Here is a 55802-nt window from a genome sequence, read left to right as displayed (position 1 = left end):
CGCTCATCGGCATTACCCATGTATTCGTCCCTCAGGATTTGGCTTTTTTATGTGCCACTCCTGAACTTTTAGCAGCCTATAATGACCGCCTGATTCCTTTGATCGCCCACGATCGGGCCGGATTTGGCGGCGCCCTGTTTTCTGTGGGAATCGCTGTGCTTTTGATCAGCCTCTGGGGATTTCGCCAGGGGGAGGCTTGGGTCTGGTGGGCATTGTTTCTCGGGGGGTTGCCCGGCTTCACTTCGGGAATCGGCATTCATTTCGCTGTGGGGTATACCGACTTTCTTCATTTGCTGCCCGCATATGTAGGCGCGTTGCTTTTTTTACTCGCCCTTGCGCTCACCTATCCGTATTTTTGTCTACCGAAGCTACGCCGGGACACTGATGTACGGTAAGAAAAAAGCAGGCATTCGGGAATGTCCCGTTTGCCTGCTTTTCTTATCACTTATATGCTCGGATCACAATTTGGTCGACAGGAGATTGCTCGATCAAATCGAAAAGCAGATCTGTATCGTTCAGTCCTGTCATAAAGAGAATGCTTTTCTCTTTGCTAGTGCCTGTGTTAAATACAAAGTACAGTTTGGACAGATCATAGCGAACGATTTCGTCGATAAAATCATCATCCTGCAAGGCAGCCATCAATTTATAATCTCTGTAATCGCCAGGCTGTACCCCGCCGTTGTCATCATCATCGTCATCATCGTCATAACGCGGTCTGTCGAATTCGCTGGTGTAGACAGCCGGTGTGGAATTTCGGTTATCAATCCAAACCAGTCGGTTTCCGCCAATACGAGGTTGATCCACCTTGGCTTTCTCAGACCACAACTCGTCCAAATAGGAATCGCTGTCCATGTCATAGAGTTCGTAATAGTAATCTGTCGATTTGTTGGACATGCGATTGTCCTTAAAGAAAATCACATTTCGGGATGCTTGCGGTTCGATCTGATCTTTATCGTTATAACGGAGGACCAGATTGGTGCGCTGACGATCGATGTCATAATAGAACAGATCGTAAGAGCGGGTCGAGTTGGAGTATTCGCTCCACACCACAAAATCGTCTCCCAGACTTGCGCCTTCGATTTCGATATTTCTACGAACTTCTTCTTCGCGACCGCGGTCGAAATCATAGAGGATGACCGTTGCGTCACGAGAACCGCCATGTACCCACAGCGCGTAGTTTTCGTTGAGGTCAAGACTGAGCGGTTCATCCCGGAGTGAATCCAGATTTGTTGTCCTGCCAGTAGATAAATCGGTCAGCATAATATCGTAACGACGGCCGTAGTCGACCCAGAGCAGTTTATTTCCTGCAAGCTCATACATTTTGTAGTCCGGAGATGCATTACGGTCTACAGCTCTCTCCAGCTTGCCCGTACGAATGTTGTATGACATCAGCGTCTCATCGTCTTCATCATACCAGACGACATAGGGGCTGCTAACCAGCGGACGGCTCGCCTGCGTGTTGGCCTTGCTGATCACCTTGCTTTTCTTGTTCTTCAGATCGTGGAGAACGACACTCGCCTCTCTGCGAGCCTCGTTTATGTAGACAACATAGCGATCATCACCGGCTGGCTGCGTCGGCTCACCCGCCATTCCGCCGATTTGAACGAGATCGTCTTCATCCGTATCATACAGATAGACCATCATATTTTGGTCATCGTCTCTTTTGATAAAAATGATATAATCTTCAGCCATACGCGGTGCGACTCTGTGATAGACATCCTTGACGATCACTTTGGCATCTGCTCGGCTGACTTTCCCGAAATACAATTTGTTATTGTTTGTGTACATGTAGGTATTGCTGTAAATCTGCGGCTGCAAGTTATCTCCGGAGTCATCCGACAGTCGTTTGTCTCTGGTGCTGCCAATCTCGTGAAGATAGATATTGACCTCGCTGCCTTTGTGGTTCTCATAGACGATCTCATCCAGGTAAATGGATGGGTTGGTCTGATCCCCCGATTCAACAACTGCCGGTAATTCTTTGTTTCTGCTGATATCGTAATAATAGATATCTGCGTTTCTATCACGTCTGTCTTCCCACGCTACATAGGAGCCGGATACTGTCGGATTAGTGGCACGGCCGCTGGAGGATACTCGTTTTTCAGTACCGTTCTTGATATCGTAGAGATAGATGTTGCCATCACGTTTATCTGACCAGACAAGCATGTTTTCCGCTAAATCAAGTCGTTCCGCGCTAACCTTTCCGGTTGTCACCCTTGTCTCTTTTTTCCGATCGATATCATAAAGATAGACATCCCCATCACCGTGGCGGTCATCAATCCAAGCCACGTATTTTCCGTCTACTCTGGGTTCTTTCTTCCCGGAAGATTTGTCCCCGATTTTGCTCTCGGATCGATTGTGAATGTCATACAGGGTAATCGTTTTTTCTCCCGATACGATCCAAACCGCATAATCATGGGAAACGTCAATTCCTGCACTGGATACAGACGGTTGAGCCGCATCGACTCGAATTTCACTTGCGGCGAAAGCCGATGTTCCGCCCCACAGGGAAGTTACCAGCAATACTGCTGCCATCAATCCCCGGATGCGTCCTCGCTTCATGAAAATATTCCCCCTCGTTCAACAATTTTCATTCTTATCTATTATCCTCTATCCGGAAAGCATTGTCAAAAAAAAACAGACACTTTCGACAAGCGTCTGTGGTCTAACGATTCATTCTATTTTTTCTCTGATTTGCTTTTGTGCCGGCAATCAGTTTGGCATACACCATAAAGTGTCTTCACCTGATTGCTCTCAAAATGCGCGATAATCTGCCCACAGCCTTGACATACGATCGTCCCCATTTTGCGCAATCCCCCTGACATTGATTCTGCAGATCGTTACGCTGTCACCCTCTGTTGCTTGCCACACAGATGGTTTCGCTTTCATCATCTTATTTCAAATAATAATACGTCATATTGTGGGTGTCAACAGAAAATGGTGTATATTTTTAATTCTATTAGTATGTCACATTTACAATCCATGCTCTCTCATCCAATGTATGATCCATGCCATAATTTCTTCTTTCTCCGGTTCATTCAGCAGTTCATGCCGCAATCCGGGATATCTGCGAAACGCGACTTCACCCGGTAATCCAGCAACAAAGCGCTCGACCGCATCCGCATCGACCAACTCATCATCACCTGCTTGCATGATGAGTGCAGGCAGGGTCAACTGCTTCTGATTCTGCCACGCTTCCTCCATCGCCCGATGCAATTCCTGATACCAGCGCACACTTACCTTCGGGTATTGCCAGGGATCGACTTCATATGATTTTTGTACCTGCGGATCCCGGGTGACCATTTCAGGCGTGATCCCGCTGGCCATTCGCAGTGTCGGCCAGCTTTTGTCAAGCCATCCGGCCAAACGTGCCTTCCAGGGGGCAACAGGTATTTTCAGGCGAAGACAAGGAGAGCTGAGAATCACGCCGGCGAGCTGCCCGTTTCGGTCAAAACTCTGAAGATAACGGACTGCGACCAGTCCTCCCATACTGTGGCCCAGCAGAAAAACCGGACGTCCTCCTGCTGCCTGTTCAAGCGTTCGTGCAACCCACTCTTCTACGGCAGCGAGATACTGCGAAAATTGCTCAATATGCCCTTTCCTGCCAGGGGAACGGCCCCATCCCGGAAGGTCGCCGCTAATCACTTCCACACCATTTTCCCTCAGCGCTTCTGCCACGTGGGTGTATCTGCCATGATGCTCTCCTGCTCCATGAATCAAGACGACAGACGCACGCGGCTGCTCAACCGGCCATTTATGTGAATACCAGTCCATCGGATCTCCCTCCTTTTTTTGCAGGATACCACGAATCGTGGCCAGATGTCAGATACTTGTTTTTCTCCACAAAAAATGAGCAGAAGCGTACTTCTGCTCATCCGTTAGTATTGATTTTCTTCAAAGGGCAAGGACGGTAAACAATCCTGGAAAAAGTTCGCCAACATTTCTGCTTCTTCCGTGCAATCCAAGCGGAAAATCTTCTTTAGATACTCGGGGTTTACCGCGTCATCGGAAGCGAGAAGGGTAGATTGCCCAGTCTGCATACAGATGACCAATGGCTTTCCATAAAACTTGTTCGTGTAAACGATTCCGAAATCATGTCGGGTCCGTTCCGTGACGAAACCGAAAAAACGTACATTGGCATTCTCGGCGACGTCATACAAGTGGTCATAGCGTTCCATCAGCAATCCCTCCTCTGGATATGATGATCCGAGATATTACGAATATTCGGATACTTTATCATTATAACATAACTCCGAGGAGGTTTCCAGTTTTCATTTTTACATACAGAAATTGGATGGTGCTCAAATAATCATGGAATGCCGCTCCGGAACACGGTCTTCGCCTTCCTGAATCCAGCGCACTTTTTCCGCTCCGTGTAGAGATTGGGCAACAAATGACAGGCATTCAAAGAACAGTTCTACAACGGCTGGACTGTACCTTTCCTCCAGCTTCTCCAGTGCATATGTGAGACGAAAGATCGAAGGGACTCTCTGTCTGCTGATCTCAATCACTTCTCTTCCTTTTCGGGTCGGGTATACGTGGACCACGCGGCCGTCTGATTCCGATTTTTCGATCATCACCATGTTTTTTTCCACCAGTTTTTTGATGTGGATCACGATCGAGGAAGGATGCCAAAATGTCCATTCGGCGATTTGAGTAACCCTGACTCCTTCGTAACAGTATATGATCCAGAGAATATTCAGTTGTACGGACGAATCCAGTTCGGCTTCTTTCGCCGCCTTCTCCCAGTCCTCTTTATTCACAACATCTATCGCACGCATGGTATTTAGTGTTTCATAGATATTTCGAATCGAAACCTCCTGCATGTTGCTCTCCCCTCCACTACCATTTGTCGTCCTCTAAAGCTGTACCGCGCTACAAAATCGTAAATACATTTTACACTTTTCTGAAAAAACTCGCAATTGTTTTCCCTCTTGATTGATACATTGCCAAAGAGTGGCAGGAATGCTACACTAAATCGAAGGAGATTCCGGGACTAGGAGTGAATGCAAACGTGAATCTGCAGTCAGCATACATATATTTAGTCGATGGTTCCACTGCCAGCGAAACCTCTCTGGATGATGTCAAGGCAAAATTGCAGCACTATGTCGACATGACCAAGAAAACGGGCCAACAGCTCGGCTGGACTTATGCCGATGCCGCTTTCCCTTATACCATCGAAGAACGACCCGAGGGCAAAGATGCTTGGGTGCTGCTTCGCGGGAAAGATCCCAGTACCTACAAAGCCATTATTGTCGGAGTAGGCAAAGGTGAGAAAAACGGCAAAGAGCATTCGTATATCCAAGTATCTCTGCCGGAATCGGCTACTCATGGCGACAAAAACAAGGCAAATGAGTTTTGCCGCTATCTGGCACGCACTTATAAAGCAGAGCTGCATTTGTTCAACAATCGCGTTCAATACTTCCAACCACGCAAACCATAACCTTCATCTCTCACTTGCAAACAACAGTCGGCGTACAGCCGGCTGTTTTTATTCTCTGAATTATCGCCCTTTCGCAATGCAAGCACATCAATGGATTCCCCCTGCAGTTTGGTTTTACATAAAAATATCCGTCTGGGCGGTACTGGCGGTCGCACTGCGCTTACTCGACAAGCAACGGAACATGCCTTGAAAGAATGCAAAAAAAGGCTCTCCTGCTGGAGAGCCTTGCTTCATGCGTACGTCGATCAAATCAATTGAGATCGAGACAGCGAATAAAATCTTCCATCAACCATCCGGATTCCCAAATCTACGCAATACTGCAATCCTTGGGTGACTCCGTACAAAATCCATTCAGAGGATCGATGGTTAATGTCAAAATCTGTATAAAGATCAGTGCCGTCATTACGAATCTCGTTGCGGTCCGTCAGATCAAAGAGGCGGAGTACGAATGGCAATTCAGCAAATGGAATGGCGTATTTGCGCTCCATTTCCTGCTCAAACTCTTTTGTCATATGCCATTTTGCCAGAATAGACTGCTCATCTTTCCAGGCGATTTGAATACTCGGGCCGTCAATGTCCGTGGATGACCGCGGGGGATTTGTCTCCATTCGCTCCCATCGTTCCTTTCTCTCGTGTACTTGCTTACAGCTGCTTCAATGAAATGATAAGGATTTGCACCCATTATATCATGCTTGGCGGAATTATGGAAACGCATCCAAGCCCGATAATTTATCTCCCGACAATAAAGCTGTTTTCTCCAACCGTTATGAACTGATCAAAATTCTCTGTTTTCATTTGAACTTGTACTTTATAAGTGCCATACTGCTCTAGCTTTGTCGAAATAAATGGGACATTAAAGTAAAAGCTGTTGTAGTTTACTGTGGAATGCTTCAAGGTCTCACTTTTATCCACTTCTTTTCCATCTGGACCGATCAGTACTACTTGCATTCGCAGATCCTTGGCTACAGGGGCTTCATCTACCTCGAAAAAAACGTTAAAGGTACGAGGAACATCTTTGTCACTGTATCCCTTGATTGGGTTGCTAAACACCACGTTGTTGTTTCGGCTTTTCTGTACGCCCTCCAAAATCAGAACGTTCACATTGGGCTTGATAATTTCCATTTTTCCCGATCGTTTATCGTACTGAACAAATCCACCCATGTGATTAATCAATTCTTCCATCGAAGCTGATGTGGATTCTGGCAATTCACTCACAATCCGTTCTCCGCCCAGGAATATTCGCAACGCACCTTCACCCAAGGCCGTGCTACTCCCCACACCTGCAACTGCCAGCACCAGAAGGGCAGACAACCACGTTTTTTTCATGACTCAAACCTCCAATATGTTTGCGCCTATGCGCTTGTTTGCTTCCGTTTTTCATCCCATAAATTTATACGCCTAAGGGGTCAAATAGTTGTGGTAAACGGAGAAGTTTTTTCAACACTATCCACAATATCCACAAAATCCACAGTAGCCCTTTTCTGGATTTTCCTGCCTCCTTGTGGATAATGGTCTGCAGCAGCAAGGAGGTGAGTTTTACACAAAAAACGACCGCAAACGGGTCGTTTTTCTTCTTGGCAAATGGGGAATTTATTCCGAACACACAAGCTGCATTTTTTGATTGGACAGCCACGAAAAATAGCTTGTAACAACGTCTATTGCTACCTGAATGGCCTCTTCATCTGGCTCGATTTTGCTGTGGTGAAGACCATATGGCGTATCTGCCCCCAACCAGAACATGAAGCCGGGGATTTCTCCCAAAAGGAAGCCAAAATCTTCTCCCGTCATCGCTTCCGAGCAGTGGACAAGAGTGTAATCCGGCTGCTTTTCACGCATCCAGTCCATAAATGCAAGCGTCAGCTTCTCATCATTGTACACCTGTGCATAACCGCAGCCATAGTCAATCTGGGCTTCGCACTCAAATCCGGCCTCCAGCCCTTTGACCAGTGCTTCGATGCGTCTTTTTACCCGCTGCATCGAATCCATGGAAAACGTGCGAATCGTCCCTTCCAGGCGGGCTCGCTCCGCGATGATGTTCTGTCTTGTCCCGCCCTCAATTTTGCCAATCGTAATCACTGCAGAATCGAGTGGATCAATATTTCGCGAGATGACGGACTGCAGCTGTGTCACCAAATGACTGGCGGCTACGACCATGTCGTTGGCTTTGTGCGGAAAAGCTGCATGTCCCCCTTTTCCGACCAGATCGATCATCAGCTCTGAGGTATTCGCAAATAAAATGCCCGGCTTGGTGGCAATATGGCCGACCGGATACTCCGGAGCGATATGCAGGGCGAAGATGTAATCAGGCCGCCACTCGCGAAACTCCTCGCTTTCCATCAATGGTTTAGCACCGCCTGGTCCTTCCTCTGCCGGCTGAAATACAAACAAAAGATCATCGGCGATCGGGTTCTGGACAAAATGTGTCAAAATCCCCAGGCCAATCGCCATATGCATATCATGTCCGCATGCGTGCATGAACCCTTCATGGGTGGAACGAAAGTCGTAGGAGGTTTCCTCCGTGATCGGCAGTCCATCCATATCCGCACGCCAAGCAATCAGCTTTTTCGGATTCAAGCCCGCCACCTTGACGAGGATTCCTGTTTTCCAAGTCTTGATCTGTATACGCTCGGCAGGGAGCTGCTCCAGATAGTCCAAAAGATAGCGCTGTGTTTTAAACTCGGCAAATCCAGGCTCGGGAATCTGGTGTAAATCTCTGCGAATTCGGGCAAACGTCGATAATGTCACTTTTCTACGCCTCCCTTCCCGCTGGCAGCTTTTCTATTTCACTGGTAAACACCTGTAGAAAACGGTCGACATCCTCCCGCTTCAGTGTCAGCGGAGGCAGCAGGCGGACAATGGTTTTCTGTGTTACATCTACCAAAATCCCCTGCCCAAGCAGATTTTGTTGCAGACGGCTGGTATCTTCCGGCGAGACGCTGAGCGGAATTCCCACCATCATGCCTTTTCCGCGGAGTGACTGAAGCTGCTGTGGAAATCTCGTCCGAAGCTCTTCAAGACCATTCCAGAGATAGGCAATCACCTCGCGCAGATGCTCGTCAAATGCAGGGTCCAAAAGCTCGTCCAATACCGCGTTTCCAAGTGCAGCAGAGAGCGGTGAAGGGGCAAATGTTGTACCGTGATCACCTGGTTTGAACAAATCCTGCAGCTTGCTGCCCGCAATCACGCCGCCCAACGGGAGACCTCCCCCCGCCCCTTTTGCAAATAAAATGAGGTCGGGTATAACATCGGCTTGTTGGTAAGCAAACAGGGTACCGGTCCGCCCCATACCGGTCTGAATCTCGTCAATCGCAAGCAGGGTGCCGGTTTCCCTGCAAATTTCTGCTGCGCCTTTCAGATACGCCTCCGAGAGAGGGACAACACCGCCTGAGCCCAAAACCGGTTCCATCAAGACGGCAGCCGGCTTCTGCTCCCTGCACACAACGCGCAGCTGCTCCAAATCCTCTGCATCCATTTCGTACACAGGAAAGGCAGGCTGCGGAAAATCCTGATACACATGCGGCTGTCTGGTGAGTCGCAGGGCACCCAAGGTCCGGCCGTGAAAGCTGTTTTTCATAACTGCGACTCCTGCTCTGCCCGTTCCCTCGGACACCGTCCATTTATGAATCAGCTTAATCGCTGCCTCTGTCGCTTCGGCACCGGAGTTGGTAAAGAAGACTTTTCCCGGAATGGTTCGTTCAATCAGTCTTTGCGCCAGCTTGATCGCCGGCGGATTGAGAAATACGTTGGAAATATGGAGAAAACTCTCGCCTTGTTCCCGCAGTGCCCGGAGGATGCGGGGATGCGAATGGCCCAGGATGTTAACAGCAAGTCCGGTGAAAAGGTCCAGGTATCCCTTTCCATCGGTGTCATAAAGATAATTGCCTTCCCCTTTGGCGATCGCGATCGGCAGTCTTTTATATGTGGAGACGATGTAATGTTCATCAAGAGAACGCCAGTCCATGCCTATCTCTCCCTTAGAGTTGTCGCAGCTCCAGCTTGATCTCTGTCTTGGAGCGTGTCTTTTCATCGATCTGTTTAATAATGCGGGCTGGTGTGCCAGCAACCACGACGTTCGGCGGTACATCCTCGATAACGATGGCTCCTGCTGCTACCACAGAACCTTTTCCGACGCGAATGCCTTCCAAAATGACAGCATTGGCCCCGACGACCACATCGTCTTCGATGACCACAGGCAGAGCGGATGGCGGTTCGATTACACCTGCGATGACCGCACCCGCTCCAATATGGCAGTTTTTACCAATCGTGCCGCGACCGCCAACGACGACGTTCATGTCGATCATGGTGCCTTCACCGATGACGGCTCCGATATTAATCGATGCCCCCATCATAATAACCGCATTGTTTCCGATACTTACCTGCTCCCGGATAATCGCGCCCGGCTCGATTCTCGCCTGGATGTTCTTCGTATCCAGCAGAGGGATGGCCGAGTTGCGACGGTCGTTTTCCACCACGTAATCCGCAATTTTGTCTGCGTGCTGTTCCAATACGGGCTGGATTTCCTTCCATTCTCCGAAGACGACACCCGTTCCGCCGCTGATAAACGCCTTGGAGCTGGGACCGAAATCAATGCTGTCCACTTCCCCCTTGATATAGACCTTCACCGGTGTCTTTTTCTCGCTCTTCTGGATATACGAGATAATTTCGTTTGCATTCATCATGTCCATAGCAGTTCTCCTCCACAGTTGAAAATGAATGTAAAAAAGCAATGAGTGCAGACGCTATACTCATTGCTTTTGATACCAGGCAAGCAATCGTAAATAGCGCTCCACGAAAGAGTATACTTCCGTGACAGGATGACCATTGTTCACGGGCATCCCAGTTCTGCCGCCGACGGGAATGCGGTCAGAACTTCGGCGCTTTGGCCTTTCCTTCTTTTCCGTTTCCCCAACGTTGATGAAAAGAAATACTGATCCGCAGCGCTCCTCTATTTAGAAGACAATATGAAGTTATTTCCCTTTTACTTTTTGTACTGTAACAGATTCCAAACCTCGTGACAACTGTTGATTCATTCCGAATTACAGTTTTCTTAATTCCTCGCTCCCATGCCGAGAAACCTTTCCCTATTTCCTCTTTCCAAGTGCCTTCATACATGATAAACTGTCCATCCTGTCCATTTTTCCATACGAGGAGGTCCTCCGTGATGTATGAAGCATCCTCTTTTACCATGCGACCCTTACGCATCAGCGATGCACCTGCCATGCTTGCGCTCCGCCTGAGAAACCAGCACTTTTTACAGCCATTTGAGCCAATTCGGCCCGCTTCCTTTTTCACACTGGAAGAACAGGCCCGCCAATTGGAAGAGGCAGAGCGGTGCTTTCTTCATGGTACCGGGTATTCCTTTGGCATCTTTGCAAAAGAAAGCGGCATCCTGATCGGGCGGGTAAACCTCTCCAATGTGTCTCGCGGTGCTTGGCAAAACGCCACACTGGGCTATTTGCTTGATCAAAGCTACAACGGCCAAGGGATTATGACGGAAGCAGTCGGTCAGGTCGTTCGGTTTGCCTTTACGGAAGGCCAGCTTCATCGGGTACAGGCTGCTGTCATGCCTCATAACCTGGGCTCGATCAAGGTCTTGTTGAAAAACGGCTTCAGACAGGAAGGGCTCTCCCTTCGATACCTGCAAATCAACGGAGTGTGGGAGGATCACCTGATTTTTGCACGAACGGCCGAGGAGTAAGAGGCACAGACGATCTCTGCTTCTCGCATGGGCGGTCCAGAATGCCACGTGATCTGTCCCACCTCAAGTCCGTTTCGGTGATTTTTTCTGGAGAAAGTACTGTGTTCGCAGACACTCCTTGGCATACGCTTCCAGTGCAGCTAGACACGTGTATAGGTAAAAACTATTGATTTTATATTCTTTATAGATTTGACTAATTCCCTTGGTGCTGGTAAAAACAAACCAAGGAGGGATTTTGATGAGCGACAAGAATCCATGGAATTCTCAGCTTTACGACAGAAAGATGAGTTTTGTTTCGATCTTGGGAAAAGGAATTTTGGACCTGCTTGACGCAAAGCCCGGGGAAAGAATTCTCGATGTAGGCTGCGGGACCGGCGACCTGTCCCAGGAAATCGCAATTGCAGGTGCTCTGCCGATGGGTATTGATTTTTCTGAGGAAATGATTTCAGCTGCTCGTCAAAAATATCCCCATCTGCCCTTTTCCGTAGCTGATGCTCACGATTTTCGTACATCCGAATCATTTGACGCTGTTTTTTCTAACGCGGCTTTGCATTGGATGAAGCAACCGGAGAAGGTGGCCGAAAGCATTTGGCTCGCTCTTCGGCCCGGCGGACGCTTTGTTGCAGAATTCGGAGGTGCTGGAAATGTAGCGCAGGTGATAATGGCACTGAAACGTGTATTGGCTGCCATCGGTGTGGATGCAGAGGAGCGAATGCCGTGGTATTTTCCCAGTATCGGCAGCTATACTGCTTTGTTGGAGCAGCATGGGTTTACGGTCACATTTGCCCAGTTGTTTGACCGGCCCACGCCACTGCCCGATGGGGAAGGCGGTATCGCACACTGGCTCAATGCTTTTTGTGCCCCTTTTTTTGTCTCGATGCAAGATCATGAAAAAGCGGAGGTTTATCGGGAGATTGCTACTCAGCTCCGTCCGTATTTGTATCAGAACGGCACCTGGGTCATTGACTATAAACGGATCAGAGTCGCCGCGATCAAACCGGCCAATCCATAGCGCTTTTGCTTGTAAAAGAACGCCCGGCTGCTGCGATGAACAGCAAACCGGGCGTTCTTGAGTGTTTCTATCTATCAACCGCCGAAGGTCAACAAGACCTCGTCGCCGGCAGCCAATCCACTAATAATTTCAACATACTCGGACCCCTCGATGCCGATTTCCACCTCTTTTGGTGTCGGCTCACCGCTATTGGGGTCTTTCACCATGACCGTACCCTTGCCCTCTTCCAAAACCTCTACGGCTTGCAGAGGAAGTCTGACTACATTTTCTTTCTTATCCACGTAGATATCGCAGTCCCCTGTCATTCCGTGTTTCAGATCGCTGGTATCGGACAGCTCGATTTTCACGGCGAAGCGAACAGTCTTGTCTTCCTTGGTCCCTTCTTTCGGCACCTCTACCACTTTTCCGACGAACGGTTTGTTGCCAAATGCGGTGACATACACCTCGGCATTCTGTCCCAGCTTGATCGATGGAATATCCATCTCATCTACCGCTGCGACAAAGTATACCGCACTGGTATCCATGATCACGACTGCTGGTTTGCTGCCATCCGGTGTTTCCCCAGCAGATACATTCAGCTTGGTAACGACCCCGCTGATAGGTGCCGTCACTTGTTTTTTGGCAATATCCCGACGTTTTTGCTCCAATGTCAGCTGTGACTCTTTTAATGCCAGTTCCTTTTCCTTCATCTCCAGATCGAGAGAGGTCATATCCATCTTGGCAATGAGTTGACCGGTTTTGATTTCATCGCCAGCCTCAATCTCCACCTTGCCGATCTTTCCATGTGTTCCCGACAACAGGTCGATATCATCCGGATTCTCAAATGGAGTCGGGATTTGGCTGGCGAACAGAACACCTTTGGCATTCGTGTATTGCACCTCTCCGTAATCCCCTACGTAAATAGCACCCGGCTTCTTGACCAAAACCTCTACATCATGGACACCACCGACGCCTTTTTCCTTGGCGCCCGTCAAGTCAATCTTGGTAATCGTTCCGTCGACGTAGGAGAGGGAGGCCACGAGAAATACTTTTACTGGTAGACCTACCCTTAACTGCTCGGCTTCATAAGCGGAAAATTTCCCTTTGATCTTCAGGAAATCGGTGTTCACCATTTTGGCGACAATGGTATCCGGTGTTACCTGATCGCCTTCTTTAATCAGCACCTCTTTGATCTTCCCGGTTTTATCCGAGAGAATCTTATCCTTTTTGTTCTTGATCTCCGTCAGATCCTTTTGCGCTCTGATGATATTCAGCTCTTGTTTCTGCAGCTCCAGCGCCGCATCTGTGCCGTCTACGGAGAAAAGCGGAGCTCCTTTGGTTACTTGCTGCCCTTCTTCCACAAAAACGCGTTCAACCTTTCCGCTCATCTCCGGCTTCACTTCTTCACGCGCTTTTGCTTCTACCGTACCAGCGGAGAAAATCGTTTTGCTGACTTCCCCCATCTCAGCGGCAACGGATGGGAAAGAAGGCGCCTCCTCATGTATTTGCTCCCCGGCTGTATCATTGCTTTTCAGTTTGGTATAACCAAATACGCTTCCTCCACCCAACAGCACCACAACAGCTGATATGATGATCCATTTTTTCTTTTTACTCATCTTCTGTAACCCCACATTTCGTTATTCAGATCGTATCGCTTGCAAAGCACTCAATCGGGATGCGCGGAAAGCAGGGAAAATACCTGCCAACAAGCCAATAATGAACGCAAAACCGATTGCAAACAGGGCGAGCCATGTCGGGATAACGGCTAGCGTACCCATTTCATCTCCGCCGCCGGGTGGACCAAAGAAACCATCCATCATACCCCCTGATGCGCCGAAGTAGTTGACCAGCTCCACAGCTCCCCAGGCAATCCCCAGGCCCATTAAACCGCCAATCAGCCCGATGAAACCAGACTCCATCAAGAACAGCCAGCGAATATTGTAGACGGTAGCCCCGATCACCTTCATAATACCGATCTCTTTTGTCCTCTCCAGAATGGACATGATCATCGTATTGACGATCCCGATCGACGCAACCAGCAGCGAGATCGCAGCAATTCCACCGAGAATCATCTGAACTACAAAGAAGAACTTGTTGATTTGCTCCAGCTCACGGGCAGGCGACCATACTTCGTATCCTTGTTTTTTCAGATCGGATACGACGCTCTCAACCATGTCCCGCGACGCTACCTTGACCGTAATTTCGTCGAACGCGAACTCATTTTGTTGATTGTCGCGATTACGTCTGGAGCTGCCACCCTCGTCACCCCGGCTTCGGTTCATCCACTCATCCATTTCCTTGATCAGGGAGAGAGGAGCATACACGGCTCGTCCTTGTCGCCAATTCTCAGATTTTTGCAACTGTCCAACCACTCGTACCCGGACTTCCTTTTTCTCCAGCTTCAAGTCATCATCGATCCGGTATTCACGGGTCAGAGTGATCGTCGCTGCCTTGCCGATGATATCAAACGGAGCAGGGCCTTCCTCGTCTCCACCCATCCTCATTCTTCTGGAGCCTGCGAATGGGTCCTGCTGTCCGGAATTGTTGGCATTTCTCATGCGTGCTTCACGCTTTTCCTTTTCCACGTCACGCATCTCTCGGGGCACAAAGTAGGATACAACCACCTCTTGCGGTGCGCCGGTCAAATAATTTCCTTTTTCAATATCATTTTTTCGGTAAGCGGACGACTCTTTTACATCGACACCAACCATCTCCACGTAGCCTTCGCGCCTGCCGACCTTCAGCTTCGCATCCGCCCACATTCTTTTGATCGGCATGACTGCTTCTACACCGGGAATGGCTTTTAATTCTTGTACGGCAGCCATGTTCAGCTTTTTCCGCTCATCATCCGGGATGATTCGGTCTTCTTCCGGAATGTAATAAGCGGGTTCCACGTTCAATTCCATCAGATTCCCAATGTTCTCCAGGCTTTTTACAGCGTTCTCCTTCAAGCCTAAACTGAGCGCGATCATGGAGACAATCGCAGCCGTACCAATCATCACACCTACCGAGGTAAGAACGGTACGCAGCTTCATTCGCCACAAGTTCCTCCACACGATCCGAAAAGAGTCCAATAATTTCACGTTTGTTTCACCTCATACCCCTCGATCACGCCGGTCTGGTTCGCCTTTGTACGACTCTTCCGTCCTGCAGATAAACGACGCGGTCGGACTGCTCGGCCACTTCCTGCTCATGCGTAACGATAATAAATGTTGTGTTGCTTTCCCGGTTCATCCGTCTCATCAGATCCAGAATCTCCTGCTCCGTCTTGCTATCAAGGTTCCCCGTCGGTTCATCCGCGAGAACAATGCTCGGGTTATTTACCAGCGCACGGGCGATACTGACACGCTGCTGCTGCCCGCCGCTGAGTTCATTTGGACGGTGATCCAACCGCCCATCAAGCCCCATTCTTTCCAGAATCTCTGTGGCCCTCGCCCGTCTCTTCTTTTTGCTTTCCCCGGCAAAAATCAGAGGAAGCTCTACGTTTTCCAGGGCCGTCAGTCCAGGCAACAGATTGTAGGACTGAAAGATAAAGCCCATACATTTGCGGCGGAATAAACAAAGTTCATTTTCGTTAAACCGGGAAATTTCTGAGCCGCTGACAAAAACTTTTCCCTCTTCCGGTTTGGTCAACCCCGCAAGCAGATTGAGAAGCGTTGATTTACCAGAACCTGACGAACCACACAGCGCGACAAACTCTCCCTTATTAATGTGGAGATTGATATCAAAGAGAACGGGAACCTTGATTTTCCCTGTCCCATAGCTGTGGTTGACGTTTTCTACCGTCAATTCTCCCTCTCCGTTAGCCATTTTTGTGTACACCTCATTTGCTTTTGACATATTTGGAAGAATCAATTCATTTAATATAGACGAAGAAGGAGGAAAAACGTAACAAATATATTTCTGAAGATTTCTTTCACAAGTTAGAAACAAGTTCTTCAAGAAAACGTAATAATCCCGTAACCATATGATTCCAGAAACCTGCTACAATAAGATTGTGAAAGAAAACACGAGAGGGCAGAGTGAAGATGAACATCTATCGCTTTATGTTTGAGACGGCTACACGTCAATGGGTTGAAGTCATCAAAGCACGCAGCATGTTTGAGGCAGCCAAAGAAGCAAGAAAGCTGGCCTCCACCAGATCGAAAGCCATGTCCGCTCCGATCCGTTTCTCTTTTCATCACATTACATCCGTCTAACCAAAATCAGATATACGATATGGCTAGGGCTGCTGGGCCCGTTCGATTGAAAACCGCTGTTCCGTGATGGAATCAGCGGTTTTTTCATGCCTGCTCTCGAAGCGGCGGCGTGAAGAACAGCCACAGTCTGCCAAGCTATCCTCACAAACATTTCCTATACGTTTCTTGTCCCGGCTCTTATTGACACCAGTCTTTTTTTCCTCTTCAATAAAGGTAGTAGAAAAACTTGACTCTGCCCAGTGATCTGGCGGAGCCCTAGTTGCACTTATCGTCGATAGGTCTCGTTCTTTTTTCTCCTATCGACCACGATTCCACCGCACCAAATGGTTGCGAAACAGAGGGAGACAGCGCCATGACCATGAAAAAAGCATTGACCATCGCAGGATCTGACACGAGCGGCGGTGCAGGCATCCAGGCCGACCTGAAAACCTTCCAGGAATTGGGTGTTTTCGGGATGACCGCTTTGACTGTCATCGTCGCCCAAGACCCGCACAACTCTTGGTTTCACGAAGTATTTCCAATCGAACTGAGCACGCTGGAGAAGCAAATCGAGACCGTCCTCTCCGGAATTGGTGTTGATGCGGTGAAAACGGGGATGCTGGGAACAACGGAACTGATTGAGCTGGCAGCCAAAAAGATCGATCAGTACCAGTTGAAAAACGTCGTTGTAGACCCCGTGCTTGTCTGCAAAGGGGCAGATGAAGTCTTGCATCCAGAAAACGCTGACTGTTTGCGTGATGTCTTGGTACCCCGGGCAACCGTGGTTACCCCTAACCTGTTTGAAGCGGGTCAGCTAAGCCAGATGGGGGCACTCAAAACAGTTGAAGACATGAAGGAAGCGGCCAAACGCATCCATGACAAGGGCGCAGCATACGTGCTGGTTAAGGGCGGCGGCAAGCTGCAGCACGAAAAAGCGATCGACGTGCTCTACGATGGAACGCAGTTTGACATCCTGGAAGGCGAGCGCATCGACACGACCTACACCCATGGCGCAGGCTGCACGTATTCCGCTGCGATTTGTGCCGAGCTGGCAAAAGGACAATCCGTGCGCGATGCCGTCAACATCGCCAAGGAGTTTATCACAGAAGCGATTCGCCACTCGTTCAAGCTGAATCAATATGTAGGCCCGACCAACCACGGAGCGTATCGCAAGCTTCAAAAATAAGAGCGGTTTTATGCCCTTACATCACTTTTTGAAAAGCAAAACTCCTCCCTTCCTTTCCATAGAAGGGCGGAGTTTTTTTACTGTGCTCTCTTTTTTAAGGCCAGATTTGGCGAAGCCGATACTGATTGTGACCTGCTTCGCAGCGAACTGAGGGTAAACACGATCAGCGCGCTCCAGATAAAACCAAAGCTGAGCCAATGGGTTTTTGTAAAAGGCTCATGGAAAAGAAAAACGGCAATGAACAGTGAAATCGTTGGGGACAAATACTGGATAAAACCCACTGTAGACAGCGGCAATATCCTTGCCGCACGGGCAAACCAGTAGAGCGGCAGAGTCGTTGCCACATCTGCTAGCGTTAACAGATTGATTGTTGTAAAGTAATATGGTAAAATTCGGTATATATGATAAACTTTTACTTTCGGAGGTGCTTTTGATGAAAAGGAAGGTTGTTGCAGGTTTAGCTTCAATATTTGCAATTTTCGGTGTCGTCTCACCTATTAGTGCTTCTACAAATGTATCGGATCACCAAACTATCCAATCTGAGAACACAATGGAATTAAGAGCGTACAAAAGCCAATATCCTACTAAAGATAGCGTACCAACACGAGTAGCAACCTTCTGGTTCCTTTACAGTGTTGAAGACAAAGGAGACTATTGGCTCTGCACATACAAGAGAATTCCCTAATCTGTATCCAAACAAAGATATTTACAAACAAATTTTTTAACTTTCATAAAAAAATACTTGAGCGGTGTAAGGTTATCAATTTAAAAAGCAAAACTCCTCCCTTCCTTTCCATAGAAGGGCGGAGTTTTTTTACTGTGCTCTCTTTTTTAAGGCCAGATTTGGCGAAGCCGATACTGATTGTGACCTGCTTCGCAACGAACTGAGGGTAAACACGATCAACGCGCTCCAGATAAAGCCAAAGCTGAGCCAATGGGTTTTTGTAAAAGGCTCATGGAAAAGAAAAACGGCAATGAACAGTGAAATCGTTGGGGACAAATACTGGATAAAACCGACCGTCGAGAGCGGCAATATCTTGGCTGCCTGCGCGAACCAATACAGCGGCAGGGCCGTTGCTACTCCCGCCAGTGTCAACAGGATGATTTGCCAGCCCTCCAGCGAAAAGACCGTTTCCTGGCCGTTCACTTGCAGAGTGAACAGATATGCAAGCGCAATCGGCGCAACGAACAAGGTTTCCCAGGCAAGGCTGAGCATCGAGTCGAGACGGACTGTTTTCTTCGCCAGACCGTACAAGGCAAAGGTGAGTGCGAGCATGATGGCGACCCACGGCATTTTTCCGTAATTGATCGTCATGACAGCAACCCCGATGCCGGCAAGAGCAATCGCAATCCACTGGCCCGCTCTCAGCCGTTCTCGCAGAAAAAGGACCCCGAATAAAACACTTATCAACGGATTCATATAATACCCAAGGCTCGTCTCCAGGACATGTCCGTTGTTTACGGCCCAGATGAAGATGAACCAGTTGCCGCTGATAATCAATGAGCTGAGGAACAGCAAGACCCACGTCTTTTTGTCCGTTACCGCTCTCTTTAACTCTTTCAGCTTTTTTGTAACATACAATAACACGACGACAAACACAGCCGACCAAAAAATACGATGGGCCAATATCTCCCATGCGCCCATCTTTTCAAAGACCTTCCAGTACAGCGGCAGCGTTCCCCACATGAGGTAGGCGGCCACTGCATATAACACTCCCTGCTTCATTACCCCAGTCCCCCGCTTGCAATCAGACATCTTGCCTTGCCATGAACATTTTTCTCTCTTCAGTGTAAACGAAGAGCCTGCAGCGATCTATCTATTTACACAGTGAATAAGCACACCAGACACTCCCCTACCCACACCGACGCCATCCTGGCAGCGAGGCAGCAATGCAGTTCGTTAGCGAGTGAAAGAGTTCAAAAACTATTATTGTAACCAAAATCAATCCGTAGTACAATAGTTCGGGTAGAATTTGTTTAGTCAGAAAGAAGGAAGTTCAGCCATGTCATACTGGAGATACGTGCTTCTTGTTCTTGCGGGAGCTGTAAGCTACGGGGTTCTTTCTATTATTATGAAAGCCGCCTTTCAGGCAGGCTTTACCCCAAAAGAATTAAGTGCCAGTCAACTTCTATTCGGCGGACTGATCATGTCAGCAGTCGCTTTTTTTATTTCCAAGGAGCGCTTTCGCTGGCGCTACGTCATCCTGCTGCTTCCTGTCAGCATCATGATGGCTTCCACCAGCTTTTTTTATCATCAAGCAGTTAACAGCCTGTCTGCTTCACTGGCCATCGTCCTGCTCTTTCAATTTACATGGATCGGTGTCTTGATCGAATCGGTGGCTGACCGTACGTGGCCGACTCCAGAAAAATGGGCTTCTCTTGTGTTGTTGGCCATCGGGACCGTTTTTGCTAGCGGACTGGATACGAGCAGCCTAAAATCGGTGAGTCTCTTTGGACTGGGAGCAGGATTGCTCTCCGGTGCGACATTTGCTGCGGTTATTTTTTTCAGCGGCCGCATTAAGCCCGGGATGAATCCCTATCTCCGCAGCGCGATTTCCATCAGTCTTGCAGCCCTATTGCTTTCCCTGGTCTATCCGCCTGCTTTTCTCGTGAATGGCCGAATTTGGGAAGGCCTGCTCCCTTACGCGCTGCTCGTCGGCTGCTTCGGATCTGTTATCCCGATTCTCTGTCTGGCGATCGGTGTCCCTCGTCTCGGCAATGGCCTTGCCACTATTCTCAGTGCAGCCGAGCTGCCGACTGTAGTTCTGCTCTCCAGCTTCGTGCTTCACGAACAAGTTACTGCGGCTCAATGGGCAGGTGTATGTATTATTTTGATGGCCATTATCGTCCCTCAGATCAAGCGGAAACCTGCTCGCCGTGCCGCCGATCATCCTTCGGGACAGAAGCACCTCAGGAAGATTCCGCCCTCTGCAAACATGTAAAAAAGCGTATCAACCGAATCTGTGGTTGATACGCTTTTTATATCGACGCCTGTTCATGGGGGAGCGATCTAAATGTAGCGTTAGGTTATCAAAAAACCCAGCACGCCGATCCGGCATCGCTGGGCAACTTTTGCAAAATGGAGCGGGTGATGGGAATCGAACCCACGCGACCAGCTTGGAAGGCTGGAGTTCTACCATTGAACTACACCCGCAAGCACAAGGATCAAGCCTGTCTGCATGAAGAACATCGATGAAAAGTGAAATGGTCGGGAAGACAGGATTTGAACCTGCGACCTCTTGGTCCCGAACCAAGCGCTCTACCAAGCTGAGCCACTTCCCGATTGTCAGAATGCCTATTGAAAGCAAAATGCACCATACATAAAAATGTATGGTGCGGTCGAGAGGACTTGAACCTCCACGGTGTTGCCACCACTAGAACCTGAATCTAGCGCGTCTGCCAATTCCGCCACGACCGCAAGCTTTTTCTGGCGGATGGAGTGGGATTTGAACCCACGAGACGAGTCATCCCCGTCTACACGATTTCCAATCGTGCTCCTTCGGCCACTCGGACATCCATCCAGAAGAAACATCTTCTATCCAATTCTCACTAACAAACTAGATTCTAACATAGAAATAGCTATTTTTCAAGAGGGATTATTTAACAAACTTTTTTCAGCATCAAGGCAGTCAACGAACAGATCCATTAGAGAAGTGTTACATCCCCATCTCGCAAAATGTCTTCTTTTGTTACCATGGCCAGTTGATTCAAAAGCTCGATCTGAAAGCTGCCCGGCCCTTGTTGCCGCGTTTTTTCAGCAGCGATTTGCGCCGCCACTCCATAGGTAACCAATGCAGAAGCGCCAGCCAGCAGCACGTTTTTTTCCACAGCCAGAAATGCCCCGATGATCGATGAAAGCAGGCAGCCAGTTCCCGTCACCTGCGTCAACAGCGGGTGGCCGTTTTTCACCAGGCAGGTTTGACTTCCATCCGAGACGATATCTTCTTTCCCTGTGATCACCACATGGGTCTGAAAGTGTTTGGCTGTTTTGTGAGCAAGCGTAATTTTTTCTTGGTCCGAACCATCTTCACCTGCGTCCACACCTTTGATTTCCCAGGTCTCTCCGAATACGTGCGCAATTTCTGCCGCATTTCCGCGCAGAAGCGTGACGTCCACCTCTTGGAGAATTCTTCGCGCTGTTTCCGTTCGATAAGCGGTGGCTCCAGCGCCAACGGGGTCAAACACCACCGGAACCTGGTTCGCGTTTGCCGCCTGACCGGCGATGATCATGGCCTCTACCTCTTGCTGATTCAGCGTTCCGATATTCAGCACCAAAACGCCGGCCAGCTTCGCCATGTCGGCTACCTCTTCCTTTGCGTAGGCCATGACGGGAGAGGCTCCCAATGCCAATAAACCATTGGCAGTAAAATTGGTCACAACCACATTGGTGATATTATGTACGAGCGGTTTTTGCTCTTTTACACGCTCCCAAGTATGGGTGATCTTTTGCAAATCAATCATGACCATCTCTCCTCCTGTTACGCGGTTTCTTTTCCATCTTTCGCTCCTCTTATTTTACACCAAAAGAAAGAGGCATGTAGGCAGATGCCCCCTTCACTGAAAAAAAGAAAAACCGCGAGTCAGATTACCTCCGGTTTTTCATCCCTATATGTTTGCTGTTCATTTGCAAGCGCAAGATGGACCTGTCTTCATTCTCGTCCCTTTTAAGAGAGGAACTCAGAGAGATGAGCGGGCGCCTTCCACATGTCCATGTCCGGCAACCGTCTCTTCTTCTTCTGCCATCGCCGACTTGCCCACTGTCCAGGTAATGACCCGGCTGGCAATCACAACTGCGATCACTGTATAGAAGACTTCTCCCATAGGCAAATACAGGAATGACAGCGCCAGCACCATGCAGTCCAGCAAAAGAAAGATCGTCCCGATCGACAGACCGGTGTATTTGCTCAGCAGGACGGACATGATGTCGTCACCGCCCGTAGCGGCGCCGAATCGAAGGATAATGCCGGTTGCCAGACCGGTCAACAAGCCGGAGAGAATCGAGGCCGCCAACATATGGTTGCCCAAATCTATGACAACTGGCGAAAATCTTTCAAACAATTCATAAAAGCCTGAAAAAGCGAGTGACGCAAGAATTGTGTTCCAGATGAACTGGCGTCCTTTGAGCATCCACGCCATGATAAACAGCGGGATATCCAGGACCAGCATCGTTACCGCCGGCGGAAAATTGAATCCGTATTTGGCAAGCAGGGCCAAACCCACGAATCCGCCTTCCGACAAGTGATTCTGGAAGTTGATATGGTAATACGCAAATGCTAACAAACACGCTCCAAACAAAATCAAACTAATCTGAGCTACCTGTTTTCGTAACGGTTTTGCTCTCCTCATCATGGTTTCCTCGCAATGTCTTCGGTTTTGGCCTCAGCGACCCACCGACCACGGAGGAACTTCTGACATACAGACAGCGTTCCATACGTTTTTCCTCACTTTCGCAGCAGGTTGAGTCGCCGATGTGACGATCGACATGCTACGACGCTATGTGTAGGAGAGATCATAACGTTTCCATACGCTCCTATACGGAACCATTGGTATCCTGATCCTTTCCGTTTTTGAATTACCTTTATTTTATCACAAGAACTGGAACTCATCGAATGCGGCAATTCGGGATAGCCCCTGAAATTCAGCCGTTTTTTCGTTTTTTTGCAAATGGCTCTGCGAGATGATCAGGATTTTACTGCAAATGAGCAGGGTTTGCTCCGCTTTTCTCGGTTTTTCCGCTCAAGGAAGCAAAAGGGAACCCCATGATGAGGTTCCCTATTTGGAGATAAATCCAATTGGTTTTTTCGGTTCGATCGGATTGACTCGCTTGACTGCCATAAGCAAGAAGCTGATTTGCGAGACATGCTGTATCAATTCCACCAGCGATCCGTTTTCCAGGGTGCCGTAAAATCGGATCAGACTGGGATTGCAGTAGCCAAGATGGGTCACGTGAAAGGTAATGGTCTGACCGAAGGAGACCAGCCGCATGGCCACCTGATGCTCTTCGTCCAGATTGGTGTCAAACTCATTAATCATATCGACCAGCATCTGGCAAAAGTCGCTGGCGTTCTCCGCGTTCATGCCGTCTGACAACATCGGTGCAGCTGCATGCATGACTTGCGGCAGAAGCTCGGATGGCTGACTCATTCGTAACCGCTCCTCTCTCATTGATCACAAGGCGATTCTACGAAATACGATCCCGCTGGTTTTTCATAGAAACGACCGTGATCGCGTGCTGTCATTGTTTGGTCCACTGGTTTGGCTTAGTGGTTGATTCACTGTTGTTCTTCTATCCTATCATTTCTCCCGGAAGAAACGGAAGAGGTGATCGTCCGCTTTCCGAAACCATTTTGTGAGAAATTCGTATTGTCAGAAAAGGAGCTGAATCGGAAAGGAGAGATCGCAGAATGAGATGGTTCTCCCGTTTCTTTTCGAGCCACAAATGTTTGGTCTATATCGCCATCGGACATGAAGCATACGCCCGGGTCGCAGCCAAACTGCAGCAGCACGGCGTAAGCTTCCGGACCAAATCCCCTTTGGGGAATGTATGGCAGCATGCCTCCAACACCCTGCCGCCGCGTTCTGAGCTTTTTACCTACGAAATCTATGTGAAGCCCGAAGATGAAGCGAAAGCTCATCAGGCGATTCATCGCTGATCGCTTTTCTTTTGTCGTTAGATCGGGACGAGGGAAGTTTCCCCTATCGCCTGCGGTTTCAACGGTAGTGACAAATGAGCGTATAACCGTTTTCACGATGATTGTAAACGGTCTGTTGCTCCTCCCTCTTTCCCTTTACTTCCATCTCAATTGTGATCGGATGGATGGCAGCCCAGCAGGAATTGGTAAAAAGGTGAAGAAATCATTGACGTACGTATTTCATGGGGAGGAACGTTACAATGGCAAGAGTCGTATTGTTCGAATTAAACAGTCAGCATCCAGAGCAAGCTGCTGCCTTTTATTCATCTGTGTTTGGCTGGAAAATTGGGGAGCCTCACTGGGATTATCGCACCGTCACGACCGGAGGAGATGAGAAGCCGGGGATTGACGGCGGCATTTCACTGGGACCCGCTGATTATCCTCATGGGATACGCGTTACGATTGAGGTCGATTCTATCGACGAATCACTCGCCCGCGCGGTGGAGCACGGAGCCAAAATCGTACGGGAGAAGATGGAGTTTGATGAATTTTACTTGGCCTATCTGGTAGACCCTGTCGGCCTTGGTATCGGTCTGATACAGAACAAAAAATAGTCAGGGGCTTGAATAAAACCCAAATGATGGTATGATGTTGTTGTATCAAATCAAAATACACGCACGGGAGCTTGGGGAACCAGGCTGAGAGGACGGCTATTCTGTCGTCGACCGTTGAACCTGAACTGGGTAATGCCAGCGGAGGAATTTGTCTATATGACTTGAAAGGACTCGCATTTTCGCGAGCATTTAACGTCCTTTCCACTCTCGCGTCTGGCGTCGCAGGATATTCCTGCGGCGTTTCCTTTCGTCATTGGACGCGTTTTTTCTTCCGCCTCCCTCAGGGTTTACGCCACGTGCAACCATGACAAGGAGGTTTTTTCATGTCTACACCACAAGCTTCTCCCCTCACTTTAACCGCCGTACAACCATTTCCCGGCAGCCGAAAGGTGCATCTGACCGGCAGCAGACCGGACATTCGAGTACCGATGCGGGAAATCTCGCTCCAGCCTTCGCAGGGTGTAACCGGCGAAGTTCCCAATCCCCCCATCCAGGTCTATGACACCAGCGGTGAATATACAACAGCGGACTATCAGGCTGATATCGAAAAGGGTCTTCCCGCTCTGCGCGAAGGCTGGATCGCTGAGCGCGGGGACACAGAGCCGTATACAGGCCGCGCAGTTCAACCGGCCGATGACGGCTTCCACTCCGAGGAGCAGCGCGGGGCAACGGCCATCCCGATCTTTCCCCGAGGCAGCCGCAAACCGCATCGGGCCAAATCAGGGAAAATCGTCACCCAGCTCCATTATGCCCGTCGCGGGATCATTACGCCGGAGATGGAGTTCATCGCCATCCGAGAAGGCGTTTCTCCCGAATTTGTGCGAGATGAAATCGCCAGTGGACGTGCCATCCTGCCTCTGAACGTCAATCACCCCGAGGCAGAGCCGATGATCATCGGGCGGAATTTCCACGTCAAGGTGAATGCCAACATCGGGACATCAGCCGTCACTTCTTCGATCGCGGAAGAAGTGGAAAAAATGATGTGGGCCACTCGCTGGGGCGCAGATACCATCATGGATTTGTCGACCGGAAAGCATATCCACACCACTCGTGAATGGATCATCCGCAACAGCCCAGTCCCTGTCGGAACCGTTCCGATCTATCAGGCGCTGGAAAAGGTAAACGGAAAAGCGGAGGAGCTGACCTGGGAAATCTACCGGGATACCTTGATCGAGCAGGCGGAGCAAGGCGTGGACTATTTCACCATTCACGCCGGCGTGCTGCTCCGCTACATCCCGATGACAGCCAATCGCGTCACCGGAATCGTCTCCCGCGGCGGCTCTATCCTGGCCGCCTGGTGTCTGGCTCATCATCAGGAGAATTTCTTGTACACCCATTTTGAAGAGATCTGCGAGATTCTCAAAGCGTATGATATTTCAATTTCACTGGGGGATGGACTTCGTCCCGGCTCGATTGCCGACGCCAACGACGAAGCCCAGTTTGCCGAGCTGGAAACCTTGGGTGAATTGACGAAAATCGCCTGGAAACACGATGTCCAGGTGATGATCGAAGGTCCGGGCCATGTGCCGATGCACCTGATCAAAGAGAATATGGAGAAACAGCTGGAGCTTTGCCACGAAGCGCCTTTCTATACGCTGGGCCCGCTGACAACCGACATCGCCCCCGGCTACGACCACATCACCTCAGCGATTGGCGCGGCCATGATCGGTTGGTTTGGCACCTCGATGCTCTGCTATGTGACGCCAAAGGAGCATCTCGGTCTGCCGAACAAAGAAGACGTACGAAACGGTATGATCGCCTATAAAATTGCCGCCCATGCAGCCGATCTGGCCAAAGGTCATCCGCGCGCCAAAGTGCGTGACGACGCTCTTTCCAAAGCCAGATTCGAGTTTCGCTGGAACGACCAGTTCAACCTCTCCCTCGACCCCGAGCGGGCCCGTGAGTACCATGACGAGACATTGCCAGCCGAGGGAGCCAAATCCGCGCATTTCTGCTCCATGTGCGGTCCGAAGTTTTGCAGCATGAGAATCACGCAGGATATTCGGGCCTATGCCCGGGAAAACCCGTCTCCCCTGCTTGACCAGAGTGAAATTGAGGCGGGCATGCAAGAAAAAGCGAAGGAATTTCGCAAGCAGGGCGGGCAGTTGTACAAAGGGATCGATCGGCAATGATGCGGGAGACAGATCCCCGCGTCATACGGACGGAAATCATGCGGCTGGAGACAGCCTTGGCAGAGCTGCGCCAGCAATTGGCAGAGATGCAGAAGGCATGCCCGCATGAATTTCAGGAGACGCCGCTCTCCCGCACCTGCCGAAAATGCTCGTGGACAGAAAGTCTTTATTATTGAACACAAAATGGAACACAAAAAAACGGGGGCTTCGAAATGGGAGCCTCCCGTTTTTTTCGTGCGGCTGATTGCATCATGCTTTTACCGCTATAAAAGATTGGACCTGCCGAAAACAAGGAATGTTCTCGTTATGCTAGGCACCTTTTCGTCTTGTATGTCACGAATTTTTGCGTTTCTTCTCGAATCTGTCTCGGGTGTCTCGCTCTACACTCGCTTCAAAATCGACGTCAGCTTGATCTGATCATTGCGCAGCCACACTTTTGAATATTCAATCGGTCGATTGTCCTCGGTGTATATTGTCTGCTCCAGGAAGGTAATCGGCGTTCCCTTGTCAATCTCAAGCATCTCCGCGATCTTTTCATCAGCACCTTTGCCCAGAAAGGATCGTTTCCCCCACGATATTTTCAGCTTATAGCGATCTTCAATGATGGAAAACAGCGTATTCTCTTCAAAGTTGTGCTGATCGAGGCCGGGGAATAGCTGCTTCGGCAAAAAGTTCTCCAGAAAGACGACCGGTGTATCCTCAATAAACCGCAACCGCTTGAGGTGATATACCTGATCGGACTGTTCCAGCTCTAAAAATCTGCTTACCGTTTGATCCGCAGCGGCAGTCTCCATACCAAGCAATCTTGTCGTAAAGTCTTTGTGGCTTTCGATCATGGTTTCGGCGATGGAAATCAGCCTCTCCGCCAACGGGTATTCCATTTGTTCACCGACGACAAACGTACCCTTTCCGTGTATCTGGACGAGAATGCCTTCAGTAATTAACTGCTTGATGGCTTGCTTGATGGTACCCCGGCTGATACCCAATGCTGCAGCGAGATCCGATTCCGACGGCAGCTTCTCCTTTGGCTTCCACTCACCGTTCGCAACTTTGCCCCGTATCCAATTTTTTGCTTGAATATATATCGGTTCCGGACCTGTTTTTTCGATCACTGGGTTCACCCTTTATCCAACTTATTCTAATTTACTATACGGTTATCCCGCTGTTTTTTCAAGACAACCGCGAGTTGTAGCGAATGAATCGCTGTTACATTTTATCCTTGTAGTAATCGGGTACGACGATACCCGGCTTGTCGAACCACTCAGGGACGCTCACACCGGATTGCAGGATGACATTGCCCCAGGGATCAAAAGCACCGGTGCGAACAATCGCTTTCGCCTTTTTCGCCATCTCTGTCAAAATCGTTTCATGTTTCATCGTCCCCACTTCCACACCGGGGAAAATTTGCTTGATCTTGTTGTAAAGCGGCGTATTGTGGGTTTCCACCTCTTCGGCCACATAAATATTCTCGGCGATAAAATCGGAAGCGATCAAAGAAAGTACCGTCTCCAGATCAGGCAGATCCTTTTTCAGCGCCAGGTCAATTCGTTTCACACCGTTTGGAATCGGAAAGCCGGCATCGCAGACAATCAGGTAATCGGTGTGACCCATCGAAGCGATGACTTCACTCAGCTCGCGGTTTAACAGCAATCCTTTTTTCATGATCACTCACTCCTCTTCCCGGTTAGTTTTGCGATTCTTTGATCGCTTCTTCCACGTTATCCTTGTTTACGAAAATGGAGGGGAGCTCCAGTTTTTTCCCTACAGATTCACCGCTGGCGACTTTCTTTGCAATCTGGACCGCTTTCTGTCCGTATTGGTTCGGGTAGATCGCCATCGTGCCAGCGATGTCTCCAGCTTGGATGGCTTGCAGCGCGTCGGCTGTGCCGTCATTGGATACGACCACGATGCCGGTGCGGTTCGCCGCCTTGATCGCTTGTACGGCACCCAGGGCCATCTCATCATTGGCTGCGTAAACACCTTGGATATCCGGGTTTGCCTGCAGGATATTTTCCATGACCGTCATTGCCTTGGCCCGGTCAAAATCAGCCGACTGCGAAGCGATAATCTTGATTTCCGAAGATGTGGTTACGCCCTCCTGGAAGCCTTTGCTGCGATCCTGCGCTACATTTGTTCCCATGATGCCTTGAAGCTCAACGACATTGCCTTTGCCACCCAACTGTTTGTTCAGAAATTCGCCGGAGACAATCCCGTGTCTGACCTCGTCATAGCCGAGATGCGTCACAACCTCGCCGCCCTCCAGCTCGCGTCCTGTCGTAATGACCTTGACTCCTGCCTTATTGGCCGCTTCAGCAGCGGGAATCGTCCCCTTGCTGTCGACCGGGTCGAGGATCAGGATGTTGATCTTTTGCTGAATCAGATCCTCCACGCCTTGGAGCTGAGTGGCCAGATCATCATTGGCATTGACCACAACCAGATCTACGCCCAGTTTTTCCGCTTCCTGCTCTGCTCCTTTTTTTACCGCGACGAAGAATGGGTTATTCAGTGTGTTGATCGCATAACCGATTTTGATCTTACCGTCGCCACCAGCGCTGCCCGAGCCATTCGCCGGTGTGTTCGAACCAGAAGATCCACACGCCGTCACCGTCAGCAGCAGCAATCCAGTTACCAGAGAAAACAACCATTTTTTCATGAAAATCCCCCTCTTTCCTCTGTTCCCGCTCGACACGGGTTATTGTTTTTCTTTGTTAATCATGCGGTCGATAATCACGGCCAAGAGTACGATCAAGCCCTTCGCTACGTTTTGGTAAAAGGGCGAGACGTTGATCAGATTCATACCGCTTGTCAAAATGCCCAGCAGCAGTACCCCGATCAGCGTTCCGACGATGCTCCCTTTGCCCCCGAACAAGCTGGTGCCCCCCAGAATTACGGCGGCGATGGCATCAAGCTCATACCCCGTACCCGCTACCGGTGTGGCGGATGAGAGACGTGCGGTCAGAATCACAGAGGCCAGCCCTGCGAGAAGACCCGAGGTCCCGTATACGATCGTCTTATGCAGATTTACCCGTACACCCGCCAGCAGTGACGCTTTTTCATTGCCCCCGATCGCGTAAATGTACTGTCCATGCACCGTGCGTTTGAGCATGAAATAAAGCAGCACATAAACCAGCAAGAGAACCACGACCGGAAATGGAATGGGGCCGATGTAGCCTTGCCCGATGAATTTGTAGACAGGATTGGTCACCAGGATCGGGTTTCCGCCTGTGTAAATCAGAGTAAAGCCGGACAGCATGGTCATCGAGGCCAGCGTGACGATAAAGGGTGTCAGCTTTAAGCGCGAGATGAGCAGACCATTGGCGACCCCGAACACTACGCCCGTCAATAGCCCGGCGACGATGCCGAGAAACGCATTGCCGGTAGCCAGTGTCACCCCGGCCGATACAGCACCGGCCAGACCCACAATGCTTCCGACCGACAAATCGATTCCCGCTGTGATGATGACGAGTGTTTGACCAGCCGCCACAATGCCGATCACCGATACCTGTCTGAGGATATTGATCAGATTGGATGCGGTTAAAAAGTTGGGTGTCAGGATCGTGAAGATCGCTGCCACGAGAATCAGGATAAAAAACATCCCGTATTGTTGAATCAGACTGAGTTTGTTTACGGCTGGTTTGCCGATTACCGGATTCGTGCTGTTTGTCATGGTTATCCCCCCACCCCCGTTGATTGCCGGGCTCCTGACGCGTATTCCATGAGGAGTTCGATGCTGGCCTCTGCCTGACTCACTTCTGCAATGATTTCGCCCCGGAACATGATCAGGACGCGGTCGCATAAGCCCAGAATCTCATCCACATCACTAGAGGCGATGACAATCGCTTTTTCCTCATGCGCCAATTGGTCAAGCAAGTGATAGATTTCGGATCGTGCCCCGATGTCGATCCCCCGTGTCGGTTCACTCAGCAGGATAATATCGGGGGAGGTGAGCAGCCATTTGCCCAAAATCACTTTTTGCTGGTTGCCCCCGCTCAGATGCTTGACTGGATGATGCAGCCCGGGCAGCTTGATGTTTAACTTCTCCACGTATTGTTTGGCAACATCTCTGATTTTTCCGAGGTTGCGAAGACCATAGTCGGAGAATTGCTGCATGCTGGTGAGCGTCATGTTCTGATCAGAGCCGAGCTCCAAAATCAAGCCCTCTTCTTTTCGGTTTTCGGTCACGAGTGCGATCCCCTGGCTCATCGCAGCTAACGGGGAATCGATTTGGACCGGCTTTCCTTTGCAGATCAGTTGACCGCCGTCCGCCTGATCTGCGCCAAAGAGGATGCGCAAAAGCTCAGACTGTCCTGCTCCAAGCAATCCGAAAATGCCGACAATCTCACCCTTTCGAAAGGAGGCGGAAACACTATGAAGCACACCGTTTTTCTCGATATTCTGCAGCTCCAGGATGACATCACCGGGACTGTGGGCCGTATTCGGGTAGTAATGATCCATCTGTCTGCCCACCATGCACTCGATGATACGCTCATTGGAAAATTCCTCGATCGGTCCCTCTGCCGTCTTTCTGCCGTCCTTCAGGATGGTGACGTGATCGCAAATCTGCTGGATCTCGTCGAGACGGTGGGAGATGTAGATAATTCCGATTCCCTTGGACTGCAAGGAGCGGATCACTTCAAAGAGCTGATTCGTCTCGGCGGCTGTCAGCGTAGCAGTGGGCTCATCCATGACCAGTACCCGGGAATCCTCGGAAATCGCTTTCAAAATCTCGACTACCTGCTGCTGACCGATGGAAAGCTGACCGACCTTGCTGTGCGGGTCAAGCTGAATCTGGTATTGATCCAGCAATGCCTGGGTTTTGCGCACTGCTTCGCTTTTGAACAGGAGAAAGGAACCAAGGCCGTGTACCGGCTCTTTTCCGAGATACACATTTTCTGCCACTGTAAACTCGGGCACCAGGCTCAGTTCCTGATGAATCACGCTGATTCCCTGCCGTTTGGCATGTCCTGGTGAGGTGATGTGAACGTTCTCTCCCTCGATCTCGATGGTTCCGGCATCTTTGGTGTACTCGCCGGCAATGATTTTCATCAAGGTGGATTTCCCCGCTCCATTGGCTCCCAGAAGGGCGTGCACCTGTCCTTTTTGCAATTGGAAATCAACCTTGTGGAGAATCTGGTTAGGGCCAAAGCTTTTTTCTATGTCCTGCAAACTGAGGAGCGCCGGCATCGAAGTCCCTCCTTTCCGCGTTTACTTCCATTTAAAACGTTTTCGTTCCATTTAAAGCGTTTTCAGAAATGGTTCTATCCCTCGAATTGCTTCATGAAAGCGTACAACTGGTCACGGTTTGGAAGCGCTGGAATAACGTCTTCGTGAGTGACGCAGTATGCGCCGACATAGCAGGCGAAGCGTACGGCCTCGCGAAGCGTTTGCCCCTCCGAAAGTGCTACTGCCAAGGCTCCCGTAAAAGAGTCCCCTGCTCCGGTCGTATCGACTGCATTCACTTTGGGCGCAAAGACCGGAAATGCCTCATCCGCCGTGACGACCATCGCCCCTTTTTCTCCGCGGGTCACGATAACGGCTTGCGGGCCTCTTTGAACGATGAGCCGCGCCAAACGTTCACACTCGGCATCATTCAGCTCGCTGGAAGGGTCCATTCCGTGCAGGATGAGCAGCTCAGATTCATTTGGTGTGACGATGGTGGAGAGGGCGAGCAGGTCATCCAGTTTGGGTGTTGCCGGAGCCGGGTTTAGAATGACGGTTTTTCCCCACTTTTTCCCCAGCTCCATGCCTTTTTTGATCGTATCTAGATGATTTTCCAGTTGAAAAACGAGGATATCGGCATTCTGGATGGCTTCCTTTGTCTCCAGCTCGTCTGGCAGGAGCTGATGATTGGCTCCCGGGTCGACAACGATACAATTTTCGCCTTGTTCATTCAGGAAGACGAAGCCCACTCCTGTAGGGGATGTGGAAGAGAAGGAGACTTCATCCACGGCGACTCCCGCTTCCCGCAGCATGGCCACTCCGGATTTTCCGTAAGGATCATCTCCGAGACAGCCGATAAAAGAAATATGGCCCCCAAGCTTCGCTGCCGCGACGGATTGATTGGAGCCTTTTCCCCCGTGGCAGACAGAGAATCCGCTTCCCAGAATCGTTTCTCCCCAGACGGGCAATCGCGGCGTGTTGCAAATAAAGCCCACATTATAGCTGCCGATGACGACGATATGCTTCTGCCCTTGTGCTTGCATCTCTCTACTCCTTTAGCATCGGTCTAAAATCATAAACGTACAGTAACGTTCATATACCATGATATACCCCTGTTTTTCGTTTTGTCAAAATAAATAATGCTCCAAACAGTCTGAAATTACAGTTTGGCAGTTTTTAATAGACCGTGCTGATTTCACCTTTCCCGGTGACAATCTTCACGCTTCCGCTGGTCCCGATCATCTCTGCACCGGCATCCAGGATTTTGACAGCATCCTCAAACGTGCGAATCCCGCCCGAGGCTTTCACTTTTGTCTCGTTGCCGGCAATTCGGCGCAAAAGCTGGATGTCTTCCACTGTAGCTTGACCGCCCTGGCCCCAGCCGCTGGAATTTTTCAGGTAGGTGACGCCCGCTTCTTTGGCTAATGTGGCGGCTTTCACTTTCTCTTCCTCGCTCAGCATTCCAAACTCCAACATGATTTTGACCACTCTGCCCTCGGCTGCTTTCACAACAGCTGCAATCTCTTGAGCGAACTCGTCATAGCGGCCGCTTTTAAACAAGCCGTAATTGGGCATGAAGTCAAACTCGTCGGCACCTGCGGCGATGACATCGCGGGCTTCCGCCACTTTTGTAAACGTCGTCGCGCCGCCCATCGGATAGCCAAACGCGGTGCAAACCTTCACTTTGCTGCCAGCCAGCCATTTTTTCGCTTGTGGAATCCAGACGGGCTGAATCATCGCACCGTCAAACCCGTATGTCATGCACTCCTCGCATACGCGTTTGATCTCTTCCTCAGAAGCATTGGGCGTGACCAGCGTATGCTGAATTTTTGCTGCTACTTGTTCTACCGTAAATGTAGCCATGTTCTCCAACTCCTTTAAAATGGTGTCCTCTTTATTGGGAAGCCTTTACTTTTTCGATCATCCGGTTTGCGATTGCCGTGATTTCCTCAATTTCTGCCGGGGTTGCTGTTTCCACGGTGCGCTTCACGATGGTTTCACACACTTCCTTGATCTCGGTGTAGTCATCCGGGTCCTGCCCCCGTTTTTTCAGAGCGGCCGACAGCCAGGTCTTGCCGTAGCTGGTGTGAATCGTCTCATCCGCCCAGTCGAAGTCCATGTCGTGTTGGCTCGTGCGGTCATTCATGGAAGCAAAGTTTTTGATCCGGTCCAGCTTTTTCCCGATGTTTTTCGATTCGAAGTAGAACAGCATGCCCAGCCGGTAAATGGGGTCTTGTCCTTGACAACTGTCGTAGATGTAGGTACCCAGCGGCAGCTCCTGCTCGCTGAAGCCCCATGATTTCAAACGCCGATATCCCATCTGGCAGTGGCGGCTTTCATCATAGACCCAGCGGGCTGCATCATAGATAAAGTCCCAGCCTAATTCTCCTGCGAACGCATACAGCACGTAGCCTGCATTTTCGACGGCCCATACTTCGTTTAAATGGCTGACCGCACTGCGGAGCTGCAGCTGGAAGCCTTCGCCGTAGGGGAATGTCGGGTCCACGTTGTCCGGCCAGTAAAAGCGGACCGGGAGAAAACGACCATCCCGTGCGGGGGTTTCCAGTGGGGTAAACGGGTATTTGTCTGCTGCGCTTGCTTTTGCCGAAGCGGCGAACACTGTTCCTGCTGCCAGCTCATTTGTTGCGCCTGCGTGATGCTCTTGTTCTGACGTGTTAGCGGTCCCAGCCGCCGCCGGAGCATCCAGACCGATTCCGCCCAGCTTTTGCAAGCTCTCCTGTATCTCTTGCGTCCATCGCTCGGCGCGTTCGCGTTCCTCTTGAGTGGTTACAGCCAGCTCTTTTTGGACAAGCTCCCGGATCTCCCGGATTTGTCTTTGCTTTTCTTCTACGGCGAGATTCATAAAGCGGTAGGTCGGTCCATCCCCAATCTGATCAGCCAGATTGAGATAGGTTTCATAAGCCTTAAGTAAAGCCGGTTTAAATACCTCGGCCAGTGTTGACAGAAAGGCCAGCGCATTTGGCGCGCAGCGAGCCTTTTGAATGAGGTCGATCAATTGCTGGTCCTCGCCTATCTCCAGCATGCGGCTGGGGAAACGCAGCTCGAACACTCTCTCGCGCAGCGCATGGCCAGTCATGGCGTCTTCCCACAAGATTTTCGGCAATAGTGTTTTCATCTCAAAATAGGGAATCCCGGGAATCCATCCTGCTTCGCTGACGACCAGTTCCTTTTCACACAGGTAAAAACGCTTCAGGATCACCGCTGTGTCGTAGCGCATGTATTTGCCTCTCTCTGTGCCTGGCAGATACGTTTTTGTCATCCGCTCTTCTCCTCCTTCGTCGTCTTTCGTATCGTGACGTTCTGTACCTTTGCATCGGCATTCAGAAAGCACATCACTCGCAAAAGCCCTTGAAAAACAGCAGCTTTACGATTATGATATGTCCATGTTGGAGTATATACCTCTATGGACGTCTAAGTCAAAGGTATAGGTTTTTCTTTCAGCTGTCAACCCCATTTTCTCAGTAGTCAGTCTTTTCTGATCAATCTTTTAATCGAGGTGATTTTGGATGAACTTTTGCAAAAGCTCGTACGATCCGGCTACCCTCCCCCCTCGCCTGCAGGTTCACCAATCCTGGTGGGCCATGAGAGGAATCGGAGATGAACGCGGGGAATGGTCTCTGGAAAAGAAGATTGCGAACATCGCCGAAGCCGGTTACAGCGGCATCATGGGCAGGCTGCCCGCCCCCGAAGAAGCGGAGCTCTGGCGTAAACTGCTGGATCAATATCAACTGGAATTCGGGATTGAGGCCTTTCCCGAAGATCCTGATGAGTTTGGCACATTTTTGCAGGAGGCCAAAGAGTTTGGCGTAAGCTATGTCAACGCACAGGTAAAGGATTCGTTCGTCGTGGGGGATGCGGCCGTGAAACGTTTGAGCGGCATCATCCAGGAAGGGAAAAAATGGAACATCCCTGTCTTTGTGGAAACGCATCGGGGACGGATCACACAGGACCTCCTGCGTACGGTCGAATACGCAGAAGCGCTTCCTGACCTGCGCTTTACCATCGATTTTTCCCACTATGTCCTGGCTGGCGAAATGCTTACCTCCCAGGAGCGGGCTGAGGATTGCTTTCAGCAATTATTGAAGCGTACATCCTGTATACATGGGCGCATCTCCAATGGACAACAAATTCAGGTGGATATCGGACCAGCGGGAGAACACCCGATGACAGAGCGGTTCCTGGCGTGGTGGAAACAGGGGATGAAAAATTGGCGACAGGAAGCGCAGCACGGGGATGTCCTGCCTTTTGTCTGCGAGCTGGGTCCTGTTCCGTATGCGATTGACCGGTATGGGTTCTGCACGAACAAAATGGAGGAGATCTCGAATCGCTGGGAGCAAGGATTGGTATTGAAGCAGTTGGCCCTTCAGGCTTGGCGTGAAGTACAGGAGGACGATGAAGCCGGGTTCTGATGGATCGGGCTTTTTTGGGTGTAGCCTCTGGTGGGCTTTTCTTTTACGAATATTTATCTGGGGAGCAAAAAAAAGACAGCCTTTTGCACAGAGTGGCTGTCTTTGATGCCCCAGAACAATTGGAACGAGGAATCGCTCCTTATTTTTTGTATCGGCGTGTGTTGAAACTTCTGAGATGGCCAAATTATGGTAAACAGGCATGCGCCTAAACGGCTTTATAGCTTCTCACCTTTGCATCATCGTGAATGTTCAAGGTGCCTGTATACTCCACTTCATCGATCTCGCAACCCTCTCCGATCGCGATGTTTTTCCCCCGCACCACTTTGGCGCGGGTATTCTCCAGGAAAATCTCGTCCCCTTCAATCACATCGGCTCTCAGCTCATGGGCCCCGCCAAAAAAGGATTTGATCAGCTTGTTTAAGCCAAACATTTTTCCTATGCGAATCGTGATGGTTTCGCCGCCGATCTCTCTAGCCCTCGCCTTTCCGTAAAGCTGGAAGTCAATCGTTCCTGCATTCAGCAGTCCATCGATGGTGAATCCACCCTTGCCGGTAAAAAGTTCTACTTCACAGTCCTGTGCAATGGAAACAGAGCCTTGAATCTCCATACTTTCCCCGGAAACCATGCCGCCAATGTCGCAAGAGCCGTTAACCACTACCTCTTTGAAGGCCAGGTTTCCCGAAACATCGATCGTACCGTGAACCTGTATCTTGTCCGCATTCACATGTCCCTGGATCGATGTCGTGCCATTTATCCGAATGCGCTCTGCCTTCACAGCTCCTTTGACATCAGAAGTGCCATTGCAGGTAAAGTTGATACAGTCCAGATCACTGGTTATCGTTCCCGCTCCGTTTATTTTTACTTCATCCACATAGCCGCCGGTCGCCGTGCCGGTTCCGTTGATAGTCACATTGCCTCTGGTTCTGGATTCCATCCTCGTCACCCTCCAATTAGACGATCTGTCGTTTCAATTCTTCGATGCAGCCTGTAATCTGTAATCTCCGTACGATTCTTGCGCTGTTTTCCACAAACACCTGACAGTCGCTTTCGATTAACAGGAAGGTGGAAATCCCCATTTTCCGAACAAATAGCAGGTCGAAGTTCTTCCCCTCCAGCGCTTCGGCGTGATCCTGGAAAATCTGGATCAGCATTTTCCCTTCGTCCAGATTGATCTCCCCTGTTTTCAGCATTTTATCCAGAACAAACAGATGCAGCAGCCGCTCAAAGGTGAACGCCTCGCTATCCCCCGTTTGTTCCAGGTAAAAATCAAGCGAAACGCTCGAAACAATGTTTCGCCGAACCAATTCATCTTTTGATAACGTCAGCTCCGCCGCATGGGGAGAGAACATATCGGCCAGCTCATCCAAAGATAAATCGTCCTTCATGTGCAAAATCTTGTCGATGCGAATCAAAATCTTATCCTTGGGAAAAAACGTTTCCTGACCTGTAAAGGTAGACTTGCGAATAAACCACTCCTCTGGAATCAATTGCTTCCGCTTCCACCGATACAATTGTCCATAAGAAATGCCGGTCAGTTCCAACAGTTCTTTCTTGGAGATTAATCCTGGTTCCATGGGAAGCACCTCCTGAAAACAATGTAACATAACATTGTTACGTTTGTAAATGCGGTTTTTTGTCCCTGTTTACTCCGCTCCACGACTCTTGCATTATTTTCCATGCATGCTGTCACCTGTCCCACACTTTTCTCTGTTTCCCTGGATTCTCCAATACCCAGCAGCACGCGGTTGGAGGCGGAAAGGCAGGACGCGCTGTGAACAGGGGAATGAACAGCAGACAAAGTTAAGGCCGGACAAAAACAAAAGCAAAAACAAAAACAAAGCGGTCATGATCGTTTTCTCCTCTCATCGGGGGACAAAAGTGCTGACCGCAAGCGGTTACATCCAATATAGTCATTTCACGGTAAAAATCGTAAAAAAGCACCCTTTTCGGGGTGCTTTTCTATCCCAGGACGGGCACTTCGAGGGCTGTCCGAATGTTTTGCAGATCGAGCTGAAATTGTTCTTTTTCATTCCAGGGGTGGTACCAGCCACGCTCGATCATGAACGCCGAGATTCGCTCATGCATGTCAATCGCTTCTTCCAAATGCCTGGTCAGTGTTGCTTTGATCTCGGGTGAACCCGCCTCGGTTACCGCCATGGCGTAGTTTCGCACACCGCTTTTTGCTGCAATTAAAAGATCCATGGCAATGACTTGATCGGTCATCACGTCAAAACCTATCAATTTCTCCAAAAAAATATTCATAGGCACATCTCCTATTGGGTCGCTTTTGTTAAAATGGCGCTGAGCTCCTGCAACTGACGGGTGGATACCATCACGTCTTGCTGCATGATGTCGATTAATTGCGGGTCCGAGACCAGCGCCTGCATGGTTTTTGACTTGGTCAAACAGATCGTTTTAAAGGCAGCGATTTCATGGACTTCCAAGGTTTCGTGCAGGGCGTATTCCAAGCTGTGCGACCTCCTATCATCGCGATTCTTTTATATGATGTTTAGCCGGGAAAACTCCCGCTTTAAGGTGTTAGCCTAAGCGGGAGAGTTCAAGGTTTGAGCACAACTTTAATACAGTTATCCTGTCTGGTATCAAATATTTCATAACCCCGCTTTGCTTCACTCAGTGGAATTACATGGGTAATGACATCCCCCGGATCAATCTTGCCGGTATCGATCAACTCATACATATAGGGCATGTAGTGGATAACCGGTGCCTGACCCGTACGAACCGTGACGTTCCTCTGGAAAATATCTCCGAGCGGAAATGCATTGTAGCGCCCGCCGTACACACCGGTTATCTGGATCGTGCCGCCTTTTCTCACGGCCTGTGAAGCAATGACAATCCCGCCCATCGCTCCGCCCTGCAGCTTGAGTCCGGAAGACAGCGCCTCCAACGGAGACATTTTGCCGCTCATCCCCGTGCAGTCAATGACCACATCTGCTCCGCCTTTTGTCATTTCCTTCAGGTGATTGCCGACATTCTCCTCCGCTTCTGCATTGACGATCTCTACGTTGTTCGTCCGTTTTGCATGCTGCAGACGATAATCCAAATAGTCGACCGCGATAACCCGTTTGGCCCCTTTGAACCAGGCGAATTTTTGTGCCAAAAGCCCGACTGGACCGCAGCCGATAACAATGACTGTGTCCCCTTCCTTCACCCCTGCATTATCGACGCTCCAAAAAGCCGTGGTCATGGCATCAGCGATCAGGCACAGTGTTTCGTCCGGATGCTCGCAGCTCTCCGGGATTTTAAAATGGGTAAAGTTCGCATACGGTACGCGCAAATACTCAGCTTGTCCGCCGGGATAGCCGCCTGTGGTGCCAGAGTAGCCAAAGTAGGCCCCCATCTCGCCATTTTCGTTTGCGTTATCGCACTGGCTCTCCAGATGATTTTTACAGTAGAAGCATTCACCGCACGCAATGTTGAAAGGGATGATGACACGATCACCCTTTTTCAATTTCGTCACACCAGGCCCTACCTCTTCGACGACACCCATCGGTTCATGCCCGATGACATAATCCTCCTGCAGATTGGGGATCATCCCGTGAAACAGATGTAAATCCGAACCGCAGATCGCTGTCGAGGTCAATCTGATGATCGCATCATCCGGTTTTTCAATTTTCGGGTCTGGTACCTCTTTGACAGCGACATTTTTGATTCCTTGGTAGGTAACGGCCTTCATGCCTGGCTCCCTCCCCTGTGCTCGTCCGGTGTGCGGTCGAACATTCCTTTGCGCGACGTATCTTCCGGAAACAGCTTCTGCTTGCTGATGGCCACTGTGTTGTCAGCAGACAGCATATCTAATTGGAATTGCTCGCCCAGCTCGGTAGGATGAAACCACTTTTTCCGAACCATCAGTTCTGTGATTTCCTGGTGAAGCGCAATCCCTTGATGGAGTTGTTTTCGAAGCAGAGCTCTCGCATCTGGAGAAACCGTTTCGGTCAGGGCTGTCGCGATATTTCGCACCCCTTCCTTCGCGCGGATCAGAAAATCCATGGCAAACGTCATGTCAGCCATCTCCGGCATGTTGAGCGAGTTCGCGGGATCGACATAGTCCATTTTGATCCGATCTGTCTGGTTCTTTGTTTGTGCTTGATTGAAAGTATCCGTCTGGTTCATCGCATAGTTCTCTTCGGATGTATCCGTCTGGTTCATCGTCATCAATGCTGTCCTCCATTCAAAATCGGAGTCGGCCGATATTCCGGGACCGGTGTCTGAAAGGGCGCTTTTACGTAAATCCCTTGCAATTCGGCGATGGCTTGCATGGATTGCTGCACGTCTTTTTGCATCAGGTCCTTTAGCTCCTGGTCAAAAACAAGGCCTTGCATCAGCTTCGATTTCACCAGACAAAGTGTTTTGAAGTTGAGCACTTCATGTATTTCCAATGCCTCGTGTGCGGCTAAGGACTGCTGGTAGATTGGCATGGATGCACCCCCAATTTCTGTTGACAATGGTATGATGTCCCGGGGGGGTTGTTGTATGCGTAACCACTCCTTTTGGCTGAAAAGGACTTTGACTGCAGTGAAGTGTTCTCATTTTAGAGGCAGGTGACGAAAACTCCTTTTCCTGCTGGGATGAAACGATCAGCCATACCACCGAAACATCGATACGAAAAAATGAAGCAAAACCTATTTACGAACCGATGGTCGGTATATATAATGGTGCTATCGATAGAAATGAAAAACGGAAGGGTTGGCAAGAAACCCTTCCGTCATTCCTGACAGGGAGATTGGAGGAATAATAATGGCACCGATGATTGCACTTGCTGTATCTTTTCTGTTTTTCTGGATAACCGGACTGCTCGGCTGGTCCTACTTCGCCGGCTGGCAACATCCACTTCAAGCAGGGGTAGCCGTCATGTTCCTTTTGACTGCTTCTGCCCACTGGGGAAAAAGAAGGCCTGATTTGACCCGAATGGTTCCGTCCGTGTTTCCAAGGCCCGAGCTGATGGTTACGATAACGGGTTGGCTGGAAATAGCCGGAGCCACCGGGATTCTTATCCCCGCTACATCCCGCGCTGCTGCCATCTGTCTGACGCTGATGCTGATTGCCATGTTTCCGGCTAATGTAAAGGCCGCCCGGGAAAAAATAACCATTGGGGGAAGACCAACCCCTCCCTTGTTTGTCCGAACCATCCTGCAAATCGTGTTTCTGACGGCTGTTCTTTTGGCGGGGTTTGGTTGATGCACCCTTATTTTACGTAAGATCCCGATAAGCAGGGAGTCCTTCCGCTCCCTCTGCTGCTTTAATAGCGTTCGCGACAGCCACAGCGAGTACCTCGGCAGACAGGGACCCGACGAGATTGACAGAAGCCTCTACACCGCCCGTCGCAACTGCAAAAATGGTATCCCCGTCACTCATGGTATGTACGGGGAAAATCGCTTTAGCTAGGCCGTTATGCGCCATCTGGGCGACTTTGTTTGCTTGGGTCTTGTTCAGATTGGCGTTGCTTGCCACCACCGCAATCGTGGTGTTGGTACCGCTGGGAACTGGTGGAGTGCTTTGCTCGATCATCCACGAGAGGGCGCTTTTGATGTTTCCGCCATCATCACGTGCCCCTGCCAACACCTTCCCTGTCACAGGGTCATGGACTTCTCCGACCGCATTGACCGCGACGATCGCTCCGATGACGAGGCCGTTTGGCAACTGGATTGAAGCAGAGCCTAGCCCGCCTTTCATCGCCCGTTTGCCCCCTGCCAGCTTGCCAACCGTTGCGCCGGTTCCCGCTCCTGCATTGCCCTGCTGAACGGGAGCTTTACTCGCTTTTTTGGCTGCTTCGTATCCCATCTTCTGGTCGGGTCGAACCTTGGGGCTGCCAAAGGACAGATCAAAAATAACGGCAGCGGGGACGATTGGAACGACGCCTACCCCCACGTTGTGCCCCATCCCTTGCTCTTCCAAATATCGCATTACACCACTGGCCGAGTCCAAGCCGTAAGCACTTCCGCCTGTCAGGACGATGGCATTCACCTTTTCCACCATATTGATGGGGTTGAGCAAATCCGTTTCACGGGTACCCGGAGCGGAGCCTCGTACATCGACACCACAAGGCGAGCCCTCTTCCAATACGACCACGGTGCACCCGGTCATTGCCTTTAGGTCCTGCATTTGGCCGACTTTCACTCCGGGTACATCCACAATCGTGCCGTCAGGCTTCAACAAATCGTCCAGTACTCCAACTGCAGGCAACGTGAGCGATTCTTCCGCCATCACGGAGCCAATCCCCAGTAAACTTCCGGGAACGGCCGCGGCCAAACCGAGCAGAGCTGTTTTTTGGAGGAATTCTCTGCGAGAGAAGGCGAGCGGCGATGAGTTCGGGGGGGTTGAGGCTGCGTGGTTGTTTGAAGCCGAAGCAGCGTGTTTGTCCGAAGCTGCACGGTTGTCCGAGGTTTCGTGGTTGTCCGAGGCTTCATAGTTGTCCCAGGCTACTTGGTTGTCCGAAGCTACGTGGTTGCCCGAGGCTGCGTGGTTGCCCGAGGCTTCGTTGTTGCCCGAAGCTGCGTGGTTGTCCAAGGCTGCACGGTTGTCCGAAGCTACGTGGTTGCCCGACGCTGCGTGATTGCCCGAAGCTCGATGCTCAACGAAATTAGCTTGACCGGATAAAGCGGCTAGTCCTTCCTGGTCGCGAACTGTCGGATCCAAAAACTCATGTTTCATCTCTTTCCCCACCTTTTCAACCGTTTTTGGTACAGTAGTTTTCTGAATAATCGCAATATTTAGTTCCTATAATCGATGGTAGCGGAAAAATAATGGTCTATCAATTGTTTGGTGTGCTGCTGTTAAGAAAATGGTAGAAAAGTAGCAGGGCGTGCAAATGAAAAAAGCACCCCTCAGGGTGCGTAGTTGTAAGTTATGGACAATTGGGGACAAATGATGATTACGTTATCGACTTTCGTTATTGCTATCTTAGCAGCTTGTTTTCCTTACGGATCATAAAATACCTGCAGCCTTGCGAAGGGCATTGGCAGCATAATGGGCCGCTGCCTGTACTTGTTTATCGGCACTGGCTGTCCAGATTGCTCCGAGGACCGCGATGACCTTTTCCGCAGCGTGTTTCTCTACCTCTGTCTTTTCTACGGGGTTCTTCTTTGTGGAATCCTTGTCTATAGCATTCTTTTCCTCTTCGCGAATGATGTCGTCGTAGCGGTGCAGCTGATATTTTTCAATCAGAGCGATCAGCTTGTCGGGATAATTCGGATCGGTGGCATAACCGCCCTTCCAGATTGCTTGGCAAGCGACTTTGTAGTCAGCTCCCAGGACCCCGTGGTAGCGTGTAGGCTTGTCCCGCGTTCCGTTCAGGATTAGGCTGGCATGGTCCTCAATGGATTCTGCCCAGGTGTGGTATTTGCGAAAAGCGGCTTGTAACTCTACCATTTTCCCGTTTTGATATTCTTTTGTGGGCATCTGGACGCTCCCGGCGGGGCCTGTTCCTTTCATTCCAAAAAGATTGTTTGCTTTTTGCGTTAAGCCGCTCGTTCCCCACGCCGATTCCAGGATGGCTTGCGCGATGGTAAGCGATGCCGGGATGCCTGTTTTTTTCATGTTTGCCATGGCGGGATCTGCGACTTTTGTGATGAAGGTTTGCTGACTCACCGTTTCCCCTCTCCTTTCTCTCTCAGCATTTCGACTGCCAGTTGAAGCGCCTTGGGAACTGGCAGACCGATGCGACCAGCATTCTCGATAATGGATAAAAGCTCGTTGGCCAGGTAGAAAAAGATTGTCACATCTCGCATGAAATGCTGGTCGCCCAGTGCGGCATCGATCAAATTTGCGATCGCGACCATGGCGAAGATAAATACCTTCCGCGCGATGCCCTCATAACCGACGCCGCTGCGCAGTTTCCCCTCGATGCCCGCTGCAACCATCCCGCTCAAATAATCCAGGATGACAAAAGCTAACAGCACACCGAGCAGCGTCGACCATCCGCCAAACAGGTAGGTAACGGAAGCGCCGCTCAAGGCGAGGATTGTTTTCACGATTCCTTCCATACCGTTCTCCTCCTTTCTGTCAGGAACGAAAAAGGAGCCGCTCGAAGCCGCTCCTTTTTCAAACTCAGTATTATGGAATCTTTCATTGTTTTATTGCTTTCTTGCTGGTTAAGTCTCATTGATGTTCATTTGTTTTCCAGTTGATTTTCGATAGATTGCTTATTCGTTTTACAGCAACTACTCGCTAGTTTATCGCTCTCCATCAGATTCCAATCGCAGCTGTACCTCTTCGCGAATTTGCACGGGCACCTGCTCGATGGTCTTTACTCCTTCCCGGATCAGGATGCAATAGATCTTTACCATAGATTGCATCAGGCACTCCCTCCCTCTGTTTCCTTACCTGCCAGCAACATCTCATACAGCTCCGTTACCGCCAGCATCAGCTCCCGGTTTTCTTGCTCCAGTTTCTGTACTTTGGCGCTTGGCGTATCCCGCTCTTCGCTCTGAATTTGTGAAATCGGTTTTCGATTTTGAAAGATCAATCAAATGCACCTCCAAAGCCGTTGAGAATAACCCGCCCGGTTGCGGTTCCCTTGTCGAAGCTGATGCGGATATTGATGCCCCAGTTTGCGGCTGTTTTCGTCTGGTTGGTAAAGATATAGCCTCTTCCCGCCTTAACCGATCCGGTCATATCTTCGTAAGTGGGAGCTTTGTCAAAAGCGTTGTTGCAGACTTCTACCTTTTCCAGACTGGCACCTGGAGGAATGACGGCATCCAGAGTGACGAGGATGCGTGTCGGTCTGGCATCGCAGGTAAAGCGCTCCCGGTTCACGGGGTTGTCCATATTGAGTTCGAACTCGATGCGCGACTCCGTTCGCGTAAAGGTATAGATGCGTTCTGAGAACATGCCTTTGCTGTCTGTGGCTCTGATTTTGATTTCATGCGGAACACCGGGTTCAAGACGAAGCCATGTGGCTGGGTCGATCTTGATTTCATAGGTTTGGCCTTCTTTTCCTGAAAAGGTTTTCGTCTGCTTGCCGTTTCGGTACTCCGTGACAGTGAAGGTATCCTTTTCGGGCTCTGTGACGGAGTAGCTGACGACAGGGGGCACACTCACAATTCCGAGATTGGTATCTTTGCCGCTGATGACGGGCGGACGGTTGTGGATCACTCTGAACTTTCTAATGATTTCCGCTGATTTTCCGCCTTGATTGTCTTCGGCCCAGACTGTCAGGGTATGGTCGATGTTTTCGGCCAGGTTGGCTCCAGTAATGTCAGTGGAGCCGTCCCAGAGGCGTTTGTCCCTGAATGTCAGGCTTTTGGAAAAGGATATGGGCGTACTGCCGTCAGAGACGCCGGAGCCTGCGTTTCTTGCCGCGCTGTTGTTGATTTTGTATTTGATTAGGACGTTGTCGTTTGGGTCGGGATCTAAAGCACTGCCCTGAAGCCGTAGAGAGCTATTTTCGGTTAGTGTTTGATTATCTTGTGTAGATAGGGTTAATGTTGGTGCAGAATTATCCTCATACTCCACCGTTACTGTGTATTGATAATAGTCGGCGTAGGTTCTTGTATCGCTAGCTGGTTTTGTAACGGGACCACTATAAGTCGCTCTCCAATCGAAGGAAGAATCTACCGCGGTTTGCCCCTTAGTCGGATTTTGTGGTAGAGGATGTTGAGTAATTCCACTTGTCCTTTCAAAACCAGTTCTGGTTAACGTCCCAGTATAACCACCGCTTGAATAGCTGATTGAAGAAGAAGCTTGACCCGATTCATGAGAATAATCCCAATTAGCCCCATCCCATTTGTAGTAAATGTAACCTTTGCCTGTTCTAGTATCCGTAACATCTTTTGTATCAGCTGGTGTATATGATCCACCCGTTTGAACCCTTCGAGAAACTGCCCCACCCGAAAGATTAAAAGTGATCGTTTCTCCGCTCACCGAGTAAGTAACGCTACCTGTATTTACGGTTACTCTTTTAACTGACTTCAATCGTAGAATGTCTAGTGTCCTTGTTTGTGATCGAGAGGTACTCTCGGGAAAAGTATTCACTTTTGTTGCCATGATGTACATCTCCCATCCATATTGTTATTGATTATCTTAAAACCTATTAGCCACATAAGCCCTTTTAACAAATTTACACCTCCAGCCTACTAGCGGCTTCATTGTAAAACCCCCGCTTCAAAGTGATAGCATCAAGGGAATCCAAATCCTCATAAAAATGATTGTGTTTAAAGTTATCCGGAAAAATTGATTCAATCAGTAAAATGCGGTTTCTTAGAAGTGAAAGTTCCGCTTGCAACTCAGATCGGGAAATATGCATCTCTTTGTCATGGACATGACGCTCGAAAACATCAACCGTAACAAGGGCTTTTTCGTCAATCAGTGCTGTTACTTCGGCAGCATTTCCAATCACCGTTATAAACCGAATAATCTCCTCAACGACATCAGCCCCATTTCCTTGCGGCAAATAGTCGGCCTGTTCACCCGCATAAGCAACGGCATAGAGGAGTTCTTCTTCCTCCTCTTCGGGGTTTCGGGCAAACAAACCAATCTCTCTGAGATAGAAACCAGAAGCCAGGTCCTGGTTATTTAAAGCGGCGGTTATCGCTGTTTGCCCTTCCCCCGTATTTTTCATATTTATAATCGGAAGTGATTTCCTTTCATTTACCAGCTTTTTCAGTGTACGAAGCTCTTCTTCTATATACCCATCACCAATGCCGATCCGCGTAAATTGGATGGTCGCTTCACCTAATTGCGCCTTTGTTTGCAGTGCGAGACCTTGCACCGTGAGTACCGATCCGTTAAATTTTCCCATCTCATGCACCTCCCGTATCATTCGCTGGTTTAATCGTCGAAATTTTCATCGTCGCCACTGCTCCGCCTATAAACAATTCCAGACGGTTATCCCGCCGTACGGCGATAGATTCCAGACGGCTCCGTTTGTTTTTTACCGAATGAATCGCACGGATTAACTCCGCCAACTTCTTCTCACTCGTAATCCGATCCGTCGTCATCACCTTAAAATAATAAGGCTCCCCGCCATACTCAAACCACTCCGAAACCACCGAATCGTCAAAGGCGGCAGATACAACCTGATCCACCGCCCATGGGGTTCCTTTCCGCTTATGCGCTTCGCCTGCGTACCGGACGAGCTCCCGCTTTTTCTCCAGCGGCAGGGTCGTGTCATAAAAGTCGATATGCCGTTGCCACGCCAGCAAATCGACGACATCCTCGGGGAGCTCATCCAATCTCGGCAAAAGCACGGTTTCGGCGATGGCTCTTGATATGGTCTGAATTTCCGGCGTAATCGCTTCGGCCAAAGCCTGCACTCCCCGATCTTTTTTCAAACTTTCGGGCAGGATGTCCAGCAGCGCGACAGAATAGATATCAGTCATGCTCCAACCCCCTATACTCGATACGAACCAGCTTGTCCTGCGCCACCTGGTAAGGCTCGATTTTCTGATAGACGGGCAACGCCACGTCTACGCGCTTGGCTCCGGCGTTCTTCATCCGGGCGACAAGCTCGGAGGGGTCGATATCCCTTCCTTGCTTTGATTTTTGCCATTGCAGGTAGTCTAGAACGGCTTGGTCGACCCTTGTCTGTACCTGGGTGGCAATCGTGCTGTGGGACGCACTGATCCAATAATGCACGGTCAAATCGTAGAAAATGGCTTCAGGAGCAGCCACTTCTACTTTGTCGGTGAGCGGGCGAACCTTTCGCTCGTTGCAGGCCGCATAGACCAGATCGAGGATTTCCTGTTCGGGGATTACCCCTCCTTCCAAAAGCGGCCGAATCTCAACAACTCCTGGAGACGGACTGAGTACGGAGACATCGACGATTAAGGGACTGGCTGTCCGCGCCCAGTAGACGTACGCCCCCTCCGGTCCGGCTACGGAAAAGCGCTCTGGCGCTTGATGAATGCGCTCCGCATAGGGGTCGTCTTCCTCCTCGTCGGCCCCGCCCTCGCTCTTCGTCAGATTTTCCACAGACTGGACCCAGGGAAGCGGGTCAACCAGTTGCTTCAATTGCCCGGGCAGGTACCCATTTCCGATTTTGCCCGGCACCGTGCATTGCACCTCGGCATCGACATAGGACTGTCCGCTTTTGACAAATACCTCCTTGGTTGTAGCGAAATAAACGCCATCTCCCGCCGTGACGCGAGTGCCGGTGCGAATGATTTGCGGCAGGAGCACAGTCAGGTGAAAACGGACGGTTGTCTTGGCATACGTCGGCTTCAGCCGGGGAGTATCGTTGTCGGCACCGAGATGATCCAGAAAAGGACCGCTGGCATAGCCCAGCAGGTTTTGCTTGGCACTGTAATCGATCAGGGAGCGCTGCTGTGCCAGAAGAGCTACGATGGCCTGGATAAATTTTCGCCGGGGGTCCGCCTGTGCCAGCTTGACGCCCATTTCCTGCTCAAATCTGCCGACAATCTCTGCTTCAATTTGCTGTGCTGATTTCTCAGCAAATGTTACCTCAGGTAGAGAAAATCTCGTCATGTACCCTCACCTTCACAATTGGTTTTAGTGATCCGCTGAGTCCGTCCGCCTGAAAGCTTACATCTACGACGCGGGCTCGCGGTTCGTATTCGTGAATCGCCGCTGTGATCCGGGCAGCTACCCTCGCTTTTCCCAGAGGAAGCGGCGCATCCACAGCGTCGGGATTCCAGGCAAATGATCGGTCCAGCGGACAAGAATGCGCCGTGGTCGACAGGATCATCGCAACATTTTGCAAGATCATCTCCACCCCGGCGGCTCCAAAATCGATGCCGTTCTGCTTTGCTAGTACCAGATATTCCATTAGCACTTCTCCTCACCGCCTCATGTATTCTTCCAGCGTTACATCTGCTTCTCCAACAAGCAGCCGCCCCGCCCCATCCACCAGCGTCCAGCCCTGCTTGACCGATTTCACGATCCACTGGTCCATCCCGAGTGCTATGCCCCCGATGATCAATGTCTCGGCGACACCGGAGCGGCACATCTCCAGGAGTCTGTCCATCTCCTGCTTGGGATTCATCCCCTGCTGAACGTCAAAACGCATCCGAAAGCTGATTTCATCCAGCTCCGGCCCGAGAAATTCAGACAAAGGCTTCCTGCCCAACAGCCCGTGAGTCGCCCATCTGGATGAGGCCGAGCGGGAAAAGTCTTGAAAGGTGCGCACTTTTTCCGATGACACTTCAAAAACCAACTCGCCAAAGCTGCCAATTACCCCATGTTACGCACCTCCTTTATGTGGTTCATTGACGATCAGGCGACCGTTGAGTACAACGATGCCATCCGGTTTCTCCAGATCGATCGTCAGCGTATGCGTTTTTTGGTCGTACTCGATCCATGCCCCGTCCGCAAAGCGCAGATGACGCTTGCCAGCATCACGGACAGGCGGTTTGTCTTCCTTGTTGAAGCAGCTTCCAAGGATAAAGCCCTGGGCGTTTCCATTGGGGAGAAACAGGCAGAGCACCTGCTCCCCGGGTACAGGCAGCCAGTAGTCTTTCGTCAGAAGCGAGCCCCGGCCGATGACATCCAGCTCATGGGAGACGACATTTGTCTGGTCCTCAAAGGTGACCCGTGCCGTGCTTCGCTCGGGGTATACAGATGAGACGCGGCCTACCCGTATCATGTTTTTCACAAATGGATTCATGCGTACCCCTCCAGACATCTTCGCAGCTCCAGACTTGTTTCATAACCGCTTCCCTGACTGTGCGTCGCCTGGGTGATGATGTATTTGCCGTCAAAAAAGCCAAAACCCGCCACCATCACCGTGCAGCCGGCGACAAAACGGGTATCTCCTGCCATCGTCAGGGACAGCGTCATCGCTTCTTTGTTTGACTCGCGCAGCTTTTGTTTGGCCAGCCGCTGTGCTTCGCCAAGGGAAGCGACACGCTCATTCACGCGCAGCGTTCGGCCTGTTTTGGGCGCATTGGCGGGAGCAAAGGTATACGAGAAGTTCTTTTTCTCTTTGGCGCTGTAATACTCCACGCGGCAGGCTTGATAAACACCGCTGGTCGTAGTGGATGCCCGAAAGGAGGTCAATCGGCTCTGTCCTTTGCTGATTGTCGCAATCGGGGGCAATCGTTCATATTTTTCCTCTTCAAAAATGGCCATTTGCGTACCGGTCACCTTCAGGCAGTACCCGGCTTCACTGCAGAGACGCATGAGAAAGACCAGATCTGTTTCTTCGGTTTGCTCCACCCGGTCCAGCTCGGGATCTGTCTCTGCCTCAAAGAGCAGACTGAGCCCGGCACCGCTGGCTTTGTCCCTCGCAATGACGGATAGCTTCGTCTGCTCCCATGCCTGGTTTTTCTTTTCTCCGCGCAGGGAAGAGGTCTCCGGGACAGAGATCGCTTTGACTGTCACCGTGGCGGGCGGAAATTCAAATTCCACTTCATCAATTTCAAAACTGCCCAGTGGGAGGCGTTCGGTTTTGCCAGTCTCGTTCCAATTTTCACACAGAATGCTCGCCTGGAGCGCCGCCCCCGTATCCGGCATCCAACTGCCGCTCCAAAGCTGATGCTTATCCTCCAGCGTAATCTGCAAGTCATCTGCCTGCCCGCTCAAATTATCCGTATAGGTCCAGCCCAGGACATGCGGCCGCAAATCAGCGGAAATCTCTTTGTTCTCGTACCATACCTGAAGCATGGCTGTTCTTCCCTTCACCCTGTTCCACCACGCTTCCAGGGAGGGAGTGTCTCCACTATCTGATCATCTGGCTCCGGAATCGACAAGCGAATATTCGCCGGGAAAATGACGAGATTCCGATAGGCTGGGTTGGCATCGATCAGCTTGTTCATCTGATACTCGCTGCCAAGCGTTTTTTTGGCTATCCCGTCCCACATCTCGCCCTGGCTCGTCACGTACTGTCTAGACACTGAACGAGACCCTCCTTCCCTGATGCTCAATCGATTTCAAGTAATCGAGCAGATTCTTCTTGTCCTCTTGCAAAATCGAAGAGAACGAATCAGGGTGAGCACCGTGAATGACAGGCGCATAAGACAGATGGATCACATTGCCGCCCGTGCTTTTTCCCAGGCCATCCCCCGCCTGCTTCCAGAAAGATCCGTCGGAATAGGTCCGATTCTCTTCGGCGGTCAGGACGCGTTCACCCTTATGCAGTTCAGCGATATAGCCGTCAAACGGGACATAGCTGAGGCCATTGGCATGAGAGCCGTCCATATCCAGGTTTCTGGCGAGTTTCTTTTCCTGCATCTTTCGAAGATAAACGGAGAGGTCCATCTTCAGTTCCTGCAAAAGCGGGAACGAAGTGCCCAATCTCTGGTTGATCATACTGATGAATTTGTTGATGTCTCGAATGTTGCTATTTACCATTTCTCTAAACCAGTTGGAGACTTTCACACACAGATCACTGGCTCCCTGCTTGAGCATGTCCCAGTTGTTGTAGAGTGTAAGTCCGGCTGCAATCAGGCTGCCGATCGGACCCGCAACAAGACCCAGTATGGGATTATTCTGCAAGGTCTGCCAAACTTGTGACACCATGTTCTTTACAGCCTCCCAGTTGTTGTAGAGATATACACCAGCCCCAACCAGTACCCCAATCGCTGTAATCACCATGCCAATCGGGTTCATCCGCATTGCCACATTGAGCAGCCGCTGGGCTATCGTCAATCGGGTGGTGGCTCCGGCCGCTGTCGTCTGTACTGCCGTTTGCCTGCCCAGGGCAAGATTGAGGCCGTTGGAAATCAGTTGTGCCTGCGTCCAGGCCAATTTCACGCCAGACCAGGCTGCACTCAGCCCGGCTGCGGTGGCAGCTCCTACCACGAGTGCCTGCGTCAGGTTCGGATATTTCTCCGCAAAAGCAGAGACCGTCTGAGCAGCAGTAGAAACGCCGCTTGCCACCTGACTGATGACCGGAAGCAGAGTGGTTCCCAAGGCGACAGAAGCCTCAGTCACACTGTTTTTCATCAGTAAAAGCTGATACGAAGCAGACTCCATCTGGGCTGAAAACGAGCGGTCCAGACCGCCCTTTCGCTGTTCGTCATTCAGCAAGGCAAGCTGCTCGCGATATTGCTGTGCGGCACTTGCCAGCTCCGTGATTTCATCTGCGGAATCCTGCCCGAAAAGCGCGGTCGCGACACCTGTCTGCTGTGCCTCATCCAGCTTGCCGAGGCCGTCCAGCATTTTCAGGATCGTGCCTTGCGCATCCTCTGCCATCCCTTTGTGCACCTGCTCGGCTGTCAATCCGAGCTGCTGCAAGGCGGTTTGAAACGCTTCCGGCTGTTTTTGCGCAGAAGCCATGACTTGAAGGAGCGTACCCGCTGCCGCCGATGCTTCTGACTCCGATTTGCCCAGCGACAAAAAGGTGCTGGCCAGCGCAGCAGCTTGGTGCTCCGTGAGCTTTACCTGACTGGCCGCCCCGCCGATGCTCGTAAGAACGTTGGCAATCTTCGCCCCATTTACCCCGGAAGCTGCACCCAAATGGAGCAGTGTATCTCCCAGATCATTCAGCTTGTCTGCCGGGAGAGCCATCACTTCGGAGAGTTTGGCCATCTGTGCCGTCATCTGTTCTGGTGCCGAACCGAACACCGTAGCCATTTTCACCGTGTCCCGGGTAAAAGCAATCACCTGATCATGCGGGACATTCATGCCCAAGCCAGCACGTACCATCCCTGCCAATTCGTTGGTTGCCACTGGAAGCTCCCGTCCCAGCATCTGGATACCCTTGCGCATCTGATCATAGACGGGTGTCAGCTTCCCTTGCTCATCGCGAGCCCCTTTGGTTTGAGCAGCGACGCCTATCATGGCTCCTTCAAATTGCAGGGCCGCCTGTCCTGCTGCCAGAAAGGGGCCCTTTACGGCTGCGATATGTCCGCGAAGCTGCGAAGCTTGATCCTGCAAAGCTTTCTGTCGCTCGGCCGCCGATTTTTGTACTTTATTGGTTTTCTCCATCTGCGCTTGCAATTGCTGCTGCGCGTTTTGATGGGCTTGAAGGGGTTTCCCACCGTTTTGAACCTCATTGTTAAAGTCCTTGAACCGCTTCGACAGATCTTTCACATGAACTTCCAGCCTTTTGACGTAAGCGATTGCCTTGTCGAACGATTTCTCAAAGCTTTTCGTCAAATTGGCTTGAATACTAACGGAGACCTTATTTTCATCCTTTGCCATTTACTCCCCCCCTTTACTGGCAATTTCTTTGGCCGTGATCACCCACTCGGCCAATTCATCGAGAGGCATCTCCAGAAAAAACGGGAGGGGCGTATAGCAGCCCCTCGCCATATTCCACATGACTTTTCTCAAGTTTCGGACGGACTGTTTGTCGGCAAAACCCATCCGTACAAAAAATTCTTCACCGTATTCATCACCATCAGAAAATCAGGCGCAGCGAGCTGCTGAATATCTTCGGGCAGCACACCCGATACTTTGGCCGCCACGATAGACAGCCCCTCGGAAGAAAACAGGGGGTCGGTGCTGATGTCCCCACGCAGTCTTGCTTCCCGCTCCGCCTGCACCAAATCGGCGCCTTTCAGCTCATTCATGTCCAGTTTCAAGGTTTCGACCGTTTGCCCATCCCTGAGCAGCGGTTTGCTCAATTTGATTTCCATTGTCTGCTTATCCTCCTTTACAGTCCAAGGGCTTGGCGCACATCTGCCAGGTAGTCTACGCCATCGATGACCGTGATGTAGTTGAGCTTGTCGATCTCCACCTGGTTTTTCCCGTCGATATCCAGCTTCAGGTACAAGACCTCGATTTCGGTGACGCCATCCGTCGATCCATTTGCTTCCAGCTTGCCTGGCTCTACCTTTGTCGGCGGCCCCTGCACCACGACCCGGACAGCCTGTGTTTTGTATTGGCCAGATGCGGCATCGTACACTTGAAACGCACCGCGGCAATCAAAGCGCTGTGCCTTCTGGCGCAGAAGGCTGATCATATCCTTGGTAACCGTGCGCCAGTTCAAGGTCAGCTTCATGCTTTGAAAATGGCCAATGGTCGGAGACTCGTACTCGCCGGCGATTCCTGCACCGCTTACTGTCTCTGTCATCGATTCAAAAGAAGGCAGCTGAATATCAGCTACCCCTTTCAGATCATTTGAACCATCTACATATACGCGGAAATTAATCAATCTTTCTGGAACTGTGTTTACTGCCATGCTTGATCCCTCCATTTTGAATTACGCCGCAAACAGGGCGCTCAGGTAGTTGACGTCAAACTCGAGTTGGAATTCAATATCTTCTGCCGGTACCGGCGGAGTGACGAACAGACGGAAGCGCACCATGCCATTCAAGAGGTCGGTCTGAGCATTGTCCTCCTGGCGGAATTCCACACGTCCGCCCAAAATGGCACCGCGAGCAGCCAGTCCATTCAGCCAAATATTGACCGAGTCGACAACGGTGTCAATCATCCGGCGGTTGGTAGGAGCATCCACAAACTGCCAGTAGGTCATGATCACTGTATTGCCAATCCAGTTGAACATACGACGGACCGGAATAAAGCTGTCTTTGACATCGGTAACGGCCGGATAGGCCGCGGTGCGATTCCCCCACAGCTTCCAGCCTCCAACCAGATTCAGCGCGGTTACGATGCCTTCTCCGTTCAGATAGGCAGCTTGGTCAGGGCCGAGCGTGATTTCGTCTCCCTTGGCATTGACCGCCCCGTTTGCTTGCAAATTCTTGTTGGACGGACTGACGTATGGGATATCATCGTTTTGGCTGTCCACTTTGCACAGAACGCCGGCAAACTGTGTGGACAGATGATAGACCTCCTCACCGAGCGGCACTTTTGGCCAGCAAGCAACCTGCAAGGCGTCCGTAAAGCTGTTGTCATTTTTCCATGCAGGGACGCCCGTATAATGATCGGCTCCCGCCTCCGAAGAATCCACATCCACTACCGAGATGGCTTTAAACAAGCCATTGATATTGCCTGCCTTTGCCTTCATCACGGCGGCCACGACAGGATCATGGCTCCAGCCTGGCGCGAGAATTTGTCCCGGGATGAGGCGGAACAGCGGGAACACTTGGTTCACCAGCTCCAGCCCGCTGCTTTTGCCTGTCTGTACATTGACTCCGCCGATGATATCCTGAGCGGTTACCTTCGCCGGGTCGAGGTGCGTGTAGGAAACGATCAGCGAAGCTTGTCCAGCCGGAATCACTCCTTCAGCCAGTCGGCTGATGATCACATGGCCTGCCTCATCAAATGCAGCCGTATAATCGATATTTTTTTGCAGGACTTCTCCCTCTGAGGCTGTCTTGACCACGAGCTTGTCCAGTAATACCCCGTCCTGTTCTAGCTTCGCTGTTCCTTGGAAAAGAGAAAGCTCGACGTCTGTTTGCTCTTTTTTGTGTTTCTGCGGGTCGAGAACGTTGATGAAGACGATCGGAGCCACATTGAACAACTGGAAGTGCGATTTCATAAATTCGCACAAGGTGTATTTGCTCCATTCTGCCGCGTACC

63 protein-coding genes, 4 tRNA genes, 1 pseudogene and 2 riboswitches (2 of these 70 only partly in view) are annotated in these 55802 nt (G+C 50.5%); of the genes and pseudogenes, 13 read left to right on the top strand and 55 right to left on the bottom strand.

Features of this window, described 5'->3' with window-relative positions:
• Positions 1-395: the 3' end of a dihydroorotate dehydrogenase gene (locus NDK47_RS09620; RefSeq protein ID WP_251874603.1), read on the top strand. Its footprint begins 1606 nt before the window's first position; the window shows 395 of its 2001 coding nt (coding positions 1607-2001); the start codon falls outside the window, past its left edge; its stop codon occupies positions 393-395.
• Between the two features lie 46 nt (positions 396-441).
• On the opposite strand, the gene NDK47_RS09615 is transcribed toward NDK47_RS09620, so the two are convergent.
• From NDK47_RS09615 to NDK47_RS09595, 5 genes are all read right to left on the bottom strand, one after another.
• Complete coding sequence (locus NDK47_RS09615; protein ID WP_251874602.1) at positions 442-2559, bottom strand: TolB-like translocation protein; 2118 nt, start codon at positions 2557-2559, stop codon at positions 442-444.
• 116 nt (positions 2560-2675) lie between these two features.
• Positions 2676-2801 carry a GapA-binding peptide SR1P gene (locus NDK47_RS09610; protein WP_251874601.1) on the bottom strand — a complete coding sequence of 42 codons (126 nt, stop codon included), beginning with the start codon at positions 2799-2801 and terminating at the stop codon, positions 2676-2678.
• 169 nt (positions 2802-2970) lie between these two features.
• Entirely contained in the window at positions 2971-3771 is an 801-nt protein-coding gene (locus NDK47_RS09605; RefSeq protein WP_251874600.1) for an alpha/beta hydrolase, read from the bottom strand.
• A gap of 104 nt (positions 3772-3875) precedes the next feature.
• Entirely contained in the window at positions 3876-4175 is a 300-nt protein-coding gene (locus NDK47_RS09600; RefSeq protein WP_251874599.1) for a DUF3055 domain-containing protein, read from the bottom strand.
• A gap of 123 nt (positions 4176-4298) precedes the next feature.
• Positions 4299-4823 carry a MarR family winged helix-turn-helix transcriptional regulator gene (locus NDK47_RS09595; RefSeq protein ID WP_251874598.1) on the bottom strand — a complete coding sequence of 175 codons (525 nt, stop codon included), beginning with the start codon at positions 4821-4823 and terminating at the stop codon, positions 4299-4301.
• A gap of 188 nt (positions 4824-5011) precedes the next feature.
• Here NDK47_RS09595 and NDK47_RS09590 point away from each other — a divergent pair, with 188 nt between their 5' ends.
• Complete coding sequence (locus NDK47_RS09590; RefSeq protein WP_251874597.1) at positions 5012-5440, top strand: DUF1885 family protein; 429 nt, start codon at positions 5012-5014, stop codon at positions 5438-5440.
• Positions 5441-5685: 245 nt separating this feature from the next.
• Here NDK47_RS09590 and NDK47_RS09585 read toward each other — a convergent pair whose 3' ends face one another.
• The 5 genes from NDK47_RS09585 to dapD form a co-directional block, all read right to left on the bottom strand.
• Entirely contained in the window at positions 5686-6048 is a 363-nt protein-coding gene (locus tag NDK47_RS09585) for a DUF4912 domain-containing protein (protein WP_251874596.1), read from the bottom strand.
• A gap of 121 nt (positions 6049-6169) precedes the next feature.
• On the bottom strand, positions 6170-6766 hold the full coding sequence (locus tag NDK47_RS09580; protein WP_251874595.1) for a hypothetical protein: 597 nt from the start codon (positions 6764-6766) through the stop codon (positions 6170-6172).
• Positions 6767-7030: 264 nt separating this feature from the next.
• Positions 7031-8185, bottom strand: a complete 1155-nt coding sequence (locus NDK47_RS09575) for an N-acetyldiaminopimelate deacetylase (protein ID WP_251874594.1) — start codon at positions 8183-8185, stop codon at positions 7031-7033.
• Positions 8186-8189: 4 nt separating this feature from the next.
• Positions 8190-9401 (bottom strand): aspartate aminotransferase family protein, encoded by a 1212-nt coding sequence (locus tag NDK47_RS09570; protein WP_251874593.1) that lies wholly within the window; start codon positions 9399-9401, stop codon positions 8190-8192.
• 13 nt (positions 9402-9414) lie between these two features.
• A complete protein-coding gene (dapD, locus tag NDK47_RS09565) occupies positions 9415-10125 on the bottom strand; it encodes a 2,3,4,5-tetrahydropyridine-2,6-dicarboxylate N-acetyltransferase (protein ID WP_251874592.1) in 711 nt (236 codons plus the stop codon).
• Between the two features lie 86 nt (positions 10126-10211).
• Positions 10212-10396, bottom strand: a riboswitch (Lysine riboswitch).
• Positions 10397-10601: 205 nt separating this feature from the next.
• On the opposite strand from dapD, the gene NDK47_RS09560 reads away from it, so the two are divergent.
• Complete coding sequence (locus NDK47_RS09560; protein WP_251876088.1) at positions 10602-11138, top strand: GNAT family N-acetyltransferase; 537 nt, start codon at positions 10602-10604, stop codon at positions 11136-11138.
• A gap of 238 nt (positions 11139-11376) precedes the next feature.
• Positions 11377-12150: a class I SAM-dependent methyltransferase gene (locus NDK47_RS09555; RefSeq protein WP_251874591.1), complete on the top strand. Its 774-nt coding sequence runs from the start codon at positions 11377-11379 to the stop codon at positions 12148-12150.
• Positions 12151-12224: 74 nt separating this feature from the next.
• On the opposite strand, the gene NDK47_RS09550 is transcribed toward NDK47_RS09555, so the two are convergent.
• From NDK47_RS09550 to NDK47_RS09540, 3 genes are read right to left on the bottom strand one after another with little or no spacing between them, the layout of a single operon-like run.
• Positions 12225-13745: a permuted SH3 domain-containing protein gene (locus NDK47_RS09550; protein WP_251874590.1), complete on the bottom strand. Its 1521-nt coding sequence runs from the start codon at positions 13743-13745 to the stop codon at positions 12225-12227.
• Between the two features lie 21 nt (positions 13746-13766).
• The gene (locus NDK47_RS09545; RefSeq protein WP_251874589.1) at positions 13767-15212 is read right to left on the bottom strand and encodes an ABC transporter permease; all 1446 of its coding nucleotides are present in this window, start codon (positions 15210-15212) and stop codon (positions 13767-13769) included.
• Positions 15213-15237: 25 nt separating this feature from the next.
• On the bottom strand, positions 15238-15939 hold the full coding sequence (locus NDK47_RS09540) for an ABC transporter ATP-binding protein (protein ID WP_251874588.1): 702 nt from the start codon (positions 15937-15939) through the stop codon (positions 15238-15240).
• 218 nt (positions 15940-16157) lie between these two features.
• Between NDK47_RS09540 and NDK47_RS09535 the strand changes: the two genes are divergently transcribed.
• Both NDK47_RS09535 and pdxK read left to right on the top strand, forming a co-directional pair.
• On the top strand, positions 16158-16328 hold the full coding sequence (locus NDK47_RS09535; RefSeq protein WP_251874587.1) for a hypothetical protein: 171 nt from the start codon (positions 16158-16160) through the stop codon (positions 16326-16328).
• 352 nt (positions 16329-16680) lie between these two features.
• A complete protein-coding gene (pdxK, locus tag NDK47_RS09530; protein WP_251874586.1) occupies positions 16681-17493 on the top strand; it encodes a pyridoxine/pyridoxal/pyridoxamine kinase in 813 nt (270 codons plus the stop codon).
• 77 nt (positions 17494-17570) lie between these two features.
• Here pdxK and NDK47_RS09525 read toward each other — a convergent pair whose 3' ends face one another.
• Entirely contained in the window at positions 17571-17969 is a 399-nt protein-coding gene (locus NDK47_RS09525) for an EamA family transporter (RefSeq protein ID WP_251874585.1), read from the bottom strand.
• Positions 17970-18307: 338 nt separating this feature from the next.
• Complete coding sequence (rarD, locus tag NDK47_RS09520; protein ID WP_251874584.1) at positions 18308-19219, bottom strand: EamA family transporter RarD; 912 nt, start codon at positions 19217-19219, stop codon at positions 18308-18310.
• 277 nt (positions 19220-19496) lie between these two features.
• Between rarD and NDK47_RS09515 the strand changes: the two genes are divergently transcribed.
• Positions 19497-20435 carry an EamA family transporter gene (locus tag NDK47_RS09515; RefSeq protein WP_251874583.1) on the top strand — a complete coding sequence of 313 codons (939 nt, stop codon included), beginning with the start codon at positions 19497-19499 and terminating at the stop codon, positions 20433-20435.
• A 138-nt stretch (positions 20436-20573) separates the two neighbouring features.
• Here NDK47_RS09515 and NDK47_RS09510 read toward each other — a convergent pair.
• The 7 genes from NDK47_RS09510 to NDK47_RS09480 form a co-directional block, all read right to left on the bottom strand.
• Positions 20574-20647, bottom strand: a tRNA-Gly gene (locus NDK47_RS09510).
• A 51-nt stretch (positions 20648-20698) separates the two neighbouring features.
• A tRNA-Pro gene (locus NDK47_RS09505) sits at positions 20699-20775 on the bottom strand.
• 49 nt (positions 20776-20824) lie between these two features.
• A tRNA-Leu gene (locus tag NDK47_RS09500) sits at positions 20825-20911 on the bottom strand.
• Between the two features lie 10 nt (positions 20912-20921).
• Positions 20922-21014, bottom strand: a tRNA-Ser gene (locus NDK47_RS09495).
• A gap of 124 nt (positions 21015-21138) precedes the next feature.
• On the bottom strand, positions 21139-21951 hold the full coding sequence (gene thiM / locus NDK47_RS09490) for a hydroxyethylthiazole kinase (protein ID WP_251876086.1): 813 nt from the start codon (positions 21949-21951) through the stop codon (positions 21139-21141).
• Between the two features lie 219 nt (positions 21952-22170).
• Positions 22171-22842 (bottom strand): YitT family protein, encoded by a 672-nt coding sequence (locus tag NDK47_RS09485; RefSeq protein ID WP_251874582.1) that lies wholly within the window; start codon positions 22840-22842, stop codon positions 22171-22173.
• Between the two features lie 423 nt (positions 22843-23265).
• Positions 23266-23637: a DUF6173 family protein gene (locus NDK47_RS09480; RefSeq protein ID WP_251874581.1), complete on the bottom strand. Its 372-nt coding sequence runs from the start codon at positions 23635-23637 to the stop codon at positions 23266-23268.
• Positions 23638-23897: 260 nt separating this feature from the next.
• On the opposite strand from NDK47_RS09480, the gene NDK47_RS09475 reads away from it, so the two are divergent.
• The 4 genes from NDK47_RS09475 to NDK47_RS09460 all read left to right on the top strand — a co-directional run bounded on the left by NDK47_RS09475 (position 23898) and on the right by NDK47_RS09460 (position 27047).
• Positions 23898-24146 carry a hypothetical protein gene (locus NDK47_RS09475; protein ID WP_251874580.1) on the top strand — a complete coding sequence of 83 codons (249 nt, stop codon included), beginning with the start codon at positions 23898-23900 and terminating at the stop codon, positions 24144-24146.
• 239 nt (positions 24147-24385) lie between these two features.
• A complete protein-coding gene (locus NDK47_RS09470; protein WP_251874579.1) occupies positions 24386-24739 on the top strand; it encodes a VOC family protein in 354 nt (117 codons plus the stop codon).
• Between the two features lie 54 nt (positions 24740-24793).
• A riboswitch (TPP riboswitch) is annotated at positions 24794-24903 on the top strand.
• Positions 24904-25062: 159 nt separating this feature from the next.
• Entirely contained in the window at positions 25063-26871 is a 1809-nt protein-coding gene (gene thiC, locus NDK47_RS09465; protein ID WP_251874578.1) for a phosphomethylpyrimidine synthase ThiC, read from the top strand.
• Entirely contained in the window at positions 26868-27047 is a 180-nt protein-coding gene (locus tag NDK47_RS09460; RefSeq protein ID WP_251874577.1) for an EscE/YscE/SsaE family type III secretion system needle protein co-chaperone, read from the top strand. The genes thiC and NDK47_RS09460 overlap by 4 nt, the downstream gene beginning before the upstream one ends.
• 204 nt (positions 27048-27251) lie before the next feature.
• Here NDK47_RS09460 and NDK47_RS09455 read toward each other — a convergent pair whose 3' ends face one another.
• The 8 genes from NDK47_RS09455 to NDK47_RS09420 all read right to left on the bottom strand — a co-directional run bounded on the left by NDK47_RS09455 (position 27252) and on the right by NDK47_RS09420 (position 35311).
• Positions 27252-27983, bottom strand: a complete 732-nt coding sequence (locus tag NDK47_RS09455) for a GntR family transcriptional regulator (protein ID WP_251874576.1) — start codon at positions 27981-27983, stop codon at positions 27252-27254.
• A 94-nt stretch (positions 27984-28077) separates the two neighbouring features.
• On the bottom strand, positions 28078-28533 hold the full coding sequence (gene rbsD / locus NDK47_RS09450) for a D-ribose pyranase (protein WP_251874575.1): 456 nt from the start codon (positions 28531-28533) through the stop codon (positions 28078-28080).
• Between the two features lie 22 nt (positions 28534-28555).
• Complete coding sequence (locus NDK47_RS09445) at positions 28556-29524, bottom strand: substrate-binding domain-containing protein (protein WP_251874574.1); 969 nt, start codon at positions 29522-29524, stop codon at positions 28556-28558.
• A 39-nt stretch (positions 29525-29563) separates the two neighbouring features.
• On the bottom strand, positions 29564-30538 hold the full coding sequence (locus NDK47_RS09440; RefSeq protein ID WP_251874573.1) for an ABC transporter permease: 975 nt from the start codon (positions 30536-30538) through the stop codon (positions 29564-29566).
• 2 nt (positions 30539-30540) lie between these two features.
• A complete protein-coding gene (locus NDK47_RS09435) occupies positions 30541-32055 on the bottom strand; it encodes a sugar ABC transporter ATP-binding protein (protein WP_251874572.1) in 1515 nt (504 codons plus the stop codon).
• A gap of 74 nt (positions 32056-32129) precedes the next feature.
• Positions 32130-33074: a ribokinase gene (rbsK, locus tag NDK47_RS09430; protein WP_251874571.1), complete on the bottom strand. Its 945-nt coding sequence runs from the start codon at positions 33072-33074 to the stop codon at positions 32130-32132.
• Positions 33075-33207: 133 nt separating this feature from the next.
• Positions 33208-33894 (bottom strand): deoxyribose-phosphate aldolase, encoded by a 687-nt coding sequence (gene deoC / locus NDK47_RS09425; protein WP_251874570.1) that lies wholly within the window; start codon positions 33892-33894, stop codon positions 33208-33210.
• A gap of 31 nt (positions 33895-33925) precedes the next feature.
• Positions 33926-35311, bottom strand: coding sequence for a DUF455 family protein (locus tag NDK47_RS09420; RefSeq protein ID WP_251874569.1), 1386 nt, complete (start codon positions 35309-35311; stop codon positions 33926-33928).
• A gap of 247 nt (positions 35312-35558) precedes the next feature.
• Here NDK47_RS09420 and NDK47_RS09415 point away from each other — a divergent pair, with 247 nt between their 5' ends.
• A complete protein-coding gene (locus NDK47_RS09415) occupies positions 35559-36461 on the top strand; it encodes a sugar phosphate isomerase/epimerase family protein (protein ID WP_251874568.1) in 903 nt (300 codons plus the stop codon).
• A 205-nt stretch (positions 36462-36666) separates the two neighbouring features.
• Here NDK47_RS09415 and NDK47_RS09410 read toward each other — a convergent pair whose 3' ends face one another.
• From NDK47_RS09410 to NDK47_RS09380, 7 genes are all read right to left on the bottom strand, one after another.
• Entirely contained in the window at positions 36667-37395 is a 729-nt protein-coding gene (locus NDK47_RS09410) for a polymer-forming cytoskeletal protein (protein WP_251874567.1), read from the bottom strand.
• Between the two features lie 16 nt (positions 37396-37411).
• On the bottom strand, positions 37412-38035 hold the full coding sequence (locus tag NDK47_RS09405; protein WP_251874566.1) for a YhbD family protein: 624 nt from the start codon (positions 38033-38035) through the stop codon (positions 37412-37414).
• 385 nt (positions 38036-38420) lie between these two features.
• A complete protein-coding gene (locus NDK47_RS09400; RefSeq protein WP_251874565.1) occupies positions 38421-38723 on the bottom strand; it encodes a spore coat protein in 303 nt (100 codons plus the stop codon).
• A gap of 11 nt (positions 38724-38734) precedes the next feature.
• Entirely contained in the window at positions 38735-38929 is a 195-nt protein-coding gene (locus NDK47_RS09395; protein ID WP_251874564.1) for a hypothetical protein, read from the bottom strand.
• A gap of 89 nt (positions 38930-39018) precedes the next feature.
• On the bottom strand, positions 39019-40155 hold the full coding sequence (locus tag NDK47_RS09390; RefSeq protein WP_251874563.1) for a zinc-dependent alcohol dehydrogenase: 1137 nt from the start codon (positions 40153-40155) through the stop codon (positions 39019-39021).
• On the bottom strand, positions 40152-40532 hold the full coding sequence (locus NDK47_RS09385) for a spore coat protein (RefSeq protein WP_407653432.1): 381 nt from the start codon (positions 40530-40532) through the stop codon (positions 40152-40154). The genes NDK47_RS09390 and NDK47_RS09385 overlap by 4 nt, the downstream gene beginning before the upstream one ends.
• Before the next feature lie 101 nt (positions 40533-40633).
• Positions 40634-40891, bottom strand: coding sequence for a spore gernimation protein GerQ (locus tag NDK47_RS09380; protein ID WP_251876082.1), 258 nt, complete (start codon positions 40889-40891; stop codon positions 40634-40636).
• 325 nt (positions 40892-41216) lie between these two features.
• On the opposite strand from NDK47_RS09380, the gene NDK47_RS09375 reads away from it, so the two are divergent.
• The gene (locus NDK47_RS09375) at positions 41217-41657 is read left to right on the top strand and encodes a DoxX family protein (protein ID WP_251874562.1); all 441 of its coding nucleotides are present in this window, start codon (positions 41217-41219) and stop codon (positions 41655-41657) included.
• 12 nt (positions 41658-41669) lie between these two features.
• On the opposite strand, the pseudogene NDK47_RS09370 reads toward NDK47_RS09375, so the two are convergent.
• The 18 genes and pseudogenes from NDK47_RS09370 to NDK47_RS09285 all read right to left on the bottom strand — a co-directional run.
• Positions 41670-42767 (bottom strand): annotated as a pseudogene (locus NDK47_RS09370) (P1 family peptidase); the annotation flags it as partial.
• A 636-nt stretch (positions 42768-43403) separates the two neighbouring features.
• The gene (locus NDK47_RS09365) at positions 43404-44066 is read right to left on the bottom strand and encodes a glycoside hydrolase family 73 protein (RefSeq protein ID WP_251874561.1); all 663 of its coding nucleotides are present in this window, start codon (positions 44064-44066) and stop codon (positions 43404-43406) included.
• Positions 44063-44461 carry a phage holin family protein gene (locus tag NDK47_RS09360; RefSeq protein ID WP_251874560.1) on the bottom strand — a complete coding sequence of 133 codons (399 nt, stop codon included), beginning with the start codon at positions 44459-44461 and terminating at the stop codon, positions 44063-44065. Before NDK47_RS09360 ends, NDK47_RS09365 begins: the two co-directional genes overlap by 4 nt.
• 189 nt (positions 44462-44650) lie before the next feature.
• Complete coding sequence (locus tag NDK47_RS09355; RefSeq protein ID WP_251874559.1) at positions 44651-44773, bottom strand: CD1375 family protein; 123 nt, start codon at positions 44771-44773, stop codon at positions 44651-44653.
• Positions 44773-44943 carry a hypothetical protein gene (locus tag NDK47_RS09350; RefSeq protein WP_251874558.1) on the bottom strand — a complete coding sequence of 57 codons (171 nt, stop codon included), beginning with the start codon at positions 44941-44943 and terminating at the stop codon, positions 44773-44775. Before NDK47_RS09350 ends, NDK47_RS09355 begins: the two co-directional genes overlap by 1 nt.
• On the bottom strand, positions 44940-46463 hold the full coding sequence (locus NDK47_RS09345) for a hypothetical protein (protein ID WP_251874557.1): 1524 nt from the start codon (positions 46461-46463) through the stop codon (positions 44940-44942). Before NDK47_RS09345 ends, NDK47_RS09350 begins: the two co-directional genes overlap by 4 nt.
• A 73-nt stretch (positions 46464-46536) precedes the next feature.
• On the bottom strand, positions 46537-47217 hold the full coding sequence (locus NDK47_RS09340) for a phage tail-collar fiber domain-containing protein (protein ID WP_251874556.1): 681 nt from the start codon (positions 47215-47217) through the stop codon (positions 46537-46539).
• 1 nt (position 47218) lies between these two features.
• The gene (locus NDK47_RS09335; RefSeq protein WP_251874555.1) at positions 47219-47797 is read right to left on the bottom strand and encodes a phage tail protein I; all 579 of its coding nucleotides are present in this window, start codon (positions 47795-47797) and stop codon (positions 47219-47221) included.
• Positions 47790-48902, bottom strand: coding sequence for a baseplate assembly protein (locus tag NDK47_RS09330; RefSeq protein ID WP_251874554.1), 1113 nt, complete (start codon positions 48900-48902; stop codon positions 47790-47792). The genes NDK47_RS09335 and NDK47_RS09330 overlap by 8 nt, the downstream gene beginning before the upstream one ends.
• Positions 48880-49203, bottom strand: a complete 324-nt coding sequence (locus tag NDK47_RS09325; RefSeq protein WP_251874553.1) for a GPW/gp25 family protein — start codon at positions 49201-49203, stop codon at positions 48880-48882. The genes NDK47_RS09330 and NDK47_RS09325 overlap by 23 nt, the downstream gene beginning before the upstream one ends.
• 12 nt (positions 49204-49215) lie before the next feature.
• Complete coding sequence (locus NDK47_RS09320) at positions 49216-49563, bottom strand: phage tail protein (RefSeq protein ID WP_251876078.1); 348 nt, start codon at positions 49561-49563, stop codon at positions 49216-49218.
• A 54-nt stretch (positions 49564-49617) separates the two neighbouring features.
• Positions 49618-50040, bottom strand: coding sequence for a phage baseplate assembly protein V (locus NDK47_RS09315; RefSeq protein WP_251874552.1), 423 nt, complete (start codon positions 50038-50040; stop codon positions 49618-49620).
• Positions 50037-51038, bottom strand: a complete 1002-nt coding sequence (locus NDK47_RS09310) for a phage late control D family protein (protein WP_251874551.1) — start codon at positions 51036-51038, stop codon at positions 50037-50039. Before NDK47_RS09310 ends, NDK47_RS09315 begins: the two co-directional genes overlap by 4 nt.
• A gap of 14 nt (positions 51039-51052) precedes the next feature.
• The gene (locus NDK47_RS09305; RefSeq protein ID WP_251874550.1) at positions 51053-51268 is read right to left on the bottom strand and encodes a tail protein X; all 216 of its coding nucleotides are present in this window, start codon (positions 51266-51268) and stop codon (positions 51053-51055) included.
• Entirely contained in the window at positions 51261-53519 is a 2259-nt protein-coding gene (locus NDK47_RS09300; RefSeq protein WP_251874549.1) for a phage tail tape measure protein, read from the bottom strand. Before NDK47_RS09300 ends, NDK47_RS09305 begins: the two co-directional genes overlap by 8 nt.
• A gap of 128 nt (positions 53520-53647) precedes the next feature.
• Positions 53648-53956, bottom strand: coding sequence for a phage tail assembly protein (locus NDK47_RS09295; RefSeq protein ID WP_251874548.1), 309 nt, complete (start codon positions 53954-53956; stop codon positions 53648-53650).
• A gap of 17 nt (positions 53957-53973) precedes the next feature.
• Positions 53974-54501, bottom strand: coding sequence for a phage major tail tube protein (locus NDK47_RS09290; protein ID WP_251874547.1), 528 nt, complete (start codon positions 54499-54501; stop codon positions 53974-53976).
• 21 nt (positions 54502-54522) lie between these two features.
• A protein-coding gene (locus tag NDK47_RS09285; protein WP_251874546.1) for a phage tail sheath family protein crosses the window boundary here: on the bottom strand, positions 54523-55802 show its 3' portion. It continues 181 nt past the right edge of the window; the window shows 1280 of its 1461 coding nt (coding positions 182-1461); the start codon falls outside the window, past its right edge — the gene reads right to left on this strand; it ends in the stop codon at positions 54523-54525.

The sequence above is a fragment of the Brevibacillus ruminantium genome (assembly GCF_023746555.1).
Lineage (GTDB): Bacteria > Bacillota > Bacilli > Brevibacillales > Brevibacillaceae > Brevibacillus > Brevibacillus ruminantium.
This window is presented reverse-complemented; position numbering and strand designations above follow the sequence as displayed.

Excerpts from the sequence above, each read along its gene's own strand:
- NDK47_RS09615 (WP_251874602.1), bottom strand. The coding sequence starts at position 2,559 with ATGAAGCGAGGACGCATCCGGGGATTGATGGCAGCAGTATTGCTGGTA.
- NDK47_RS09610 (WP_251874601.1), bottom strand. The coding sequence starts at position 2,801 with ATGGGGACGATCGTATGTCAAGGCTGTGGGCAGATTATCGCGCATTTT.
- NDK47_RS09605 (WP_251874600.1), bottom strand. The coding sequence starts at position 3,771 with ATGGACTGGTATTCACATAAATGGCCGGTTGAGCAGCCGCGTGCGTCT.
- NDK47_RS09600 (WP_251874599.1), bottom strand. The coding sequence starts at position 4,175 with ATGGAACGCTATGACCACTTGTATGACGTCGCCGAGAATGCCAATGTA.
- NDK47_RS09595 (WP_251874598.1), bottom strand. The coding sequence starts at position 4,823 with ATGCAGGAGGTTTCGATTCGAAATATCTATGAAACACTAAATACCATG.
- NDK47_RS09585 (WP_251874596.1), bottom strand. The coding sequence starts at position 6,048 with ATGGAGACAAATCCCCCGCGGTCATCCACGGACATTGACGGCCCGAGT.
- NDK47_RS09580 (WP_251874595.1), bottom strand. The coding sequence starts at position 6,766 with ATGAAAAAAACGTGGTTGTCTGCCCTTCTGGTGCTGGCAGTTGCAGGT.
- NDK47_RS09570 (WP_251874593.1), bottom strand. The coding sequence starts at position 9,401 with ATGGACTGGCGTTCTCTTGATGAACATTACATCGTCTCCACATATAAA.
- dapD (WP_251874592.1), bottom strand. The coding sequence starts at position 10,125 with ATGGACATGATGAATGCAAACGAAATTATCTCGTATATCCAGAAGAGC.
- NDK47_RS09560 (WP_251876088.1), top strand. The coding sequence starts at position 10,602 with ATGTATGAAGCATCCTCTTTTACCATGCGACCCTTACGCATCAGCGAT.
- NDK47_RS09555 (WP_251874591.1), top strand. The coding sequence starts at position 11,377 with ATGAGCGACAAGAATCCATGGAATTCTCAGCTTTACGACAGAAAGATG.
- NDK47_RS09550 (WP_251874590.1), bottom strand. The coding sequence starts at position 13,745 with ATGAGTAAAAAGAAAAAATGGATCATCATATCAGCTGTTGTGGTGCTG.
- NDK47_RS09540 (WP_251874588.1), bottom strand. The coding sequence starts at position 15,939 with ATGGCTAACGGAGAGGGAGAATTGACGGTAGAAAACGTCAACCACAGC.
- NDK47_RS09535 (WP_251874587.1), top strand. The coding sequence starts at position 16,158 with ATGAACATCTATCGCTTTATGTTTGAGACGGCTACACGTCAATGGGTT.
- pdxK (WP_251874586.1), top strand. The coding sequence starts at position 16,681 with ATGACCATGAAAAAAGCATTGACCATCGCAGGATCTGACACGAGCGGC.
- rarD (WP_251874584.1), bottom strand. The coding sequence starts at position 19,219 with ATGAAGCAGGGAGTGTTATATGCAGTGGCCGCCTACCTCATGTGGGGA.
- NDK47_RS09515 (WP_251874583.1), top strand. The coding sequence starts at position 19,497 with ATGTCATACTGGAGATACGTGCTTCTTGTTCTTGCGGGAGCTGTAAGC.
- NDK47_RS09485 (WP_251874582.1), bottom strand. The coding sequence starts at position 22,842 with ATGATGAGGAGAGCAAAACCGTTACGAAAACAGGTAGCTCAGATTAGT.
- NDK47_RS09480 (WP_251874581.1), bottom strand. The coding sequence starts at position 23,637 with ATGAGTCAGCCATCCGAGCTTCTGCCGCAAGTCATGCATGCAGCTGCA.
- NDK47_RS09475 (WP_251874580.1), top strand. The coding sequence starts at position 23,898 with ATGAGATGGTTCTCCCGTTTCTTTTCGAGCCACAAATGTTTGGTCTAT.
- NDK47_RS09470 (WP_251874579.1), top strand. The coding sequence starts at position 24,386 with ATGGCAAGAGTCGTATTGTTCGAATTAAACAGTCAGCATCCAGAGCAA.
- thiC (WP_251874578.1), top strand. The coding sequence starts at position 25,063 with ATGTCTACACCACAAGCTTCTCCCCTCACTTTAACCGCCGTACAACCA.
- NDK47_RS09460 (WP_251874577.1), top strand. The coding sequence starts at position 26,868 with ATGATGCGGGAGACAGATCCCCGCGTCATACGGACGGAAATCATGCGG.
- rbsD (WP_251874575.1), bottom strand. The coding sequence starts at position 28,533 with ATGAAAAAAGGATTGCTGTTAAACCGCGAGCTGAGTGAAGTCATCGCT.
- NDK47_RS09445 (WP_251874574.1), bottom strand. The coding sequence starts at position 29,524 with ATGAAAAAATGGTTGTTTTCTCTGGTAACTGGATTGCTGCTGCTGACG.
- NDK47_RS09440 (WP_251874573.1), bottom strand. The coding sequence starts at position 30,538 with ATGACAAACAGCACGAATCCGGTAATCGGCAAACCAGCCGTAAACAAA.
- NDK47_RS09435 (WP_251874572.1), bottom strand. The coding sequence starts at position 32,055 with ATGCCGGCGCTCCTCAGTTTGCAGGACATAGAAAAAAGCTTTGGCCCT.
- rbsK (WP_251874571.1), bottom strand. The coding sequence starts at position 33,074 with ATGCAAGCACAAGGGCAGAAGCATATCGTCGTCATCGGCAGCTATAAT.
- deoC (WP_251874570.1), bottom strand. The coding sequence starts at position 33,894 with ATGGCTACATTTACGGTAGAACAAGTAGCAGCAAAAATTCAGCATACG.
- NDK47_RS09420 (WP_251874569.1), bottom strand. The coding sequence starts at position 35,311 with ATGACAAAAACGTATCTGCCAGGCACAGAGAGAGGCAAATACATGCGC.
- NDK47_RS09415 (WP_251874568.1), top strand. The coding sequence starts at position 35,559 with ATGAACTTTTGCAAAAGCTCGTACGATCCGGCTACCCTCCCCCCTCGC.
- NDK47_RS09410 (WP_251874567.1), bottom strand. The coding sequence starts at position 37,395 with ATGGAATCCAGAACCAGAGGCAATGTGACTATCAACGGAACCGGCACG.
- NDK47_RS09405 (WP_251874566.1), bottom strand. The coding sequence starts at position 38,035 with ATGGAACCAGGATTAATCTCCAAGAAAGAACTGTTGGAACTGACCGGC.
- NDK47_RS09400 (WP_251874565.1), bottom strand. The coding sequence starts at position 38,723 with ATGAATATTTTTTTGGAGAAATTGATAGGTTTTGACGTGATGACCGAT.
- NDK47_RS09390 (WP_251874563.1), bottom strand. The coding sequence starts at position 40,155 with ATGAAGGCCGTTACCTACCAAGGAATCAAAAATGTCGCTGTCAAAGAG.
- NDK47_RS09385 (WP_407653432.1), bottom strand. The coding sequence starts at position 40,532 with ATGGACTATGTCGATCCCGCGAACTCGCTCAACATGCCGGAGATGGCT.
- NDK47_RS09375 (WP_251874562.1), top strand. The coding sequence starts at position 41,217 with ATGGCACCGATGATTGCACTTGCTGTATCTTTTCTGTTTTTCTGGATA.
- NDK47_RS09360 (WP_251874560.1), bottom strand. The coding sequence starts at position 44,461 with ATGGAAGGAATCGTGAAAACAATCCTCGCCTTGAGCGGCGCTTCCGTT.
- NDK47_RS09355 (WP_251874559.1), bottom strand. The coding sequence starts at position 44,773 with ATGCAATCTATGGTAAAGATCTATTGCATCCTGATCCGGGAAGGAGTA.
- NDK47_RS09345 (WP_251874557.1), bottom strand. The coding sequence starts at position 46,463 with ATGGCAACAAAAGTGAATACTTTTCCCGAGAGTACCTCTCGATCACAA.
- NDK47_RS09340 (WP_251874556.1), bottom strand. The coding sequence starts at position 47,217 with ATGGGAAAATTTAACGGATCGGTACTCACGGTGCAAGGTCTCGCACTG.
- NDK47_RS09335 (WP_251874555.1), bottom strand. The coding sequence starts at position 47,797 with ATGACTGATATCTATTCTGTCGCGCTGCTGGACATCCTGCCCGAAAGT.
- NDK47_RS09330 (WP_251874554.1), bottom strand. The coding sequence starts at position 48,902 with ATGACGAGATTTTCTCTACCTGAGGTAACATTTGCTGAGAAATCAGCA.
- NDK47_RS09325 (WP_251874553.1), bottom strand. The coding sequence starts at position 49,203 with ATGGAATATCTGGTACTAGCAAAGCAGAACGGCATCGATTTTGGAGCC.
- NDK47_RS09315 (WP_251874552.1), bottom strand. The coding sequence starts at position 50,040 with ATGAATCCATTTGTGAAAAACATGATACGGGTAGGCCGCGTCTCATCT.
- NDK47_RS09310 (WP_251874551.1), bottom strand. The coding sequence starts at position 51,038 with ATGCTTCAGGTATGGTACGAGAACAAAGAGATTTCCGCTGATTTGCGG.
- NDK47_RS09300 (WP_251874549.1), bottom strand. The coding sequence starts at position 53,519 with ATGGCAAAGGATGAAAATAAGGTCTCCGTTAGTATTCAAGCCAATTTG.
- NDK47_RS09295 (WP_251874548.1), bottom strand. The coding sequence starts at position 53,956 with ATGGAAATCAAATTGAGCAAACCGCTGCTCAGGGATGGGCAAACGGTC.
- NDK47_RS09290 (WP_251874547.1), bottom strand. The coding sequence starts at position 54,501 with ATGGCAGTAAACACAGTTCCAGAAAGATTGATTAATTTCCGCGTATAT.